Annotated in this window: 19 protein-coding genes and 1 pseudogene (2 of these 20 only partly in view); 17 read left to right on the top strand and 3 right to left on the bottom strand. The window is 46.3% G+C overall.

Going from position 1 to position 57,671, the window contains the following annotated elements:
- The 6 genes from MKY97_RS19125 to MKY97_RS19100 all read left to right on the top strand — a co-directional run.
- A protein-coding gene (locus MKY97_RS19125) for a non-ribosomal peptide synthase/polyketide synthase (RefSeq protein WP_342551891.1) crosses the window boundary here: on the top strand, positions 1 to 3,531 show its end. 12,318 nt of this gene lie to the left of the window's left edge; only the last 3,531 of its 15,849 coding nucleotides appear in the window; its start codon lies beyond the left edge, outside the window; its stop codon occupies positions 3,529 to 3,531.
- 94 nt (positions 3,532 to 3,625) lie between these two features.
- Positions 3,626 to 20,632, top strand: a complete 17,007-nt coding sequence (locus MKY97_RS19120) for a non-ribosomal peptide synthase/polyketide synthase (RefSeq protein ID WP_342551890.1) — start codon at positions 3,626 to 3,628, stop codon at positions 20,630 to 20,632.
- Between the two features lie 94 nt (positions 20,633 to 20,726).
- Entirely contained in the window at positions 20,727 to 36,968 is a 16,242-nt protein-coding gene (locus MKY97_RS19115) for a non-ribosomal peptide synthase/polyketide synthase (RefSeq protein WP_342551889.1), read from the top strand.
- Positions 36,969 to 37,094: 126 nt separating this feature from the next.
- The gene (locus MKY97_RS19110; protein WP_342551888.1) at positions 37,095 to 38,234 is read left to right on the top strand and encodes a threonine synthase; all 1,140 of its coding nucleotides are present in this window, start codon (positions 37,095 to 37,097) and stop codon (positions 38,232 to 38,234) included.
- Between the two features lie 605 nt (positions 38,235 to 38,839).
- Positions 38,840 to 39,112 (top strand): hypothetical protein, encoded by a 273-nt coding sequence (locus tag MKY97_RS19105; RefSeq protein ID WP_342551887.1) that lies wholly within the window; start codon positions 38,840 to 38,842, stop codon positions 39,110 to 39,112.
- Between the two features lie 341 nt (positions 39,113 to 39,453).
- Positions 39,454 to 39,684 (top strand): hypothetical protein, encoded by a 231-nt coding sequence (locus MKY97_RS19100; protein ID WP_342551886.1) that lies wholly within the window; start codon positions 39,454 to 39,456, stop codon positions 39,682 to 39,684.
- Between the two features lie 1,185 nt (positions 39,685 to 40,869).
- Here MKY97_RS19100 and MKY97_RS19095 read toward each other — a convergent pair.
- Positions 40,870 to 41,691 (bottom strand): annotated as a pseudogene (locus MKY97_RS19095) (DNA polymerase IV); the annotation flags it as partial.
- 873 nt (positions 41,692 to 42,564) lie between these two features.
- Here MKY97_RS19095 and MKY97_RS19090 point away from each other — a divergent pair.
- From MKY97_RS19090 to MKY97_RS19060, 7 genes are all read left to right on the top strand, one after another.
- Complete coding sequence (locus MKY97_RS19090) at positions 42,565 to 44,790, top strand: hypothetical protein (protein ID WP_342551885.1); 2,226 nt, start codon at positions 42,565 to 42,567, stop codon at positions 44,788 to 44,790.
- A 46-nt stretch (positions 44,791 to 44,836) separates the two neighbouring features.
- A complete protein-coding gene (locus MKY97_RS19085) occupies positions 44,837 to 46,048 on the top strand; it encodes a HEAT repeat domain-containing protein (RefSeq protein ID WP_342551884.1) in 1,212 nt (403 codons plus the stop codon).
- A gap of 22 nt (positions 46,049 to 46,070) precedes the next feature.
- Positions 46,071 to 47,471 carry a glycosyltransferase gene (locus MKY97_RS19080; RefSeq protein ID WP_342551883.1) on the top strand — a complete coding sequence of 467 codons (1,401 nt, stop codon included), beginning with the start codon at positions 46,071 to 46,073 and terminating at the stop codon, positions 47,469 to 47,471.
- Positions 47,472 to 47,504: 33 nt separating this feature from the next.
- Positions 47,505 to 48,308 carry a response regulator gene (locus tag MKY97_RS19075; RefSeq protein ID WP_342551882.1) on the top strand — a complete coding sequence of 268 codons (804 nt, stop codon included), beginning with the start codon at positions 47,505 to 47,507 and terminating at the stop codon, positions 48,306 to 48,308.
- Positions 48,309 to 48,417: 109 nt separating this feature from the next.
- Complete coding sequence (locus MKY97_RS19070; protein WP_342551881.1) at positions 48,418 to 49,785, top strand: nucleotide sugar dehydrogenase; 1,368 nt, start codon at positions 48,418 to 48,420, stop codon at positions 49,783 to 49,785.
- A gap of 8 nt (positions 49,786 to 49,793) precedes the next feature.
- Positions 49,794 to 50,735, top strand: coding sequence for a hypothetical protein (locus MKY97_RS19065; RefSeq protein WP_342551880.1), 942 nt, complete (start codon positions 49,794 to 49,796; stop codon positions 50,733 to 50,735).
- 144 nt (positions 50,736 to 50,879) lie between these two features.
- Positions 50,880 to 51,224 (top strand): DUF3139 domain-containing protein, encoded by a 345-nt coding sequence (locus tag MKY97_RS19060; protein ID WP_342551879.1) that lies wholly within the window; start codon positions 50,880 to 50,882, stop codon positions 51,222 to 51,224.
- A 74-nt stretch (positions 51,225 to 51,298) separates the two neighbouring features.
- On the opposite strand, the gene MKY97_RS19055 is transcribed toward MKY97_RS19060, so the two are convergent.
- Both MKY97_RS19055 and MKY97_RS19050 read right to left on the bottom strand, forming a co-directional pair.
- Positions 51,299 to 51,772 carry a stalk domain-containing protein gene (locus MKY97_RS19055; protein ID WP_342551878.1) on the bottom strand — a complete coding sequence of 158 codons (474 nt, stop codon included), beginning with the start codon at positions 51,770 to 51,772 and terminating at the stop codon, positions 51,299 to 51,301.
- 203 nt (positions 51,773 to 51,975) lie between these two features.
- Complete coding sequence (locus MKY97_RS19050) at positions 51,976 to 52,860, bottom strand: AraC family transcriptional regulator (RefSeq protein WP_342551877.1); 885 nt, start codon at positions 52,858 to 52,860, stop codon at positions 51,976 to 51,978.
- A 486-nt stretch (positions 52,861 to 53,346) separates the two neighbouring features.
- Between MKY97_RS19050 and MKY97_RS19045 the strand changes: the two genes are divergently transcribed.
- From MKY97_RS19045 to MKY97_RS19030, 4 genes are all read left to right on the top strand, one after another.
- Entirely contained in the window at positions 53,347 to 54,558 is a 1,212-nt protein-coding gene (locus MKY97_RS19045; protein ID WP_342551876.1) for an LLM class flavin-dependent oxidoreductase, read from the top strand.
- A gap of 210 nt (positions 54,559 to 54,768) precedes the next feature.
- Complete coding sequence (locus MKY97_RS19040; protein WP_342551875.1) at positions 54,769 to 56,043, top strand: extracellular solute-binding protein; 1,275 nt, start codon at positions 54,769 to 54,771, stop codon at positions 56,041 to 56,043.
- Positions 56,044 to 56,046: 3 nt separating this feature from the next.
- Positions 56,047 to 56,919, top strand: a complete 873-nt coding sequence (locus MKY97_RS19035; RefSeq protein WP_342551874.1) for a sugar ABC transporter permease — start codon at positions 56,047 to 56,049, stop codon at positions 56,917 to 56,919.
- Between the two features lie 114 nt (positions 56,920 to 57,033).
- Positions 57,034 to 57,671, top strand: partial view of a carbohydrate ABC transporter permease gene (locus MKY97_RS19030; protein WP_342551873.1) — the 5' portion only. It continues 178 nt past the right edge of the window; 638 of the gene's 816 nt are visible here — the first part of the coding sequence; it begins with the start codon at positions 57,034 to 57,036; its stop codon lies off the right edge, out of view.

The raw sequence follows: 57,671 nt of genomic DNA, 5'->3' as shown, positions 1-57,671 counted from the left end.
CCACGCCGGGATATGAGTCGAAACCCACTGTTTGATACCATGTTTGTGTTGCAGAATATGGAGCAGCGGACCATTGAACTGGAGGATCTGGAGATTCAGGTCAACCCGGGGCAAGGACACGTATCGAAGATGGATATCACGGTCACCGCCTGGGAGACAGAAGGAAGTCTTCAGTGTGAAATTGAGTACGCAACCCAACTATATGATCGTGAGACGATCGAGCGGATGTCGGGACACTGGCAACAGTTACTGAGAAGCCTCATTGAGGCCCCGCATCTTCAGCTGAGCGAGGTAGAGGTAGTAACGGAATCGGAGAAAGCACAGATCGCCGGTTTCAATGCGACGGAAGCAGCCTATCCGAAAGAAAAAACGATCCATCAGTTGTTTGAAGAACAAGTTGAGCGGACACCTGAGAATATAGCGGTGGTGTATGAAGGCGAAGAGCTAACTTACCGGGAGCTGAATGAACGTGCGAATCAATTGGCGCGGAATTTACGCGCACGGGGAGTAGGCCCAGAAAGTATCGTGGGACTAATGGTGGAACGATCGCTTGAAATGATCGTTGGAATTATGGGAGTCCTGAAGGCCGGCGGAGCCTACTTACCGCTGGATCCGACGTACCCGCAGGAACGGATCACGTATATGCTTGAAGATAGTGGAACTGCTCTTATCTTGACCCAAAGACACGTGGCCGACCGGGTAGCGTTCCAAGGAGCCATGCTTTATCTGGAGGATCAAGAGATATACAGCGGTCCAGGAGACAATTTAGCGGGAGTGAGTTCACCTCAAAACCTGGCGTATGTGATATACACCTCCGGGACAACCGGGAAGCCCAAGGGAGTTTTGGTCGTAAATCAAGGTGTCGTCCGATTAGTCAAGGATACAAATTATATCAGTATAGATGAAGCAGATACATTATTGCAGGCTTCTTCTATATCCTTTGATGCGGCTACATTTGAAATCTGGGGTGCTTTACTTAACGGTGCAAAACTAATCCTCGTAACAACCACGATTTCATTGGATAACTTACGAGAGAATATCGTAGCGAATAATGTCTCTATCATGTGGCTTACCTCAGCATTATTTAATCTAGCCGTGGATTATGATATTGAGATGTTCAGTGGAGTACAGACGTTACTTGTCGGTGGGGAAGCAGTATCACCCAAACATGTGATGAAATTGTTAGACAACACAACAAGTATTAATCTAATTAATGGATACGGCCCAACGGAGAATACAACGTTTACTTGTTTTTACCCAATCACAACACTACAGAAAGAATCAGTTCCTATCGGAAAACCTGTATCAAATACAAAAGTCTATGTATTGGACAAGGGGATGCAGCCAGCTCCTATAGGAGTGGTAGGAGAACTGTACACATCTGGAGATGGATTAGCTCGAGGGTACCTGAATCAGCCGGAACTCACCGCTAAGTGTTTTGTTCCCAATCCATTTGAACCTGGCGAGCGAATGTACCGGACAGGCGATCTAGCCCGCTGGTTACCCGATGGAAACGTGGAGTACCTGGGACGAATAGATGATCAGGTGAAGATTCGGGGGTATCGGATTGAGCTGGGAGAAATTGAAGCGCGGTTGGTTAACCATGAACAGGTCATTGAGGCAGTCGTGGTGGCGAGAGAAAACCAACTAGGATTGAAGTCTTTATGTGGTTATGTGGTAACCAAGGGAACACTACTAATGGAAGAAATACGTCAATATTTAAGTAGACAACTACCGGAGTATATGATCCCGGCGCATTTTGTGGAGCTAGATTACCTTCCGCTAACATCGAATGGGAAAATAGATCGTAGAGCGCTGCCAGAACCGAATGGAAAGATACAAACAACCGGACGGACTTATGTAGCGCCAAGGAACGAAATTGAAAAAATGCTGACAAAAATATGGGAAAATGTTTTGATGGTCGAAAGAATAGGAATTGAGGATAGTTTTTTTGAACTTGGGGGTGATTCAATAAAAGCAATTCAGGTATCGGCTGAATTACACAAATTTGAATTTAAGGTTTCAATTAAAGATATATTTACCTTCCCAACCATATTCGAATTAAGTCCTTATCTAGAACAGGTTAGTAGAAGAATTTACCAGGGCGTAGTAGAAGGAGAAGCTTTACTAACTCCTATACAACATTGGTTTTTTAATCAAAGTTTCTCAGAAATAAATCATTGGAACCAATCAGTTGTACTGTTTAGTGAGGCAGGGTTTAGTGAGAAATTAGTACAAAAATCTTTTGAAAAGATTCTTGCACACCACGATGCGCTTCGTATGAAATATAGCTTTGAACGTGGAGAGTATAAGCAATACAACCGCGGACTTGATGAGGGAATCGGTTTTACACTACAAACTGAAAAAATAAATGATAGGAATATAGGTTCTCGTATTATTGAGTTAGGAAAAACTCTTCATAAGAGTATCGATTTAGAGCATGGTCCATTAGTCAAATTAGGATTGTTTAAAACTGTTCTTGGAGATCATCTAATGATTGTAATTCATCATCTAGTAATAGATGGGGTGTCCTGGCGAATATTATTAGAAGATTTTTCAACAATATATCATCAGCTAAAATCCAATAAGGAACCTGTTTTACCAATGAAAACAGATTCTTATAAAGAATGGTCAGAAAAGTTGAACGAATATGCTAAAAGTAACAACTTATTATCTGAGATTCCCTATTGGGCAGAAATTGAAAAACTATCAAGATTGAGACCTCTATCTAAAGACCATACAGGAAGCGAGAGTAGCGCACCTATAAATGAAGTAATAAGTGTTATGTTATCAAAGGAAAAAACAAACACTCTGCTAACTCGTGTTTCTAAAGCTTATAACACAGAAATCGACGATATATTGCTTACTGCTCTTGCGTTATCTATTAAATCATGGACTAGACAAAATAGAGTTTGTGTGGAACTAGAAGGTCATGGAAGAGAAAAATTTAATGAGGATACTAATGTCAGTCGTACTATTGGATGGTTCACCTCAAAATATCCAATTATTTTAGATGTACAGTCAGAAGAAATCGGTCAACAAATCAAGACAGTAAAAGAAATGTTACGGAAAGTACCAAACAAAGGTGTGGGATACGAGATATTAAAGTATTTGACGCCAAGAGAGAGAAATGTGGATTTAAACTTTGAAACGCTTCCTGAGATAAGTTTTAATTATCTAGGGCAATTTAACGGGAGCAATGAAGATAATGGATTTATTAAATTGTCTCCTTATAGTGGTGGGGAAAATATAAGCAATCAGTCAAAACGTACATTCCCACTTGCTATTACAGGAATTGTAAATAACCAACAGTTGACTTTAAGTGTTTCGTATAATACTAACGAGTTTTTAACAGAGAACATAGAGCGATTGTTGAATCATTACCAAGATCAGCTGATCAAGGTAATTGATCACTGTATAAGTATGGAAAAAACAATTTTGACACCTAGCGATGTTACGCTCAATGATGTCACCTTTGAAGAACTAGATGATATCTATAAGGCATTATCTTCCAAAAAGAAAAAGCGGTAAAAATAGAGGCTAAGAAGAAACATTGTGCATAACTCTCTCCAATTTTTACGAGAGTTATGCATAATGTTAAGTCATAACGAAGGGATATAACCTGATGGAAAACATAAAAGATATTTATCAGTTGACACCACTGCAAGAAGGTATGCTTTACCATCGTATTCTTGAAGAAAAATCAGATGCATATTTTGTTCAAATGACTTTGGAAGTAAGAGGCTCACTAGATATCTTTAGATTTCAAGAATGTTTCAATACTGTTATTCAGAAACATGATGTATTAAGGACTGTATTTCTTTACGATACGGTAAAAGTCCCAATACAAGTCGTGTATGATAAGATACAGAATCAGATACTGCATGAAGATATTATGCATTTATCCGAAGAAGATCAGTTAAGGAAAATTGAATTTTTAAAGAGTAATGATCGAGAGATTGGTTTTAGTTTAAATGAGGGTCCTTTAATCCGAATGTCAATTATAAAATTGACAGAAGAGTATCATGTTGTCGTTATTAGTTTTCATCATATTATTATGGACGGATGGTCTTTAGGAATCGTTATCCAAGAAATGATGCGGATATATTTCAACGATATTTCAACGTCGCAGGTCATAAACCCACCTACTTCATATAGTAGTTATATAAAATGGTTGAATAAACAAGATACAGAAATGGCGTTAGATTATTGGAGCAAAATGTTGGGTGATTATGATCATAGAATTAGAATAATGGATAGGCAGCTTGATGAAGTAAGTGAGGAACATGATTATAAAAGTAAAAACTTCACTTTAGATACATTGTTAACGAAAAAGCTAGTTGAATTTTCTGTTAATAATCAGGTAACAGTTAATACAATAATTCAGGTAATTTGGGGAATTTTGCTCCAACGTTATAATAATGTGACCGATGTTGTGTATGGTTCAGTTATATCAGGAAGACCCGCAGAAATATTAGGAATAGAAAGTATGGTTGGTTTATTCATTAATACTATCCCGGTAAGAATTCGAGATGCAGAGTCATTATCATTTAATGAATATGTTAAAAATGTACAATTAGAGGCATTTAGTTCAGAGAAATTCAGTTATGTTCCCCTATATAAGATACAAACTAATACTAAATTAAAAAATAAATTATTTAATCACATTGTGGTATTTGAAAACTATCCTATTAACAAAGGAATTGCTAGTATCTCAGAGGAGATTGATATACAAGTAACAGAATTCTCAGAACATAATAACTATAATTTGAGTGTCATAATTCATCAAGAAGATACACTGAATTTCAAATTTACTTATAATTCAAAAGTAATTAGCGAAAATGATATTGTGACGATATGCAAACATTTAAAAGAAACTATCCTCACAGTCCTCAAAGACCCAACAATAAAGCTCAGCGATATTAATATAGTCCCAAATGAGGAGAAAGCACAGATCGCCGGTTTCAATGCGACGGAAGCTGCCTATCCGAAAGAAAAAACGATCCATCAGTTGTTTGAAGAACAAGTTGAGCGGACACCTGAGAATATAGCGGTGGTGTATAAAGGCGAAGAGCTAACTTACCGGGAGCTGAATGAACGTGCGAATCAATTGGCGCGGAATTTACGCGCACGGGGAGTAGGCCCAGAAAGTATCGTGGGACTAATGGTGGAACGATCGCTTGAAATGATCGTTGGAATTATGGGAGTCCTGAAGGCCGGCGGAGCCTACTTACCGCTGGATCCGACGTACCCGCAGGAACGGATCACGTATATGCTTGAAGATAGTGGAACTGCTCTTATCTTGACCCAAAGGCACGTGGCCGACCGGGTAGCGTTCCAAGGAGACATGCTTTATCTGGAGGATCAAAAGATATACAGTGGTCCAGGAGACGATTTAGCGGGAGTGAGTTCACCTCAAAACCTGGCGTATGTGATATACACCTCCGGGACAACCGGAAGGCCTAAAGGAGTACTGACTACTCATCGCAATGTCGTTCGTCTTTTGGTAAGTGATAATTCATTATTCGATTTTAATAGTAATGATGTTTGGACATTATTTCACTCATATTGCTTCGATTTTTCAGTTTGGGAAATGTATGGTGCGTTGGTTTTCGGAGGGACCTTGATCGTAGTGCCTCATGCCGTAGTGAAGAATCCGACATTATTTATGGAATTGCTAGAAACACATCAAGTAACGATATTAAATCAAACACCATCTTACTTCAAACAATTAGCCAATGAAATATTAACGAATAACAGTGAGCGGCTGGCGATACGCAAAATAATTTTTGGAGGAGAGGCGTTAAATCCATCCAGCCTAAGAATCTGGAATGCAAGGTACCCTAACATCCAACTCATCAATATGTATGGCATAACTGAAATCACGGTACATGCTACCTATAAAGAGATAACTGTTTTAGAGATTGGAGAAGCATGCAGTAATATCGGAAAGCCAATCCCTACATTAGGTGCTTTTATACTGGATCGTAATGGACATATGTCGCCTCTGGGTGTGGCCGGGGAGCTGTACATCTCCGGGGATGGATTGGCGAGAGGCTACCTGAATCAGCCGGAACTCACTGCCGAGCGATTTGTACCAAATCCGTTTGAACCGGGGGAACGAATGTACCGGACAGGCGATCTGGCCCGCTGGTTACCCGATGGTAATGTGGAGTACCTGGGACGGATCGACGACCAGGTGAAGATTCGGGGGTACCGGATTGAGCTGGGAGAAATTGAAACTCAGCTGGCTAAACATGAACACGTGATAGAAGCAGCCGTGGTCGCGCGGGAAGATCTTCAGGGTCAGTCCTATTTATGTGGATACGTGGTAGCGAACGGAGATTTGACGGTGGCATCATTGCGTCAATATCTTGGCCAAGGATTGCCTGACTATATGATTCCAGCCCATTTTGTGCAGCTGGATCAACTACCTCTGACGCCGAATGGCAAACTGGATCGCAAGGCATTGCCAGAACCAAACGGCACCATGGAATCGGGACGGGTATATGTGGCTCCGCGTAGTGAGACCGAAGAGCAGTTGGCTGCACTATGGAAATCCGTGCTGGGCGTTGAAAAAATCGGAGTGCAGGACAGCTTCTTTGAGTTGGGCGGTCACTCGCTGAATGCCATGATTGTGGTATCGAGAGTGAATCGAGAATTTGCGGTGGACATTCCGTTACGGGAGATGTTCCAGTATCCAACAATCGAAGAACTAGCAGTGCGGATTGAGCAGGCTGAGCAAGGAGCGTATGCCCTGATTGAACCGGTGGAAGAACGGAAGTACTACCCGGTGTCAGCCTCACAAAAACGTCAGTATGTTCTACACCAACTTGGGGGAGCTCAAACGGTATACAATATGCCCGTTAGCCTCGTTCTGAAGGGAGCATGCGACCTTGCTCAGCTGGAAAGGATCTTCCGGACCTTGGTAGGACGGCATGAAAGTTTGCGGACTTCCTTTGGGATGGTGGACGGAGAGATTGTACAGTACGTTCATCCCGAAGTGGACTTTGCCATGGCCTATGAAGAAGCGGAGGAGAGCGCAGCCGATACCGTGGCAGCAGAGTTTGTGCGTCCCTTTGATTTAGAACAGGCGCCGTTATTCCGGGCGAAATTGGTGAAGCTGGGCGAAGAACATCACCTTTTGCTGCTGGATATGCCGCATATTGTCTCGGATGGAGTATCCATGGGGATTTTGGCGGATGAGTTTGCGCGTTTGTATGCGGGTGAAGCGTTGTCCGAGCTACGGGTTCAGTACAAGGATTATGCCGTCTGGCAACATGCGCGTACAGCATCGGAGGAGATGAACCGGCAGCAAGCCTACTGGACGGAGACCTTGTCGGGTGAGCTTCCCGTGTTAGCATTGTCGACCGATCGTGCGCGGCCGGCGGTCCAGAGTTATGAAGGCAGTCGAATGAGCTTCCAGGTGAGCGAAGAGATCACGGAGGGACTGAAAAAACTGGCCCTGGAAACGGGAAGCACCCTGTATATGGTGCTGCTCGCGGCCTATAATACGTTGCTGCATCGATATACGGGCCAAGAGGATATCGTAGTAGGGACGCCGATTGCGGGAAGGTCGCATGCGGATCTGGAACCGGTAGTGGGGATGTTTGTGAATACCCTGGCGATGCGGAATCAGCCTCGGGGAGAAAAGAGTTTCACGGAATTTTTGGCTGAGGTGAAAGAAACGACGCTAGGCGCGTATGGCAATCAGGACTACCCGTTTGATCGATTGGTGGAAGAAGTGGCACCACGCCGGGATATGAGTCGAAACCCACTGTTTGATACCATGTTTGTGTTGCAGAATATGGAGCAGCGGACCATTGAACTGGAGGATCTGGAGATTCAGGTCAACCCGGGGCAAGGACACGTATCGAAGATGGATATCACGGTCACCGCCTGGGAGACAGAAGGAAGTCTTCAGTGTGAAATTGAGTACGCAACCCAACTATATGATCGTGAGACGATCGAGCGGATGTCGGGACACTGGCAACAGTTACTGAGAAGCCTCATTGAGGCCCCGCATCTTCAGCTGAGCGAGGTAGAGGTAGTAACGGAATCGGAGAAAGCACAGATCGCCGGTTTCAATGCGACGGAAGCAGCCTATCCGAAAGAAAAAACGATCCATCAGTTGTTTGAAGAACAAGTTGAGCGGACACCTGAGAATATAGCGGTGGTGTATGAAGGCGAAGAGCTAACTTACCGGGAGCTGAATGAACGTGCGAATCAATTGGCGCGGAATTTACGCGCACGGGGAGTAGGCCCAGAAAGTATCGTGGGACTAATGGTGGAACGATCGCTTGAAATGATCGTTGGAATTATGGGAGTCCTGAAGGCCGGCGGAGCCTACTTACCGCTGGATCCGACGTACCCGCAGGAACGGATCACGTATATGCTTGAAGATAGTGGAACTGCTCTTATCTTGACCCAAAGGCACGTGGCCGACCGGGTAGCGTTCCAAGGAGACATGCTTTATCTGGAGGATCAAAAGATATACAGTGGTCCAGGAGACGATTTAGCGGGAGTGAGTTCACCTCAAAACCTGGCGTATGTGATATACACCTCCGGGACAACCGGAAGGCCTAAAGGAGTACTGACTACTCATCGCAATGTCGTTCGTCTTTTGGTAAGTGATAATTCATTATTCGATTTTAATAGTAATGATGTTTGGACATTATTTCACTCATATTGCTTCGATTTTTCAGTTTGGGAAATGTATGGTGCGTTGGTTTTCGGAGGGACCTTGATCGTAGTGCCTCATGCCGTAGTGAAGAATCCGACATTATTTATGGAATTGCTAGAAACACATCAAGTAACGATATTAAATCAAACACCATCTTACTTCAAACAATTAGCCAATGAAATATTAACGAATAACAGTGAGCGGCTGGCGATACGCAAAATAATTTTTGGAGGAGAGGCGTTAAATCCATCCAGCCTAAGAATCTGGAATGCAAGGTACCCTAACATCCAACTCATCAATATGTATGGCATAACTGAAATCACGGTACATGCTACCTATAAAGAGATAACTGTTTTAGAGATTGGAGAAGCATGCAGTAATATCGGAAAGCCAATCCCTACATTAGGTGCTTTTATACTGGATCGTAATGGACATATGTCGCCTCTGGGTGTGGCCGGGGAGCTGTACATCTCCGGGGATGGATTGGCGAGAGGCTACCTGAATCAGCCGGAACTCACTGCCGAGCGATTTGTACCAAATCCGTTTAAACCGGGGGAACGAATGTACCGGACAGGCGATCTGGCCCGCTGGTTACCCGATGGTAATGTGGAGTACCTGGGACGGATCGACGACCAGGTGAAGATTCGGGGGTACCGGATTGAGCTGGGAGAAATTGAAACTCAGCTGGCTAAACATGAACACGTGATAGAAGCAGCCGTGGTCGCGCGGGAAGATCTTCAGGGTCAGTCCTATTTATGTGGATACGTGGTAGCGAACGGAGATTTGACGGTGGCATCATTGCGTCAATATCTTGGCCAAGGATTGCCTGACTATATGATTCCAGCCCATTTTGTGCAGCTGGATCAACTACCTCTGACGCCGAATGGCAAACTGGATCGCAAGGCATTGCCAGAACCAAACGGCACCATGGAATCGGGACGGGTATATGTGGCTCCGCGTAGTGAGACCGAAGAGCAGTTGGCTGCACTATGGAAATCCGTGCTGGGCGTTGAAAAAATCGGAGTGCAGGACAGCTTCTTTGAGTTGGGCGGTCACTCGCTGAATGCCATGATTGTGGTATCGAGAGTGAATCGAGAATTTGCGGTGGACATTCCGTTACGGGAGATGTTCCAGTATCCAACAATCGAAGAACTAGCAGTGCGGATTGAGCAGGCTGAGCAAGGAGCGTATGCCCTGATTGAACCGGTGGAAGAACGGAAGTACTACCCGGTGTCAGCCTCACAAAAACGTCAGTATGTTCTACATCAACTTGGGGGAGCTCAAACGGTATACAATATGCCCGTTAGCCTCGTTCTGAAGGGAGCATGCGACCTTGCTCAGCTGGAAAGGATCTTCCGGACCTTGGTAGGACGGCATGAAAGTTTGCGGACTTCCTTTGGGATGGTGGACGGAGAGATTGTACAGTACGTTCATCCCGAAGTGGACTTTGCTATGGCCTATGAAGAAGCGGAGGAGAGCGCAGCCGATACCGTGGCAGCAGAGTTTGTGCGTCCCTTTGATTTAGAACAGGCGCCGTTATTCCGGGCGAAATTGGTGAAGCTGGGCGAAGAACATCACCTTTTGCTGCTGGATATGCCGCATATTGTCTCGGATGGAGTATCCATGGGGATTTTGGCGGATGAGTTTGCGCGTTTGTATGCGGGTGAAGCGTTGTCCGAGCTACGGGTTCAGTACAAGGATTATGCCGTCTGGCAACATGCGCGTACAGCATCGGAGGAGATGAACCGGCAGCAAGCCTACTGGACGGAGACCTTGTCGGGTGAGCTTCCCGTGTTAGCATTGTCGACCGATCGTGCGCGGCCGGCGGTCCAGAGTTATGAAGGCAGTCGAATGAGCTTCCAGGTGAGCGAAGAGATCACGGAGGGACTGAAAAAACTGGCCCTGGAAACGGGAAGCACCCTGTATATGGTGCTGCTCGCGGCCTATAATACGTTGCTGCATCGATATACGGGCCAAGAGGATATCGTAGTAGGGACGCCGATTGCGGGAAGGTCGCATGCGGATCTGGAACCGGTAGTGGGGATGTTTGTGAATACCCTGGCGATGCGGAATCAGCCTCGGGGAGAAAAGAGTTTCACGGAATTTTTGGCTGAGGTGAAAGAAACGACGCTAGGCGCGTATGGCAATCAGGACTACCCGTTTGATCGATTGGTGGAAGAAGTGGCACCACGCCGGGATATGAGTCGAAACCCACTGTTTGATACCATGTTTGTGTTGCAGAATATGGAGCAGCGGACCATTGAACTGGAGGATCTGGAGATTCAGGTCAACCCGGGGCAAGGACACGTATCGAAGATGGATATCACGGTCACCGCCTGGGAGACAGAAGGAAGTCTTCAGTGTGAAATTGAGTACGCAACCCAACTATATGATCGTGAGACAATCAAGCGGATGTCGGGACACTGGCAACAGTTACTGAGAAGCCTCATTGAGGCCCCGCATCTTCAGCTGAGCGAGGTAGAGGTAGTAACGGAATCGGAGAAAGCACAGATCGCCGGTTTCAATGCGACGGAAGCAGCCTATCCGAAAGAAAAAACGATCCATCAGTTGTTTGAAGAACAAGTTGAGCGGACACCTGAGAATATAGCGGTGGTGTATGAAGGCGAAGAGCTAACTTACCGGGAGCTGAATGAACGTGCGAATCAATTGGCGCATCATCTTTCAACACTGGGGGTATGTACAGGTGATTCGGTAGGTATCTGTCTTGAGCGTTCTGTGGAATTGATTATTAGTGAATTAGCAATAATTAAATCTGGAGCTATGTTTATCCCACTCGACCCAGAATTACCTAAGGGACGCCTCAGTCATATGATAGAACAAAGTAAGATACAAATTGTGGTGACAAAGGTATTTTGGAAGAGAAGTGTGTTCCAGGGAGAAGTAACTACTATATGTCTTGACTCCCAAAGCGTAATTAAGATCTTGGAACAAGAGAATAGAGCTAATCCTGTCAATTGTATTAATGTGAATGAGAGAATTTACACTATCTTCACCTCAGGTTCTACAGGAGTTCCTAAAGGAGCGAGTGTATATCACAATAGTTTTGTTAATTTGGTGAACTGGTATGTTAATGAGTTTAAAATAGTTAATAGTGACATATTTTTAATCGTAACCTCCCCAGCATTTGATGCTACACAGAAAAACATTTTTGCTCCTCTGATAAAGGGGGGGACGATAGTTCTCTTACCAGCTGGCCCGTTCGACTCCTTCACTGTTGTTGATTTAGTTGAAAAATACAAAGTTTCAGTTATTAACTGTACACCAACTATGCTTTATTCAATTGTTGGTAATGCCTCAAAAAATCAACTGACCTCCCTAAACTGGTTGTTTATCGGGGGGGAGCCATTAAAGGTAGATGGTTTAAAGAGAACACTGGAACTCACAAACAAAACACAAATAGTAAACATTTATGGGCCAACAGAGTGTACAGATATTGTGTTGTACCAACGTATTAGAGAAAATTCTCTGTTGGAAGATAAATCTGTCCCAATCGGAAAGCCCATATATAATACAAGAATTTATATTGTTGATAAATCCAATGGCCTTGCACCATTAGGTATTGAAGGTGAAATTTGCATCGCAGGTAGTAGCCTTGGCGCAGGATACATTAACAATGAGGATCAAACTCTCACTCGTTTTGTACCAAATCCGTTTGAACCGGGAGAACGAATGTACCGGACAGGCGATCTGGCCCGCTGGTTACCCGATGGTAATGTGGAGTACCTGGGACGGATCGACGACCAGGTGAAGATTCGGGGGTACCGGATTGAGCTGGGAGAAATTGAAACTCAGCTGGCTAAACATGAACACGTGATAGAAGCAGCCGTGGTCGCGCGGGAAGATCTTCAGGGTCAGTCCTATTTATGTGGATACGTGGTAGCGAACGGAGATTTGACGGTGGCATCATTGCGTCAATATCTTGGCCAAGGATTGCCTGACTATATGATTCCAGCCCATTTTGTGCAGCTGGATCAACTACCTCTGACGCCGAATGGCAAACTGGATCGCAAGGCATTGCCAGAACCAAACGGCACCATGGAATCGGGACGGGTATATGTGGCTCCGCGTAGTGAGACCGAAGAGCAGTTGGCTGCACTATGGAAATCCGTGCTGGGCGTTGAAAAAATCGGAGTGCAGGACAGCTTCTTTGAGTTGGGCGGTCACTCGCTGAATGCCATGATTGTGGTATCGAGAGTGAATCGAGAATTTGCGGTGGACATTCCGTTACGGGAGATGTTCCAGTATCCAACAATCGAAGAACTAGCAGTGCGGATTGAGCAGGCTGAGCAAGGAGCGTATGCCCTGATTGAACCGGTGGTAGAACGGAAGTACTACCCGGTGTCAGCCTCACAAAAACGTCAGTATGTTCTACATCAACTTGGGGGAGCTCAAACGGTATACAATATGCCCGTTAGCCTCGTTCTGAAGGGAGCATGCGACCTTGCTCAGCTGGAAAGGATCTTCCGGACCTTGGTAGGACGGCATGAAAGTTTGCGGACTTCCTTTGGGATGGTGGACGGAGAGATTGTACAGTACGTTCATCCCGAAGTGGACTTTGCTATGGCCTATGAAGAAGCGGAGGAGAGCGCAGCCGATACCGTGGCAGCAGAGTTTGTGCGTCCCTTTGATTTAGAACAGGCGCCGTTATTCCGGGCGAAATTGGTGAAGCTGGGCGAAGAACATCACCTTTTGCTGCTGGATATGCCGCATATTGTCTCGGATGGAGTATCCATGGGGATTTTGGCGGATGAGTTTGCGCGTTTGTATGCGGGTGAAGCGTTGTCCGAGCTACGGGTTCAGTACAAGGATTATGCCGTCTGGCAACATGCGCGTACAGCATCGGAGGAGATGAACCGGCAGCAAGCCTACTGGACGGAGACCTTGTCGGGTGAGCTTCCCGTGTTAGCATTGTCGACCGATCGTGCGCGGCCGGCGGTCCAGAGTTATGAAGGCAGTCGAATGAGCTTCCAGGTGAGCGAAGAGATCACGGAGGGACTGAAAAAACTGGCCCTGGAAACGGGAAGCACCCTGTATATGGTGCTGCTCGCGGCCTATAATACGTTGCTGCATCGATATACGGGCCAAGAGGATATCGTAGTAGGGACGCCGATTGCGGGAAGGTCGCATGCGGATCTGGAACCGGTAGTGGGGATGTTTGTGAATACCCTGGCGATGCGGAATCAGCCTCGGGGAGAAAAGAGTTTCACGGAATTTTTGGCTGAGGTGAAAGAAACGACGCTAGGCGCGTATGGCAATCAGGACTACCCGTTTGATCGATTGGTGGAAGAAGTGGCACCACGCCGGGATATGAGTCGAAACCCACTGTTTGATACCATGTTTGTGTTGCAGAATATGGAGCAGCGGACCATTGAACTGGAGGATCTGGAGATTCAGGTCAACCCGGGGCAAGGACACGTATCGAAGATGGATATCACGGTCACCGCCTGGGAGACAAAAGGAAGTCTTCAGTGTGAAATTGAGTACGCAACCCAACTATATGATCGTGAGACGATCAAGCGGATGTCGGGACACTGGCAACAGTTACTGAGAAGCCTCATTGAGGCCCCGCATCTTCAGCTGAGCGAGGTAGAGGTAGTAACGGAATCGGAGAAAGCACAGATCGCCGGTTTCAATGCGACGGAAGCAGCCTATCCGAAAGAAAAAATGATCCATCAGTTGTTTGAAGAACAAGTTGAGCGGACACCTGAGAATATAGCGGTGGTGTATGAAGGCGAAGAGCTAACTTACCGGGAGCTGAATGAACGTGCGAATCAATTGGCGCGGAATTTACGCGCACGGGGAGTAGGCCCAGAAAGTATCGTGGGACTAATGGTGGAACGATCGCTTGAAATGATCGTTGGAATTATGGGAGTCCTGAAGGCCGGCGGAGCCTACTTACCGCTGGATCCGACGTACCCGCAGGAACGGATCACGTATATGCTTGAAGATAGTGGAACTGCTCTTATCTTGACCCAAAGACACGTGGCCGACCGGGTAGCGTTCCAAGGAGCCATGCTTTATCTGGAGGATCAAGAGATATACAGCGGTCCAGGAGACAATTTAGCGGGAGTGAGTTCACCTCAAAACCTGGCGTATGTGATTTACACATCAGGTTCGACAGGGAAGCCAAAGGGAGTGCTTATCGAACAACGGAACTTGGTGAATTATGTTTGGTGGGCAAAAGGAATTTATTGCGAAAATAACCAAATGAACTTCCCTCTATATTCGACGATCTCATTTGATGCAACAGTTACTTCATTATTTACACCATTACTAATAGGTTCTAAATTAATTGTGTTTGGAAATAGTAATGGCGCAACCTTACTTCAAGATGTTTTGAGGAATGACGAGGTAGAAATATTGAAATTGACCCCTTCACACATGAGATTAATACTCAATGAACAAATTAAATCTCAGACTCTTAAAAAATTAATAATTGGTGGGGAGTTACTAGAACAAACTTTGGTAAATACAGTCGTTCAGAATGGATTTGAAATTGAAATCTTTAATTCCTATGGCCCGACTGAGGCTACAGTGAATTGTATGAGCTATACTTGCAATACTTCTGGGAACATTTTCAAATCAGTACCTATTGGTTCACCTGGAGATAATACAAGAATTTATATACTAGATTCTTCTCAGAACCTACAGCCTCTAGGTGTTGCCGGGGAGCTGTACATCTCCGGGGATGGATTGGCGAGAGGCTACCTAAATCAGCCGGAACTCACTGCCGAGCGATTTGTACCAAATCCGTTTGAACCAGGGGAACGAATGTACCGGACAGGCGATCTGGCCCGCTGGTTACCCGATGGTAATGTGGAGTACCTGGGACGGATCGACGACCAGGTGAAGATTCGGGGGTACCGGATTGAGCTGGGAGAAATTGAAACTCAGCTGGCTAAACATGAACACGTGATAGAAGCAGCCGTGGTCGCGCGGGAAGATCTTCAGGGTCAGTCCTATTTATGTGGATACGTGGTAGCGAACGGAGATTTGACGGTGGCATCATTGCGTCAATATCTTGGCCAAGGATTGCCCGACTATATGATTCCAGCCCATTTTGTGCAGCTGGATCAACTACCTCTGACGCCGAATGGCAAACTGGATCGCAAGGCATTGCCAGAACCAAACGGCACCATGGAATCGGGACGGGTATATGTGGCTCCGCGTAGTGAGACCGAAGAGCAGTTGGCTGCACTATGGAAATCCGTGCTGGGCGTTGAAAAAATCGGAGTGCAGGACAGCTTCTTTGAGTTGGGCGGTCACTCGCTGAATGCCATGATTGTGGTATCGAGAGTGAATCGAGAATTTGCGGTGGACATTCCGTTACGGGAGATGTTCCAGTATCCAACAATCGAAGAACTGGCAGTGCGGATTGAGCAGGCTGAGCAAGGAGCGTATGCCCTGATTGAACCGGTGGTAGAACGGAAGTACTACCCGGTGTCAGCCTCACAAAAACGTCAATATGTTCTACATCAACTTGGGGGAGCTCAAACGGTATACAATATGCCCGTTAGCCTCGTTCTGAAGGGAGCATGCGACCTTGCTCAGCTGGAAAGGATCTTCCGGACCTTGGTAGGACGGCATGAAAGTTTGCGGACTTCCTTTGGGATGGTGGACGGAGAGATTGTACAGTACGTTCATCCCGAAGTGGACTTTGCTATGGCCTATGAAGAAGCGGAGGAGAGCGCAGCCGATACCGTGGCAGCAGAGTTTGTGCGTCCCTTTGATTTAGAACAGGCGCCGTTATTCCGGGCGAAATTGGTGAAGCTGGGCGAAGAACATCACCTTTTGCTGCTGGATATGCCGCATATTGTCTCGGATGGAGTATCCATGGGGATTTTGGCGGATGAGTTTGCGCGTTTGTATGCGGGTGAAGCGTTGTCCGAGCTACGGGTTCAGTACAAGGATTATGCCGTCTGGCAACATGCGCGTACAGCATCGGAGGAGATGAACCGGCAGCAAGCCTACTGGACGGAGACCTTGTCGGGTGAGCTTCCCGTGTTAGCATTGTCGACCGATCGTGCGCGGCCGGCGGTCCAGAGTTATGAAGGCAGTCGAATGAGCTTCCAGGTGAGCGAAGAGATCACGGAGGGACTGAAAAAACTGGCCCTGGAAACGGGAAGCACCCTGTATATGGTGCTGCTCGCGGCCTATAATACGTTGCTGCATCGATATACGGGCCAAGAGGATATCGTAGTAGGGACGCCGATTGCGGGAAGGTCGCATGCGGATCTGGAACCGGTAGTGGGGATGTTTGTGAATACCCTGGCGATGCGGAATCAGCCTCGGGGAGAAAAGAGTTTCACGGAATTTTTGGCTGAGGTGAAAGAAACGACGCTAGGCGCGTATGGCAATCAGGACTACCCGTTTGATCGATTGGTGGAAGAAGTGGCACCACGCCGGGATATGAGTCGAAACCCACTGTTTGATACCATGTTTGTGTTGCAGAATATGGAGCAGCGGACCATTGAACTGGAGGATCTGGAGATTCAGGTCAACCCGGGGCAAGGACACGTATCGAAGATGGATATCACGGTCACCGCCTGGGAGACAGAAGGAAGTCTTCAGTGTGAAATTGAGTACGCAACCCAACTATATGATCGTGAGACGATCGAGCGGATGTCGGGACACTGGCAACAGTTACTGAGAAGCCTCATTGAGGCCCCGCATCTTCAGCTGAGCGAGGTAGAGGTAGTAACGGAATCGGAGAAAGCACAGATCGCCGGTTTCAATGCGACGGAAGCAGCCTATCCGAAAGAAAAAACGATCCATCAGTTGTTTGAAGAACAAGTTGAGCGGACACCTGAGAATATAGCGGTGGTGTATGAAGGCGAAGAGCTAACTTACCGGGAGCTGAATGAACGTGCGAATCAATTGGCGCGGAATTTACGCGCACGGGGAGTAGGCCCAGAAAGTATCGTGGGACTAATGGTGGAACGATCGCTTGAAATGATCGTTGGAATTATGGGAGTCCTGAAGGCCGGCGGAGCCTACTTACCGCTGGATCCGACGTACCCGCAGGAACGGATCACGTATATGCTTGAAGATAGTGGAACTGCTCTTATCTTGACCCAAAGACACGTGGCCGACCGGGTAGCGTTCCAAGGAGCCATGCTTTATCTGGAGGATCAAGAGATATACAGCGGTCCAGGAGACAATTTAGCGGGAGTGAGTTCACCTCAAAACCTGGCGTATGTGATATACACCTCCGGGACAACCGGGAAGCCCAAGGGAGTTTTGGTCGTAAATCAAGGTGTCGTCCGATTAGTCAAGGATACAAATTATATCAGTATAGATGAAGCAGATACATTATTGCAGGCTTCTTCTATATCCTTTGATGCGGCTACATTTGAAATCTGGGGTGCTTTACTTAACGGTGCAAAACTAATCCTCGTAACAACCACGATTTCATTGGATAACTTACGAGAGAATATCGTAGCGAATAATGTCTCTATCATGTGGCTTACCTCAGCATTATTTAATCTAGCCGTGGATTATGATATTGAGATGTTCAGTGGAGTACAGACGTTACTTGTCGGTGGGGAAGCAGTATCACCCAAACATGTGATGAAATTGTTAGACAACACAACAAGTATTAATCTAATTAATGGATACGGCCCAACGGAGAATACAACGTTTACTTGTTTTTACCCAATCACAACACTACAGAAAGAATCAGTTCCTATCGGAAAACCTGTATCAAATACAAAAGTCTATGTATTGGACAAGGGGATGCAGCCAGCTCCTATAGGAGTGGTAGGAGAACTGTACACATCTGGAGATGGATTAGCTCGAGGGTACCTGAATCAGCCGGAACTCACCGCTAAGTGTTTTGTTCCCAATCCATTTGAACCTGGCGAGCGAATGTACCGGACAGGCGATCTAGCCCGCTGGTTACCCGATGGAAACGTGGAGTACCTGGGACGAATAGATGATCAGGTGAAGATTCGGGGGTATCGGATTGAGCTGGGAGAAATTGAAGCGCGGTTGGTTAACCATGAACAGGTCATTGAGGCAGTCGTGGTGGCGAGAGAAAACCAACTAGGATTGAAGTCTTTATGTGGTTATGTGGTAACCAAGGGAACACTACTAATGGAAGAAATACGTCAATATTTAAGTAGACAACTACCGGAGTATATGATCCCGGCGCATTTTGTGGAGCTAGATTACCTTCCGCTAACATCGAATGGGAAAATAGATCGTAGAGCGCTGCCAGAACCGAATGGAAAGATACAAACAACCGGACGGACTTATGTAGCGCCAAGGAACGAAATTGAAAAAATGCTGACAAAAATATGGGAAAATGTTTTGATGGTCGAAAGAATAGGAATTGAGGATAGTTTTTTTGAACTTGGGGGTGATTCAATAAAAGCAATTCAGGTATCGGCTGAATTACACAAATTTGAATTTAAGGTTTCAATTAAAGATATATTTACCTTCCCAACCATATTCGAATTAAGTCCTTATCTAGAACAGGTTAGTAGAAGAATTTACCAGGGCGTAGTAGAAGGAGAAGCTTTACTAACTCCTATACAACATTGGTTTTTTAATCAAAGTTTCTCAGAAATAAATCATTGGAACCAATCAGTTGTACTGTTTAGTGAGGCAGGGTTTAGTGAGAAATTAGTACAAAAATCTTTTGAAAAGATTCTTGCACACCACGATGCGCTTCGTATGAAATATAGCTTTGAACGTGGAGAGTATAAGCAATACAACCGCGGACTTGATGAGGGAATCGGTTTTACACTACAAACTGAAAAAATAAATGATAGGAATATAGGTTCTCGTATTATTGAGTTAGGAAAAACTCTTCATAAGAGTATCGATTTAGAGCATGGTCCATTAGTCAAATTAGGATTGTTTAAAACTGTTCTTGGAGATCATCTAATGATTGTAATTCATCATCTAGTAATAGATGGGGTGTCCTGGCGAATATTATTAGAAGATTTTTCAACAATATATCATCAGCTAAAATCCAATAAGGAACCTGTTTTACCAATGAAAACAGATTCTTATAAAGAATGGTCAGAAAAGTTGAACGAATATGCTAAAAGTAACAACTTATTATCTGAGATTCCCTATTGGGCAGAAATTGAAAAACTATCAAGATTGAGACCTCTATCTAAAGACCATACAGGAAGCGAGAGTAGCGCACCTATAAATGAAGTAATAAGTGTTATGTTATCAAAGGAAAAAACAAACACTCTGCTAACTCGTGTTTCTAAAGCTTATAACACAGAAATCGACGATATATTGCTTACTGCTCTTGCGTTATCTATTAAATCATGGACTAGACAAAATAGAGTTTGTGTGGAACTAGAAGGTCATGGAAGAGAAAAATTTAATGAGGATACTAATGTCAGTCGTACTATTGGATGGTTCACCTCAAAATATCCAATTATTTTAGATGTACAGTCAGAAGAAATCGGTCAACAAATCAAGACAGTAAAAGAAATGTTACGGAAAGTACCAAACAAAGGTGTGGGATACGAGATATTAAAGTATTTGACGCCAAGAGAGAGAAATGTGGATTTAAACTTTGAAACGCTTCCTGAGATAAGTTTTAATTATCTAGGGCAATTTAACGGGAGCAATGAAGATAATGGATTTATTAAATTGTCTCCTTATAGTGGTGGGGAAAATATAAGCAATCAGTCAAAACGTACATTCCCACTTGCTATTACAGGAATTGTAAATAACCAACAGTTGACTTTAAGTGTTTCGTATAATACTAACGAGTTTTTAACAGAGAACATAGAGCGATTGTTGAATCATTACCAAGATCAGCTGATCAAGGTAATTGATCACTGTATAAGTATGGAAAAAACAATTTTGACACCTAGCGATGTTACGCTCAATGATGTCACCTTTGAAGAACTAGATGATATCTATAAGGCATTATCTTCCAAAAAGAAAAAGCGGTAAAAATAGAGGCTAAGAAGAAACATTGTGCATAACTCTCTCCAATTTTTACGAGAGTTATGCATAATGTTAAGTCATAACGAAGGGATATAACCTGATGGAAAACATAAAAGATATTTATCAGTTGACACCACTGCAAGAAGGTATGCTTTACCATCGTATTCTTGAAGAAAAATCAGATGCATATTTTGTTCAAATGACTTTGGAAGTAAGAGGCTCACTAGATATCTTTAGATTTCAAGAATGTTTCAATACTGTTATTCAGAAACATGATGTATTAAGGACTGTATTTCTTTACGATACGGTAAAAGTCCCAATACAAGTCGTGTATGATAAGATACAGAATCAGATACTGCATGAAGATATTATGCATTTATCCGAAGAAGATCAGTTAAGGAAAATTGAATTTTTAAAGAGTAATGATCGAGAGATTGGTTTTAGTTTAAATGAGGGTCCTTTAATCCGAATGTCAATTATAAAATTGACAGAAGAGTATCATGTTGTCGTTATTAGTTTTCATCATATTATTATGGACGGATGGTCTTTAGGAATCGTTATCCAAGAAATGATGCGGATATATTTCAACGATATTTCAACGTCGCAGGTCATAAACCCACCTACTTCATATAGTAGTTATATAAAATGGTTGAATAAACAAGATACAGAAATGGCGTTAGATTATTGGAGCAAAATGTTGGGTGATTATGATCATAGAATTAGAATAATGGATAGGCAGCTTGATGAAGTAAGTGAGGAACATGATTATAAAAGTAAAAACTTCACTTTAGATACATTGTTAACGAAAAAGCTAGTTGAATTTTCTGTTAATAATCAGGTAACAGTTAATACAATAATTCAGGTAATTTGGGGAATTTTGCTCCAACGTTATAATAATGTGACCGATGTTGTGTATGGTTCAGTTATATCAGGAAGACCCGCAGAAATATTAGGAATAGAAAGTATGGTTGGTTTATTCATTAATACTATCCCGGTAAGAATTCGAGATGCAGAGTCATTATCATTTAATGAATATGTTAAAAATGTACAATTAGAGGCATTTAGTTCAGAGAAATTCAGTTATGTTCCCCTATATAAGATACAAACTAATACTAAATTAAAAAATAAATTATTTAATCACATTGTGGTATTTGAAAACTATCCTATTAACAAAGGAATTGCTAGTATCTCAGAGGAGATTGATATACAAGTAACAGAATTCTCAGAACATAATAACTATAATTTGAGTGTCATAATTCATCAAGAAGATACACTGAATTTCAAATTTACTTATAATTCAAAAGTAATTAGCGAAAATGATATTGTGACGATATGCAAACATTTAAAAGAAACTATCCTCACAGTCCTCAAAGACCCAACAATAAAGCTCAGCGATATTAATATAGTCCCAAATGAGGAGAAAGCACAGATCGCCGGTTTCAATGCGACGGAAGCTGCCTATCCGAAAGAAAAAACGATCCATCAGTTGTTTGAAGAACAAGTTGAGCGGACACCTGAGAATATAGCGGTGGTGTATAAAGGCGAAGAGCTAACTTACCGGGAGCTGAATGAACGTGCGAATCAATTGGCGCGGAATTTACGCGCACGGGGAGTAGGCCCAGAAAGTATCGTGGGACTAATGGTGGAACGATCGCTTGAAATGATCGTTGGAATTATGGGAGTCCTGAAGGCCGGCGGAGCCTACTTACCGCTGGATCCGACGTACCCGCAGGAACGGATCACGTATATGCTTGAAGATAGTGGAACTGCTCTTATCTTGACCCAAAGGCACGTGGCCGACCGGGTAGCGTTCCAAGGAGACATGCTTTATCTGGAGGATCAAAAGATATACAGTGGTCCAGGAGACGATTTAGCGGGAGTGAGTTCACCTCAAAACCTGGCGTATGTGATATACACCTCCGGGACAACCGGAAGGCCTAAAGGAGTACTGACTACTCATCGCAATGTCGTTCGTCTTTTGGTAAGTGATAATTCATTATTCGATTTTAATAGTAATGATGTTTGGACATTATTTCACTCATATTGCTTCGATTTTTCAGTTTGGGAAATGTATGGTGCGTTGGTTTTCGGAGGGACCTTGATCGTAGTGCCTCATGCCGTAGTGAAGAATCCGACATTATTTATGGAATTGCTAGAAACACATCAAGTAACGATATTAAATCAAACACCATCTTACTTCAAACAATTAGCCAATGAAATATTAACGAATAACAGTGAGCGGCTGGCGATACGCAAAATAATTTTTGGAGGAGAGGCGTTAAATCCATCCAGCCTAAGAATCTGGAATGCAAGGTACCCTAACATCCAACTCATCAATATGTATGGCATAACTGAAATCACGGTACATGCTACCTATAAAGAGATAACTGTTTTAGAGATTGGAGAAGCATGCAGTAATATCGGAAAGCCAATCCCTACATTAGGTGCTTTTATACTGGATCGTAATGGACATATGTCGCCTCTGGGTGTGGCCGGGGAGCTGTACATCTCCGGGGATGGATTGGCGAGAGGCTACCTGAATCAGCCGGAACTCACTGCCGAGCGATTTGTACCAAATCCGTTTGAACCGGGGGAACGAATGTACCGGACAGGCGATCTGGCCCGCTGGTTACCCGATGGTAATGTGGAGTACCTGGGACGGATCGACGACCAGGTGAAGATTCGGGGGTACCGGATTGAGCTGGGAGAAATTGAAACTCAGCTGGCTAAACATGAACACGTGATAGAAGCAGCCGTGGTCGCGCGGGAAGATCTTCAGGGTCAGTCCTATTTATGTGGATACGTGGTAGCGAACGGAGATTTGACGGTGGCATCATTGCGTCAATATCTTGGCCAAGGATTGCCTGACTATATGATTCCAGCCCATTTTGTGCAGCTGGATCAACTACCTCTGACGCCGAATGGCAAACTGGATCGCAAGGCATTGCCAGAACCAAACGGCACCATGGAATCGGGACGGGTATATGTGGCTCCGCGTAGTGAGACCGAAGAGCAGTTGGCTGCACTATGGAAATCCGTGCTGGGCGTTGAAAAAATCGGAGTGCAGGACAGCTTCTTTGAGTTGGGCGGTCACTCGCTGAATGCCATGATTGTGGTATCGAGAGTGAATCGAGAATTTGCGGTGGACATTCCGTTACGGGAGATGTTCCAGTATCCAACAATCGAAGAACTAGCAGTGCGGATTGAGCAGGCTGAGCAAGGAGCGTATGCCCTGATTGAACCGGTGGAAGAACGGAAGTACTACCCGGTGTCAGCCTCACAAAAACGTCAGTATGTTCTACACCAACTTGGGGGAGCTCAAACGGTATACAATATGCCCGTTAGCCTCGTTCTGAAGGGAGCATGCGACCTTGCTCAGCTGGAAAGGATCTTCCGGACCTTGGTAGGACGGCATGAAAGTTTGCGGACTTCCTTTGGGATGGTGGACGGAGAGATTGTACAGTACGTTCATCCCGAAGTGGACTTTGCCATGGCCTATGAAGAAGCGGAGGAGAGCGCAGCCGATACCGTGGCAGCAGAGTTTGTGCGTCCCTTTGATTTAGAACAGGCGCCGTTATTCCGGGCGAAATTGGTGAAGCTGGGCGAAGAACATCACCTTTTGCTGCTGGATATGCCGCATATTGTCTCGGATGGAGTATCCATGGGGATTTTGGCGGATGAGTTTGCGCGTTTGTATGCGGGTGAAGCGTTGTCCGAGCTACGGGTTCAGTACAAGGATTATGCCGTCTGGCAACATGCGCGTACAGCATCGGAGGAGATGAACCGGCAGCAAGCCTACTGGACGGAGACCTTGTCGGGTGAGCTTCCCGTGTTAGCATTGTCGACCGATCGTGCGCGGCCGGCGGTCCAGAGTTATGAAGGCAGTCGAATGAGCTTCCAGGTGAGCGAAGAGATCACGGAGGGACTGAAAAAACTGGCCCTGGAAACGGGAAGCACCCTGTATATGGTGCTGCTCGCGGCCTATAATACGTTGCTGCATCGATATACGGGCCAAGAGGATATCGTAGTAGGGACGCCGATTGCGGGAAGGTCGCATGCGGATCTGGAACCGGTAGTGGGGATGTTTGTGAATACCCTGGCGATGCGGAATCAGCCTCGGGGAGAAAAGAGTTTCACGGAATTTTTGGCTGAGGTGAAAGAAACGACGCTAGGCGCGTATGGCAATCAGGACTACCCGTTTGATCGATTGGTGGAAGAAGTGGCACCACGCCGGGATATGAGTCGAAACCCACTGTTTGATACCATGTTTGTGTTGCAGAATATGGAGCAGCGGACCATTGAACTGGAGGATCTGGAGATTCAGGTCAACCCGGGGCAAGGACACGTATCGAAGATGGATATCACGGTCACCGCCTGGGAGACAGAAGGAAGTCTTCAGTGTGAAATTGAGTACGCAACCCAACTATATGATCGTGAGACGATCGAGCGGATGTCGGGACACTGGCAACAGTTACTGAGAAGCCTCATTGAGGCCCCGCATCTTCAGCTGAGCGAGGTAGAGGTAGTAACGGAATCGGAGAAAGCACAGATCGCCGGTTTCAATGCGACGGAAGCAGCCTATCCGAAAGAAAAAACGATCCATCAGTTGTTTGAAGAACAAGTTGAGCGGACACCTGAGAATATAGCGGTGGTGTATGAAGGCGAAGAGCTAACTTACCGGGAGCTGAATGAACGTGCGAATCAATTGGCGCGGAATTTACGCGCACGGGGAGTAGGCCCAGAAAGTATCGTGGGACTAATGGTGGAACGATCGCTTGAAATGATCGTTGGAATTATGGGAGTCCTGAAGGCCGGCGGAGCCTACTTACCGCTGGATCCGACGTACCCGCAGGAACGGATCACGTATATGCTTGAAGATAGTGGAACTGCTCTTATCTTGACCCAAAGGCACGTGGCCGACCGGGTAGCGTTCCAAGGAGACATGCTTTATCTGGAGGATCAAAAGATATACAGTGGTCCAGGAGACGATTTAGCGGGAGTGAGTTCACCTCAAAACCTGGCGTATGTGATATACACCTCCGGGACAACCGGAAGGCCTAAAGGAGTACTGACTACTCATCGCAATGTCGTTCGTCTTTTGGTAAGTGATAATTCATTATTCGATTTTAATAGTAATGATGTTTGGACATTATTTCACTCATATTGCTTCGATTTTTCAGTTTGGGAAATGTATGGTGCGTTGGTTTTCGGAGGGACCTTGATCGTAGTGCCTCATGCCGTAGTGAAGAATCCGACATTATTTATGGAATTGCTAGAAACACATCAAGTAACGATATTAAATCAAACACCATCTTACTTCAAACAATTAGCCAATGAAATATTAACGAATAACAGTGAGCGGCTGGCGATACGCAAAATAATTTTTGGAGGAGAGGCGTTAAATCCATCCAGCCTAAGAATCTGGAATGCAAGGTACCCTAACATCCAACTCATCAATATGTATGGCATAACTGAAATCACGGTACATGCTACCTATAAAGAGATAACTGTTTTAGAGATTGGAGAAGCATGCAGTAATATCGGAAAGCCAATCCCTACATTAGGTGCTTTTATACTGGATCGTAATGGACATATGTCGCCTCTGGGTGTGGCCGGGGAGCTGTACATCTCCGGGGATGGATTGGCGAGAGGCTACCTGAATCAGCCGGAACTCACTGCCGAGCGATTTGTACCAAATCCGTTTAAACCGGGGGAACGAATGTACCGGACAGGCGATCTGGCCCGCTGGTTACCCGATGGTAATGTGGAGTACCTGGGACGGATCGACGACCAGGTGAAGATTCGGGGGTACCGGATTGAGCTGGGAGAAATTGAAACTCAGCTGGCTAAACATGAACACGTGATAGAAGCAGCCGTGGTCGCGCGGGAAGATCTTCAGGGTCAGTCCTATTTATGTGGATACGTGGTAGCGAACGGAGATTTGACGGTGGCATCATTGCGTCAATATCTTGGCCAAGGATTGCCTGACTATATGATTCCAGCCCATTTTGTGCAGCTGGATCAACTACCTCTGACGCCGAATGGCAAACTGGATCGCAAGGCATTGCCAGAACCAAACGGCACCATGGAATCGGGACGGGTATATGTGGCTCCGCGTAGTGAGACCGAAGAGCAGTTGGCTGCACTATGGAAATCCGTGCTGGGCGTTGAAAAAATCGGAGTGCAGGACAGCTTCTTTGAGTTGGGCGGTCACTCGCTGAATGCCATGATTGTGGTATCGAGAGTGAATCGAGAATTTGCGGTGGACATTCCGTTACGGGAGATGTTCCAGTATCCAACAATCGAAGAACTAGCAGTGCGGATTGAGCAGGCTGAGCAAGGAGCGTATGCCCTGATTGAACCGGTGGAAGAACGGAAGTACTACCCGGTGTCAGCCTCACAAAAACGTCAGTATGTTCTACATCAACTTGGGGGAGCTCAAACGGTATACAATATGCCCGTTAGCCTCGTTCTGAAGGGAGCATGCGACCTTGCTCAGCTGGAAAGGATCTTCCGGACCTTGGTAGGACGGCATGAAAGTTTGCGGACTTCCTTTGGGATGGTGGACGGAGAGATTGTACAGTACGTTCATCCCGAAGTGGACTTTGCTATGGCCTATGAAGAAGCGGAGGAGAGCGCAGCCGATACCGTGGCAGCAGAGTTTGTGCGTCCCTTTGATTTAGAACAGGCGCCGTTATTCCGGGCGAAATTGGTGAAGCTGGGCGAAGAACATCACCTTTTGCTGCTGGATATGCCGCATATTGTCTCGGATGGAGTATCCATGGGGATTTTGGCGGATGAGTTTGCGCGTTTGTATGCGGGTGAAGCGTTGTCCGAGCTACGGGTTCAGTACAAGGATTATGCCGTCTGGCAACATGCGCGTACAGCATCGGAGGAGATGAACCGGCAGCAAGCCTACTGGACGGAGACCTTGTCGGGTGAGCTTCCCGTGTTAGCATTGTCGACCGATCGTGCGCGGCCGGCGGTCCAGAGTTATGAAGGCAGTCGAATGAGCTTCCAGGTGAGCGAAGAGATCACGGAGGGACTGAAAAAACTGGCCCTGGAAACGGGAAGCACCCTGTATATGGTGCTGCTCGCGGCCTATAATACGTTGCTGCATCGATATACGGGCCAAGAGGATATCGTAGTAGGGACGCCGATTGCGGGAAGGTCGCATGCGGATCTGGAACCGGTAGTGGGGATGTTTGTGAATACCCTGGCGATGCGGAATCAGCCTCGGGGAGAAAAGAGTTTCACGGAATTTTTGGCTGAGGTGAAAGAAACGACGCTAGGCGCGTATGGCAATCAGGACTACCCGTTTGATCGATTGGTGGAAGAAGTGGCACCACGCCGGGATATGAGTCGAAACCCACTGTTTGATACCATGTTTGTGTTGCAGAATATGGAGCAGCGGACCATTGAACTGGAGGATCTGGAGATTCAGGTCAACCCGGGGCAAGGACACGTATCGAAGATGGATATCACGGTCACCGCCTGGGAGACAAAAGGAAGTCTTCAGTGTGAAATTGAGTACGCAACCCAACTATATGATCGTGAGACGATCGAGCGGATGTCGGGACACTGGCAACAGTTACTGAGAAGCCTCATTGAGGCCCCGCATCTTCAGCTGAGCGAGGTAGAGGTAGTAACGGAATCGGAGAAAGCACAGATCGCCGGTTTCAATGCGACGGAAGCAGCCTATCCGAAAGAAAAAATGATCCATCAGTTGTTTGAAGAACAAGTTGAGCGGACACCTGAGAATATAGCGGTGGTGTATGAAGGCGAAGAGCTAACTTACCGGGAGCTGAATGAACGTGCGAATCAATTGGCGCGGAATTTACGCGCACGGGGAGTAGGCCCAGAAAGTATCGTGGGACTAATGGTGGAACGATCGCTTGAAATGATCGTTGGAATTATGGGAGTCCTGAAGGCCGGCGGAGCCTACTTACCGCTGGATCCGACGTACCCGCAGGAACGGATCACGTATATGCTTGAAGATAGTGGAACTGCACTCATCTTGACCCAAAGGCACGTGGCCGACCGGGTAGCGTTCCAAGGAGCCATGCTTTATCTGGAGGATCAAGAGATATACAGTGGTCCAGGAGACAATTTAGCGGGAGTGAGTTCACCTCAAAACCTGGCGTATGTGATATACACCTCCGGGACGACCGGAAGGCCTAAAGGAGTGCTCATTGAAAATCGTTCAGTCGTTAACAGGTTGAATTGGATGCAAAAAGAATTTCCTTTATTGACGACAGATATTTTATTACAAAAGACCCCATTTAGTTTTGATGTTTCTGTATGGGAACTTTTTTGGGGAACCCTTGTAGGGGCGAAAACTGTTTACCTGCCGTCTGGAATGGAAAAAAGTCCCGAAGCCACGGCAGATGCAATCGCTACATGGAACATCACCGTCGTACACTTTGTACCTTCGGTGTTTAGGACATTTATGCAATCTATCGAGCATAAAAACGTAGCGGATACTTTTCAAGTGAGAATGTTTTTTGTAAGCGGGGAGGTTTTGTCCCCACATCTTGTATCTCAGTTCAACACCTTGTTACAAACGGGTAGCTCTTCTTTAATCAATCTATATGGACCAACTGAAGCAACGGTAGATGTATCTTTTTTCGAGTGTTCAAAAGAAGTTAAGTCTACTGTTCCGATTGGACAGCCAATCGACAATCATAAATTGTATATACTAGATTCTATGCAGAACTTACGGCCTTTAGGTGTTACCGGGGAGCTGTACATCTCCGGGGATGGATTGGCGAGAGGCTACCTGAATCAGCCGGAACTCACTGCCGAGCGATTTGTACCAAATCCGTTTGAACCAGGGGAACGAATGTACCGGACAGGCGATCTGGCCCGCTGGTTACCCGATGGTAATGTGGAGTACCTGGGACGGATCGACGACCAGGTGAAGATTCGGGGGTACCGGATTGAGCTGGGAGAAATTGAAACTCAGCTGGCTAAACATGAACACGTGATAGAAGCAGCCGTGGTCGCGCGGGAAGATCTTCAGGGTCAGTCCTATTTATGTGGATACGTGGTAGCGAACGGAGATTTGACGGTGGCATCATTGCGTCAATATCTTGGCCAAGGATTGCCCGACTATATGATTCCAGCCCATTTTGTGCAGCTGGATCAACTACCTCTGACGCCGAATGGCAAACTGGATCGCAAGGCATTGCCAGAACCAAACGGCACCATGGAATCGGGACGGGTATATGTGGCTCCGCGTAATGAGACCGAAGAGCAGTTGGCTGCACTATGGAAATCCGTGCTGGGCGTTGAAAAAATCGGAGTGCAGGACAGCTTCTTTGAGTTGGGCGGTCACTCGCTGAATGCCATGATTGTGGTATCGAGAGTGAATCGAGAATTTGCGGTGGACATTCCGTTACGGGAGATGTTCCAGTATCCAACAATCGAAGAACTGGCAGTGCGGATTGAGCAGGCTGAGCAAGGAGCGTATGCCCTGATTGAACCGGTGGTAGAACGGAAGTACTACCCGGTGTCAGCCTCACAAAAACGTCAATATGTTCTACATCAACTTGGGGGAGCTCAAACGGTATACAATATGCCCGTTAGCCTCGTTCTGAAGGGAGCATGCGACCTTGCTCAGCTGGAAAGGATCTTCCGGACCTTGGTAGGACGGCATGAAAGTTTGCGGACTTCCTTTGGGATGGTGGACGGAGAGATTGTACAGTACGTTCATCCCGAAGTGGACTTTGCTATGGCCTATGAAGAAGCGGAGGAGAGCGCAGCCGATACCGTGGCAGCAGAGTTTGTGCGTCCCTTTGATTTAGAACAGGCGCCGTTATTCCGGGCGAAATTGGTGAAGCTGGGCGAAGAACATCACCTTTTGCTGCTGGATATGCCGCATATTGTCTCGGATGGAGTATCCATGGGGATTTTGGCGGATGAGTTTGCGCGTTTGTATGCGGGTGAAGCGTTGTCCGAGCTACGGGTTCAGTACAAGGATTATGCCGTCTGGCAACATGCGCGTACAGCATCGGAGGAGATGAACCGGCAGCAAGCCTACTGGACGGAGACCTTGTCGGGTGAGCTTCCCGTGTTAGCATTGTCGACCGATCGTGCGCGGCCGGCGGTCCAGAGTTATGAAGGCAGTCGAATGAGCTTCCAGGTGAGCGAAGAGATCACGGAGGGACTGAAAAAACTGGCCCTGGAAACGGGAAGCACCCTGTATATGGTGCTGCTCGCGGCCTATAATACGTTGCTGCATCGATATACGGGCCAAGAGGATATCGTAGTAGGGACGCCGATTGCGGGAAGGTCGCATGCGGATCTGGAACCGGTAGTGGGGATGTTTGTGAATACCCTGGCGATGCGGAATCAGCCTCGGGGAGAAAAGAGTTTCACGGAATTTTTGGCTGAGGTGAAAGAAACGACGCTAGGCGCGTATGGCAATCAGGACTACCCGTTTGATCGATTGGTGGAAGAAGTGGCACCACGCCGGGATATGAGTCGAAACCCACTGTTTGATACCATGTTTGTGTTGCAGAATATGGAGCAGCGGACCATTGAACTGGAGGATCTGGAGATTCAGGTCAACCCGGGGCAAGGACACGTATCGAAGATGGATATCACGGTCACCGCCTGGGAGACAAAAGGAAGTCTTCAGTGTGAAATTGAGTACGCAACCCAACTATATGATCGTGAGACGATCGAGCGGATGTCGGGACACTGGCAACAGTTACTGAGAAGCCTCATTGAGGCCCCGCATCTTCAGCTGAGCGAGGTAGAGGTAGTAACGGAATCGGAGAAAGCACAGATCGCCGGTTTCAATGCGACGGAAGCAGCCTATCCGAAAGAAAAAATGATCCATCAGTTGTTTGAAGAACAAGTTGAGCGGACACCTGAGAATATAGCGGTGGTGTATGAAGGCGAAGAGCTAACTTACCGGGAGCTGAATGAACGTGCGAATCAATTGGCGCGGAATTTACGCGCACGGGGAGTAGGCCCAGAAAGTATCGTGGGACTAATGGTGGAACGATCGCTTGAAATGATCGTTGGAATTATGGGAGTCCTGAAGGCCGGCGGAGCCTACTTACCGCTGGATCCGACGTACCCGCAGGAACGGATCACGTATATGCTTGAAGATAGTGGAACTGCACTCATCTTGACCCAAAGGCACGTGGCCGACCGGGTAGCGTTCCAAGGAGCCATGCTTTATCTGGAGGATCAAGAGATATACAGTGGTCCAGGAGACAATTTAGCGGGAGTGAGTTCACCTCAAAACCTGGCGTATGTGATATACACCTCCGGGACGACCGGAAGGCCTAAAGGAGTGCTCATTGAAAATCGTTCAGTCGTTAACAGGTTGAATTGGATGCAAAAAGAATTTCCTTTATTGACGACAGATATTTTATTACAAAAGACCCCATTTAGTTTTGATGTTTCTGTATGGGAACTTTTTTGGGGAACCCTTGTAGGGGCGAAAACTGTTTACCTGCCGTCTGGAATGGAAAAAAGTCCCGAAGCCACGGCAGATGCAATCGCTACATGGAACATCACCGTCGTACACTTTGTACCTTCGGTGTTTAGGACATTTATGCAATCTATCGAGCATAAAAACGTAGCGGATACTTTTCAAGTGAGAATGTTTTTTGTAAGCGGGGAGGTTTTGTCCCCACATCTTGTATCTCAGTTCAACACCTTGTTACAAACGGGTAGCTCTTCTTTAATCAATCTATATGGACCAACTGAAGCAACGGTAGATGTATCTTTTTTCGAGTGTTCAAAAGAAGTTAAGTCTACTGTTCCGATTGGACAGCCAATCGACAATCATAAATTGTATATACTAGATTCTATGCAGAACTTACGGCCTTTAGGTGTTACCGGGGAGCTGTACATCTCCGGGGATGGATTGGCGAGAGGCTACCTGAATCAGCCGGAACTCACTGCCGAGCGATTTGTACCAAATCCGTTTGAACCAGGGGAACGAATGTACCGGACAGGCGATCTGGCCCGCTGGTTACCCGATGGTAATGTGGAGTACCTGGGACGGATCGACGACCAGGTGAAGATTCGGGGGTACCGGATTGAGCTGGGAGAAATTGAAACTCAGCTGGCTAAACATGAACACGTGATAGAAGCAGCCGTGGTCGCGCGGGAAGATCTTCAGGGTCAGTCCTATTTATGTGGATACGTGGTAGCGAACGGAGATTTGACGGTGGCATCATTGCGTCAATATCTTGGCCAAGGATTGCCCGACTATATGATTCCAGCCCATTTTGTGCAGCTGGATCAACTACCTCTGACGCCGAATGGCAAACTGGATCGCAAGGCATTGCCAGAACCAAACGGCACCATGGAATCGGGACGGGTATATGTGGCTCCGCGTAATGAGACCGAAGAGCAGTTGGCTGCACTATGGAAATCCGTGCTGGGCGTTGAAAAAATCGGAGTGCAGGACAGCTTCTTTGAGTTGGGCGGTCACTCGCTGAATGCCATGATTGTGGTATCGAGAGTGAATCGAGAATTTGCGGTGGACATTCCGTTACGGGAGATGTTCCAGTATCCAACAATCGAAGAACTGGCAGTGCGGATTGAGCAGGCTGAGCAAGGAGCGTATGCCCTGATTGAACCGGTGGTAGAACGGAAGTACTACCCGGTGTCAGCCTCACAAAAACGTCAATATGTTCTACATCAACTTGGGGGAGCTCAAACGGTATACAATATGCCCGTTAGCCTCGTTCTGAAGGGAGCATGCGACCTTGCTCAGCTGGAAAGGATCTTCCGGACCTTGGTAGGACGGCATGAAAGTTTGCGGACTTCCTTTGGGATGGTGGACGGAGAGATTGTACAGTACGTTCATCCCGAAGTGGACTTTGCTATGGCCTATGAAGAAGCGGAGGAGAGCGCAGCCGATACCGTGGCAGCAGAGTTTGTGCGTCCCTTTGATTTAGAACAGGCGCCGTTATTCCGGGCGAAATTGGTGAAGCTGGGCGAAGAACATCACCTTTTGCTGCTGGATATGCCGCATATTGTCTCGGATGGAGTATCCATGGGGATTTTGGCGGATGAGTTTGCACGTTTGTATGCGGGTGAAGCGTTGTCCGAGCTACGGGTTCAGTACAAGGATTATGCCGTCTGGCAACATGCGCGTACAGCATCGGAGGAGATGAACCGGCAGCAAGCCTACTGGACGGAGACCTTGTCGGGTGAGCTTCCCGTGTTAGCATTGTCGACCGATCGTGCGCGGCCGGCGGTCCAGAGTTATGAAGGCAGTCGAATGAGCTTCCAGGTGAGCGAAGAGATCACGGAGGGACTGAAAAAACTGGCCCTGGAAACGGGAAGCACCCTGTATATGGTGCTGCTCGCGGCCTATAATACGTTGCTGCATCGATATACGGGCCAAGAGGATATCGTAGTAGGGACGCCGATTGCGGGAAGGTCGCATGCGGATCTGGAACCGGTAGTGGGGATGTTTGTGAATACCCTGGCGATGCGGAATCAGCCTCGGGGAGAAAAGAGTTTCACGGAATTTTTGGCTGAGGTGAAAGAAACGACGCTAGGCGCGTATGGCAATCAGGACTACCCGTTTGATCGATTGGTGGAAGAAGTGGCACCACGCCGGGATATGAGTCGAAACCCACTGTTTGATACCATGTTTGTGTTGCAGAATATGGAGCAGCGGACCATTGAACTGGAGGATCTGGAGATTCAGGTCAACCCGGGGCAAGGACACGTATCGAAGATGGATATCACGGTCACCGCCTGGGAGACAAAAGGAAGTCTTCAGTGTGAAATTGAGTACGCAACCCAACTATATGATCGTGAGACGATCGAGCGGATGTCGGGACACTGGCAACAGTTACTGAGAAGCCTCATTGAGGCCCCGCATCTTCAGCTGAGCGAGGTAGAGGTAGTAACGGAATCGGAGAAAGCACAGATCGCCGGTTTCAATGCGACGGAAGCAGCCTATCCGAAAGAAAAAACGATCCATCAGTTGTTTGAAGAACAAGTTGAGCGGACACCTGAGAATATAGCGGTGGTGTATGAAGGCGAAGAGCTAACTTACCGGGAGCTGAATGAACGTGCGAATCAATTGGCGCGGAATTTACGCGCACGGGGAGTAGGCCCAGAAAGTATCGTGGGACTAATGGTGGAACGATCGCTTGAAATGATCGTTGGAATTATGGGAGTCCTGAAGGCCGGCGGAGCCTACTTACCGCTGGATCCGACGTACCCGCAGGAACGGATCACGTATATGCTTGAAGATAGTGGAACTGCTCTTATCTTGACCCAAAGACACGTGGCCGACCGGGTAGCGTTCCAAGGAGCCATGCTTTATCTGGAGGATCAAGAGATATACAGCGGTCCAGGAGACAATTTAGCGGGAGTGAGTTCACCTCAAAACCTGGCGTATGTGATATACACCTCCGGGACAACCGGGAAGCCCAAGGGAGTTTTGGTCGTAAATCAAGGTGTCGTCCGATTAGTCAAGGATACAAATTATATCAGTATAGATGAAGCAGATACATTATTGCAGGCTTCTTCTATATCCTTTGATGCGGCTACATTTGAAATCTGGGGTGCTTTACTTAACGGTGCAAAACTAATCCTCGTAACAACCACGATTTCATTGGATAACTTACGAGAGAATATCGTAGCGAATAATGTCTCTATCATGTGGCTTACCTCAGCATTATTTAATCTAGCCGTGGATTATGATATTGAGATGTTCAGTGGAGTACAGACGTTACTTGTCGGTGGGGAAGCAGTATCACCCAAACATGTGATGAAATTGTTAGACAACACAACAAGTATTAATCTAATTAATGGATACGGCCCAACGGAGAATACAACGTTTACTTGTTTTTACCCAATCACAACACTACAGAAAGAATCAGTTCCTATCGGAAAACCTGTATCAAATACAAAAGTCTATGTATTGGACAAGGGGATGCAGCCAGCTCCTATAGGAGTGGTAGGAGAACTGTACACATCTGGAGATGGATTAGCTCGAGGGTACCTGAATCAGCCGGAACTCACCGCTAAGTGTTTTGTTCCCAATCCATTTGAACCTGGCGAGCGAATGTACCGGACAGGCGATCTAGCCCGCTGGTTACCCGATGGAAACGTGGAGTACCTGGGACGAATAGATGATCAGGTGAAGATTCGGGGGTATCGGATTGAGCTGGGAGAAATTGAAGCGCGGTTGGTTAACCATGAACAGGTCATTGAGGCAGTCGTGGTGGCGAGAGAAAACCAACTAGGATTGAAGTCTTTATGTGGTTATGTGGTAACCAAGGGAACACTACTAATGGAAGAAATACGTCAGTATTTAAGTAGACAACTACCGGAGTATATGATCCCGGCGCATTTTGTGGAGCTAGATTACCTTCCGCTAACATCGAATGGGAAAATAGATCGTAGAGCGCTGCCAGAACCGAATGGAAAGATACAAACAACCGGTCGGACTTATGAAGCGCCAAGGAACGAAATTGAAAAAATGCTGACGAAAATATGGGAAGACGTTTTGATGATTGAAAAAATAGGGGTTGAGGATAGTTTTTTTGACCTAGGCGGAAATTCAATAACCAGTATTTCGATGGTTAATAAGATCCTCGAAATATTCAAAACTGAGATTAAGATTGATTTTATTTATCAGTATCCGACAGTTCGAGCAATTTCAGAAGCAATCGAACTTGGAAAACGTTTATCACATTCTTCAAAAGAGTCTATTTCATTACTTAATTGCAATGGCGATAAACAATTATTTTGTTTTCCTCCTATAGGAGCATTGGGATACTATTATAACAATTTGAAAATTGATAATTATTCAGTATATGCATTTGATTTTATTGAACGTATTGACCTTATTGATTATTATTCAAATAAAATTTTAGAAGTCAGAAAAGGGCCAATAAGACTTCTGGGGTATTCTGCAGGGGGGAATGTTGCGTTTGAGGTAGCGAAAAAATTAGAGCAGAAGGGTGAAACCGATATTATTTTAATTATTGTTGACTCCCTTAGAAGAGATCAAACAATAAATATGAACAAAGATGAAACTAGATTAATTTTTGAGAAATTTGAGGAGAAGTTGAATGTTTTTAGTAAACAAGAGATTAGAGATAATTGGGTTTCAAAGATCTCTAAATACCTCAAATTTATCAATGGGCTAATTAATGAAGATTCTCTCTTAAATACCGAGGTTCACCTTATAAAATCAATACAGAATAAAGATAAAGACCTCGGATGGAAGGACTTTACTGTGTCGTTTGAGGTTTATCAAGGAGAGGGTGATCATGATAGTATGCTAGATCAAAACATTCATTTTAATATGAATATAATTAATAAAATACTAACAAAATGAAAGAATTTTTTATTACATTAAGGGGCATTATGCCCCTTGTATAGTCAAAGTAAAGTTATTTTTATTAATAGAGCATTTTTATCCAATTATCTTTTATTAACATTTCTTATTGTGGGAGGCATCAACATGTTAAAGACAGCGTTGTTAATTAAATGCTCAGAATGTGGGGGTATTTCAGATGATAAGTATGGTTCAGGAATATGTCATTGTGGAGGAACATTGTTAGTTAACTACGATTTAGAGAGATACAAAAAGTACAATATTGAAGATGTTCTAAAATATAGTCATAGTACGATTTGGAAATACTCAAATTTATTACCCTTATCAGATGAAAATTCTGTAGTTTCATTAGGAGAAGGTTTGACACCATTAATTAGACTGTTTAAATTAGAGAAAAACGTAGGAGTGAATCAACTATGGATAAAAAGAGAAGATCAAAATCCAACGGGTAGTTTTAAAGCGAGAGGCTTTTCTGTGGCAGTCTCTTTATTAAAAGAAAGAAAAATTAATAGAGCCGTGGTTCCTAGTAACGGGAATGCAGGTGTAGCTCTTGCTGCTTATGCAGCAAGAGCTAATATTGAAGCTTATGTAATAATGCCTCAGGATTGTCCTAAAAATATAATCTCCGAAGCGAAAATGTATGGAGCAAAAGTTTCACTTATAAGTGGTTTTATACATGATGCAGGAAAAATAGTTGAGCAAAAGATGGATGAAATGAAATGGATTAATGTAGGCACTACTAAAGAATTAGGACGTTTAGAAGGAAAAAAAACCATGGCTTATGAACTAGCAGAACAACTTAATTGGGAAATGCCAGACACTATAATTTACCCTACAGGTGGGGGATCCGGTCTAATAGGATTATGGAAAGGATTAAATGAATTATTAGAACTGGGCTGGATCAGTGGGAGTTTGCCAAGGTTTGTTTCCGTTCAAGAAGTGGGTTGCACTCCTATTGTGGAAGGATTCTACTCGTGTGTTACAAGCATTAACAGCATTGCTAGCCCAACTGGTATGAGAGTCCACTATCCCGCAGCGAAGAAACTGATTATATCAATTTTAAAGAATAGCGGAGGAACGGCCCTTGCAGTCTCACGAGAGGAAATAGATCATAGTGGAATGATTTTGGCTCGTGAGGGTATTTCGGCCTCACCTGAAGGAAGTGCTACTTTAGCAGGAGTTCTGAAATTAAAAGAATTGGGGATGTTAAGTAAAAGCGAAAGAGTAGTATTGTTTAATACAGCACATGTAATGAAATATTTGTAATAGAAGGTTTTAATAGTGAAAATGCAACGGCACATTCAAGTCTCATTATGTTTTATTAACCAGTCATGACCTAAGAAAATCATTTGCGCACATGACTGAAAATAATTCGGGAAAATGAAAACGACAATCAAAGATGAAATTAAAAATTCGCAAAAGAAATGGATATTTTTATAGTGGAATGAGACTGTGTAGAGTAAGAATCGAATTATGTATAGAGGATTCAGGTACAAGGTTATGACGAACGTGAACTTTGTAGATTCGGACGGTACAATTGGAGGGGGTCACTCGGAGATGGAAGTACGTATAATCAACGTCTACATCCAGTACAAGTGGTTAATTTAACCGGAGTGAGTATGATTATGCATTGGCTCTCTTAAGAGCGATGGTACGGTGTGGTCTTGGGGATCGGGCTCATCATATCAGGATAGGTAAGGGCAATACGTTTATCTATGAAAATGCAGCGCCAATAGATGTGCTGAGCAATGTGAAAAGGATTGCAGCTGGTTATTACCACGGTATGGCACTAACACAGGGAGGCGAACTTTGGTACTTGGGGTACTCCTACTGTAACGCTACCAACGAAACTAATGAATGATGTGAAGGCGATGTCTGGGGAGCTAAAACGACTCAAATCGTTAAAACCGATAGGACCTTATGGACATTGGGATCGAACTCGTACGGTCAGCTTGGAGATGGAACAAAAACGAACAAGTCCTACTCCTGTCCAGGTACCGAATATGAAGGACGTCGTCGGGGTAGCTAGCGGAGAATCGGCGAGTTATGCGGTTAAAGCAGACGGAAGTGTATGGCCTGAGATTTCTGGAGATGCAGATGGTACTTTATTGGGGAATGTTCATATAACCGAAGAAGGCCCCTGATGAAGATAACAAAGATCGTCTTCTCCAATATTTAGGAAACGACCATTGTTTTTTAATGAAGCTATTGTGCTACAACTTGTTTTCCTGTTTGCAATGGCCGTTTGTTAAATTAGTAATTAAAATGAGGAGATGATATGATGCCAGCTACACTTCCTCGAAAAAATGACCAACTTTTTTTGTCGATAAACAGGTGATTGTAATTAAAGTTTTTCTGAATTTCCAATTAGCAGAAGTTCGATACCTAAGTTCAAATGACACTTTCATTGTAGATATTAACGTTCTAAATCTATCCGCTGATCAGCGAAGCGCAATTTCAATAAAATTGTTAGGAGGGGAAATCCATGATTCTCAACTATATAGATACTCCGTTAGACGGTAAGTCTTGGGAGGCATTGATTAACTCGTGTTATAGAATGAAATTCCAAGATGAACATTTTACAGAAATACCAGCAGTTCATGGTGGGGATGCTGGAATAGAGGGTTTTACCCGTCGGGGGAGAGTTTATCAGTGTTATTGCCCTGAACGTGAAAATAGTGATGACGATCTCTATGAGCATTTAAGAACAAAATGACTAAAGATATAAAAAAACTAATAACTCTTACGTATGCTAAAAGACTAAAAGAGTTGTTCTCTTAAATTATTTACATATTCATCAAGTCTCTACAGAGTACCGTAGTTTTGTGATCCGACAAGCCAAAGATAATTTTCCGATACAAATTTTTAATAAAGAAAACTTTCCGTATAATGAATGTACCTTAGTATACGCTATCTCATCTGAGAACCCTAATGATCTTAGAAATATTCTTCCTTTTTTTAGCAAAGTGAATATTCTACATCATTTTAATTTAATCAGGAGATTAGGAATTAAAGCTGCTTTATACAAAATACCTGTAAGCGGAAAAGCACAGGAGACTGAAATTGGAGGGTAGTTGAAGTGGGTTAGAGTTTTCAAATGATGAAAGGTCCCTTTGATAAAAGGGGCACGAATGATAATTGAGGCCAATCGCTACTACGGTTGGCCTCAATTAATTATAAAATAATTATATCGTTTCAGCTTGAAAACTTGAATGAATTCGAAATTCTTCTCAACGTTGACTAAATTGTTTTTCCAGTAACGAAAGTCATAAAATTACTGTTTTTTTGAATGGTTTTAGTAAACAAAAAGAATGCATGTTCGTTATAATTGAAACTGGAAGCATAATTTTGCCAAATGGCAAAATTATGGGTTAAGTTACATACGGTCATAATTGATTAGGGTGAGCCAATGTGCTCATCTTTTTTTGTTGTTTAGAGATTAGGGATAAACAGAATCTGAAAAACAGTAGACGCCTGGACTTTATTTATTCAACTTGTTATCTGAACAATACAACATATCAAAAAAGGATTGGGGATTATATACCCAGTTGTGTGTTTCCTACTAACACAAAAGAATATTCCACTCCAAGCAAGTTGACTTTTTCCAGTCTGGGATACGCGCTAGACAAATGGAATCTTTGGGCAGTTCTGATTTTTTTACATTTGCAAAATCATTATTTTTCTAGTGCTTAATACGTATATCTTGATAGTGGGCAATTTTTTAAAATGTAACTTTGTATAAACTTCAATATCAAGCGAGTCTTAACTATAAAAAGGATAAAATCCATTTATGCTCGTTTTTATTTATGCTCAAATCTAAAATTAATAAAAACACTGTTAAATAGGCGGTTAAGAGTATTTTATACTTATGCTCACGAGAGAATATATTGTTACCTGAAAGCACAACCTTGATCTCATCCCAGGTCTCATAATCTCGCGGCAGCGTCATCTGATGCCCGATTCCCTGCTGCTGGTGGGTGTATGTCCCGGGTTTTACCGGAGAATCATCCATACCACGGGCGATACGCCATAATACTTCGCCGTTGACACCCCAGCGCTCTTTCAGCCGGGACAGCGGCGTATGTGCCAGATCACCGATCGTATGAATGCCCATCTTGTAGAGATGCTGTCCCATGCGTGAACCAACCATAAACATGTCACGTACAGGCTTCTCCCAGATCGTGGATGGCATATCCTTACGCGGCAGCGTGTAGATGCCGCCTGGAACTTTTTTTGCATATAGATCACAGGCCATTTTGCTGACTACCTTGGTATCACTGATCCCGATCCGAATGTAGACACCTGTCTCCTCCATAACCCGGGACTGAATACTGCGTGCAATGGTTTCGGGACTGCCGAACAAGTCCAGGCTTCCGGTGACATCGAGAAATTGTTCATCGATACTATAGGGCTCCACGAGGTCGGTGTAAGACTGCAGAATGCGCGTAATATGAAGGGATACCCGGATATACTCAGCCATGCGCGGACGAATAACCACGACATCAGGGCATTTGGCCAGGGCTTCGCCCAGCCGTTCTGCGGTTGTAATGCCATAGGACTTGGCGAGGGGACAGGCGGCCAGAATGATACCCGAGCGCCTGGCCGGATCACCGGCTACAACGAGGGGCCGATCCCTGTACTCGGGATGTGCAGACTTCTCCACACTGGCATAGAATGACTGGCAGTCTGCCAGCATGATGACACGTCTGTCTTGGCGGGGCATGATGTTTCCTCTCCTTATCTGCGATTCTTGATGCTGCTCCTGTCGTCTAACCCCTGCAGGGAGCTGGTTATTTACAGTTTATTTACAGTATGGAACAAGTGTTCCTGTTTTATAAGCATAAAGGACAATTCAAAATGCGGCAACCGGAATTATTTTGCAAATTGGACACAATTACGTTGAACATCAGGTGGAAGGTGCATAATAGGAAATAAGAAGTGCTTTTTTACATATAATGAGAGGCAGCTGTGACTTCAGGGTGATGACTGGCAGTTCATTTTGTTTTTTGTAAGAGGGTGATTAATGGGCGGAGTCCTATAAGGGGGGACTGATGTCCTTTTTTTATTTTCAGTACTTTTCTGAAAACCTTGATACGACGCGGATTTTCACTGATGCGTTATCGGACTATAGTATCAATTTTGTAATCTTTATGGTTAATACTGTAAAAAAGGCGCAACTTTAGAAAAACACTCGCGTTTAATGGGGTATATGTTTTTCGGGGGAAGAGTGCCTGCATCCGCGCTGCACATAACAATATTACATGAAGATGTGCAGCAGCTGCAGTGCGTTCATCTGTGCTTTTCCGGCAGATCGTGAATGTAAAAAGACCGCAAATGGAACAGCTGCCTTGGTGTGCTGGCGGATGGGGAAACGGACTGAGTATGGGCAGAACGTTCCATATCATGTTTGCTTCCATCAGCCTAGTTACAATGCAGAGGCTTAGCGCTATAGTGAGAACTACACCGCTGACATCTCTACCAAGCGGACATCCGAAGCGGAATGATCGTATGTTTCCTGTACGGGTTCATTTCTAACGCATGAACCTGAACCATGGGGAAGCAGGATGCATACCAGAGAGGTGAGCAATCAGAAGTCATGAGCAGACAACGACGAAGACGCTGGTTACTGACAGCTTTGACGGGCGCCGTAGTACTGACTGGCGGTTTACTTGCCGGATGGCATTACATGCAGCCCAAGCTTGTTACGTATACAGCGGAGAACGGCACGGAGATGAAATTCAAGACCGATGGAGACCAGTTTATGCAGTACGGGCCGGATGGAACCTGGAAGGAAATGTTCGTCAAAGGGGTGAACCTGGGGGCAACCTCACCAGGGCATTACCCAGGAGAATTTCCACTCACCGAGGAGGATTACCTGCGCTGGTTCGAGCAGATTCAGGATTTGGGCGCGAATGTGATTCGGGTGTATACGGTCCATCAGCCGATTTTTTACTCTGCACTGGTCGATTATAATCGCGGCCGGGAGCAGCCGTTATATTTTATACAAGGCATATGGTCCCCTGAGGAAGAATTGATTGAGAAGCAGGATGCCTATGCGGATCATATTGAGCAGCGGTTCAAGCAGGAAATTGCAAAAGCGGTATCTGCTGTATACGGGGATGCCGACATTCCTGCCCGAAATGGTGAATCCAGCGGTAAATACAGGACAAATGCAGGGAAATATCTGATGGCCTGGCATGTAGGCACCGAGTGGGACCCGTCCATGGTGGATAATACCAATAAGGTGCATGCAGATGTCCCGCAGTACAAGGGGGTTCATTTCTCTGCAAGTGCAGAGGCTTCCCCGTTTGAGAACTGGCTTGCCGAGCTGCTGGACTATACAGCGGTTCAGGAAAAAAAATACGGATGGGAACATCCAATGACTTTCACCAACTGGGTCACAACCGATGTACTCGATCATCCGGGCGAGCCGCTCTATGAAGAGGATCTGGTCAGTGTGGATGCACGACATATTAAGCCGGAGGCGTGGGAAGGCGGGTATTTCGCTGCCTATCATGTGTATCCGTATTATCCAGACTTGTTCCACACCGACAAGACACTTCAAACGATCAAGGATGAAAAAGGCGAGTACAACACGTACAAAAGTTATCTGCGCAAGCTCAAAGCCGAGTTTTCCGATATGCCTGTAATGGTTACAGAGTATGGCGTACCTTCCTCTCTGGGTATTTCTCATCTGGGCATGGGCGGCCGAAATCAGGGCGGACATAACGAGGTGCAGCAGGGAGACATCGATGCTTCGCTTACGCAGGATATTTATGATGAAGGGTACGCAGGAGCGATTCTGTTTATGTGGCAGGATGAGTGGTTTAAAAAAACCTGGAATACGATGCCGCTGGAAATTCCGGCTGACCGCCGGGCTTACTGGCTGAATGTGCTGACGAATGAGAAAATGTTTGGCCTGCTGGCGATGGACCCTGGTAAACAGGAACGGCTGACCATTGATGGCAGGCTGGATGACTGGGATACGCTGAAAGATGAAGAAGTCACCGTCTGGCAGGGAAAGGTGCAGGGGATCCGGGAGATGAAGATGACTCACGATGAAGCCTATCTGTATATAGGTTTGACGCTGGATCAGCCTTATGACCCTGAGCAGACCATGCTCCGTATCGGAACAAACACCCTTGACGGAGGCAGTCAGCCAAGCAATATGCTGCCGGGAAAAACGCTGAGTGATGGGCTGGAAACGGTCATCACATTAGGCAAAGATGATGAGTCCCAGGTGCAGATCGCCAAAGACTATGATTTCAACCAGCGGCTGTATGGCAGGGACGGATATAACATGATTCCAGCCAAGCAGCTCAAGTCCAGCGATCCGTTCCATCCATGGGAACTGGCCGTCAGTCTGAAGATGACACCACCAGACACACGTTCGGCTCATCCATTCATGGCTGAAAATGTAGGGACGTTAAAGCGGGGCACGACAGCCCCAGGACAGGCAGATACCGATTCGTTAACAGCCTGGCAGTATAACGGCAATCAGGTGGAGATGCGAATTCCATGGATGCTGCTTGGTTTCGGTGATCCCAGCTCCTTGCAGGCGATTGAATACGGACCGCTGAAAAACGGCCGGGAGTTTTCTACGACTACCGTTGAAGGTATCACGCTGGTTCCGTGGCTGACGAATCGTTCCACGCAGCAGGTATCCTGGCCAGGAGGCGAACAGGCAGCGCTGGATTTGAAAACTTTACCCGTCTACAGCTGGAAACCATGGGAGCAGGTCCAATACAGCGAAAGACTAAAGTTAAGCTATGAGAAAATGCGGCAGAACTACGAAAAAATGCCTAGTTTTCGGATGGAATAAGTCAATATAGAATTTCATAAACGAGCATAAAGGAGGACTTTTTCACATGTTCCAGAGTTTGGCTTTGGCCTATTGGTTTTTGATTGCCTGCATCGCACTTGTGATTGTAGGTGTCATCGTTCTGTTTGCCATGAAAATGTCCCACAACGGCAAACGACGCAAAATCGCCTTGTATGAACTAAAGCAGCGGGACTATTTCACGTATTTGCAGACCGCTTTAACAGAGAACAGTCCGCTCAAACTGCCGCCAGGTAAGCTGGCCCCGCTAGAACGCCGGGTTATTCAGGACAAATTAATTGAATGGATTGACCAGTTCAAAGGAGAATATCGCGATAAATTGATCGAATTGTGCCGCGAAGCAGGGTTCGTCGAACATGATCTGAAGGAGCTGGGGCGTCTGCGCTATGGACGTCAGATTGATGCAGCCTATCGTCTGGGAGGTATGCGCTGTCCCGAAGCCGTGCCGGGATTGATGGAACTGCTAAAAGATGAAAAACCCGGCCCGATGGCCATTATGATTGGTCGTTCGATTGCGAGATGTACGACCCGGCATGGCGAGCTGAAGGACATGCTTGCCCTGCTTTTGACCAAAGGAAAATCGATCCATCATCTGGCTGCGGATATTCTGCTGGAAGCTAACCTGGATACAAGCCGCATACTGCTTGAGCTGCTGGAAGATCGCAATCCTGATTTTGTCAAAGTCGGACTTGTGGCGATGTGGGGACAAGCGGTACCTGAAGTGATGCCTGCACTCGACAGACTGGTTGGGGCCGAGCATCAAGATGTACGTGCTGAAGCCGTGAAGCTGTATCTCAGTGCAAGTCCGGCGCTCAAGGATGAGACGATTCTGAAGCTGATTCAGGATTCAGACCCGGAAGTCCGCGCCGAAGTAGTACAGGCGCTTGGTTCGAAACATGCATCAGGCAGCATTCCGCTGCTTCGCAAGGCACTTCGCGATGAAGACTGGAGAGTTCGCTGCAGCAGTGCGGAAAGCTTGAGCAAGCTGGGCGAACCCGGATTCGAAGCTTTGTGTCAGGCGGCGGTGCAGGGAACGGGTGCGGAACGCGAGATTGCCATGCAGCAGATTGAGAGCACAATGCAGCAATCGGGATCCGACCATAAAGTGGTGGAGCAGATGATTGCGCATAACAAAAAAAGACTGCTGTACGAACGTTATTTTGGCCCTGTGCGAGGTGACCAGCGTACGCCTAAGAAACGCACAGGTGTTGCAGCGGTAGGAGGGGATTACACTGCTTAGAGATCTATTACTCATCTACGGTATGGTCGCCATCTATTATGTGGTGTTCGTTAATACGCTTTATTTTTCTATACTCGCTTTATCATTCCGCAACATCTGGACAATCTTCCGGCGGTCACATTACTCCAAGTACAACACGTTATCCGGCTCCGAACTTGTACCTTCGGTCTCGCTGCTGGTGCCGGCATACAACGAGGAACTGACCATTATTGAAAATGTAAACTGCCTGATGACACTGAACTATCCGACGTATGAGGTTATTGTAGTCAATGATGGATCAAGCGATTCCACGTTGAAGGTACTGCTGGAAGAATACCGTCTGAAGCCGGTGCCGAATACGCAGATTCGCGGAAAAATTCCATGTCAGAACATTCGCGGCATCTACCATAACCCGGAGTTCCCGGATCTGTATGTCATCGATAAGGAAAATGGCGGCAAGGCGGATTCCCTGAATGCAGGCATCAACTTGTCCCATTATCCGCTGATCTGTTCCATTGATGCCGATTCACTGCTGGAAAAGGACGCCCTGATCCGCATGGCACGCATGTATATGGAGAATCCGGAAGAGACCGTTGCGATCGGAGGGGATGTCCGCATTGCCAACGGCTGCAAAATTGAAAACGGTGCGGTTCAGGATGTATCCCTGCCGCGCAAAATTTGGCCGATGTTCCAGTCCATCGAATATTTGAAAGCTTTCCTTGGCGGACGGATCGGATGGAGCCACATGAACGGTCTGATCATCGTTTCGGGTGCATTCGGCATGTTCCGTAAGGATGCTGTCATCGCTGTAGGCGGCTATCGCGATGGTTATCCAGGCGAAGACATGAACATCATCATCAAACTTCATCGTTATATGCTGGAAAATAAACTGAAATACCGCGTCGCCTTCTGTCCTGAAGCCGTGTGCTGGACGCAGGCGCCGGATTCTTACCGCATTTTGTCCAGTCAGCGCAAGCGCTGGGGCCGCGGAAATCTGAAAAACATGCTGGAGAATCGCGGCATGCTGTTCAACCCGAAATATAAGGTCATGGGCATGATTACCATGCCGTATAACGTTATTTTTGAAGCGCTGAATCCGTACTTCCGAATTACCGGACTGCTGGCTCTGGCTGGATACGTGCTTCTGGATATGACTCAGTGGCCGGTTCTCGTCCTGTTTGGATTGCTGAACTTCGTGAGTGGATATTTGCTGAGTGTAGGGGCGTTGATTCTGGAGGAGATTGCGTTCAAACGCTACAACAAGCTCTCCGATCTGGTCAAAATGCTTGTCTACTCCGCGCTGAAATTTGTGGGGTATCATCAGCTCGGCGTGCTGTGGAGATTGCAGGGACACATTCAGTTTTTGCAAAACAACAATTCCTGGGGCACGATGACACGCCAAAGCTGGTCTGAAGAATCCAAAGACGCGAGCAAAGCGGCTTAATTGTAACAACATTATAGAAGGGTGGAAAAGAACATGCCAAATACGGCGACACTGCAGCGTGAGGCTGCCGTTAATGTGTATCGCAATGTAGAACAGGGATTGAAGGAAACGGGTGCCGAAGCTTGCGGCTTAATGTTCATTCACTGTGCAGGTCAGGTTCAGCCGGAGCAGCAGATCAGAACACATCTGGAACAGGCGGGATATTTGTCTTTCCAAGTGTGGCAGGACGGACCGATGCAGACCGTAGCTGTGCTGCTTCCGGGGCTTTCGCTGGATGAGGTTCATTATGAAGGACTTCGTATCAAGCATGCGCTGCAGGAAAGCGTTCCTGGTGCTGATCCGCAAATTACACTGGCCAGTTTCCCGCCAGGGGAGCGCCCTTCAAAGGCAACGATTCAGCATATGGCTGAATCTTCGAAGCTCGTGGACTCCTCGGAGATTCACATCTATACGCTGGAGCATACCGCGGATGAACCGGAACGGATTCTGATCGTGGATAATGATCCGACGGTTCGCGAATTTTTGCAGCTGCGTCTGAAGATGCAGGGATACGAAACCTACGAAGCCGTGGATGGACTCGCTGCACTCGACCTGATCGAAAAAGTGACACCTGATCTGGTGCTGACCGAGCTGAATCTGTACGGCATCGATGGACTGCCGTTCATTCATCACATCCAGAAGCTGGAGATGGAGCAGCCGCCGAAAATTGTTGTTTTGACGGAACAACGGGTTGAGCAGACGATCAGCCAATGCTTCCGCAGCGGAGTGGACGATTATATGACCAAGCCGTTCTCCCCTGTGGAACTGGATGCCCGAATCAGACGCTGCCTGCACTAGAAGATGATTAGAGTCAGAACGATTACAACTACATCTAGAACTACATCTATATGATCTGAACTATTCTTTTACACTTTAACATCAAAATAAACTGCCCGGAGGGAATATCATGGAGAATCAACAATTTCACACCTTACTGAACGCGATCGAAAATAAAGAAGCGGTACTGGGCGTTGTCGGCCTCGGTTACGTCGGCCTTCCCCTTGCGGTGGAGATGGTCAACCAAGGGTTCACCGTCATCGGCATCGACCTGGATGCTTCCAAAGTCGACAGCATCTACAATGGAGATTCCTATATTCACGATATTTCGTCCGAAGAATTGAAAAAAGTGATGCAGAGTGGCCGTTTCCAGCCCACAACCGATTACAGCATGCTGCGTGTCATTGACGCACTGAGTATCTGCGTACCAACACCGCTCAGCGAAAACCAGGACCCGGATACCTCTTATATCGAGACGGTTGTCGATCAGATCAAGCTGCATATGAAACCAGGCATGCTGATTACGCTGGAAAGCACAACGTATCCGGGAACAACGGAAGAGCTGATTCAGCAGGAACTGGATAAAGTCGGACACGAAGCGGGCAGAGACTATTTCCTTTGCTTCTCGCCTGAGCGCGTAGACCCGTCTAACGGACGTTTTACCACGTTTAATACACCGAAAGTTATTGGCGGAACCACGGAAGCCTGCCTGAAGCTCGGAACAGCGCTGTACAGCAAATATGTAGAGACCGTAGTTCCGGTATCTTCACCAAAAGTAGCCGAAATGTCCAAACTGCTGGAAAACACCTTCCGCAGTGTGAACATTGCCTTCGTGAATGAAATGGCCATGATGTGTGACCGCATGGGCATCGATATTTGGGAGGTTATTGACGCGGCTGCGACGAAACCGTTTGGCTTTATGCCGTTCTATCCAGGGCCGGGTATCGGCGGACACTGCATCCCGCTCGACCCGATGTATCTGTCGTGGAAGGCGAAGGGATTCCGTTTTTACAGCAAATTCATTGAACTGGCGCAATCTACGAATGACAATATGCCGTACTATGTACTGAATAAAACATCAACGATCCTGAACGAATACGCGAAGTCTGTGCGCAAATCGAACATCCTGCTGCTCGGCATGTCGTACAAACCGAACATTGCCGATCTGCGTGAATCACCAGGACTTGAAGTGTACGAGCTGTTCAAGGAAAGCGGCGCAAATGTTGACTATTATGACCCGCATGCCGAGTCATTCAAGGATAAACATGGCGAAACCGTGCACAGCCAACCCTTTAATCTGGAGCAGTTCAAAACGTATGATTGCATCGTGCTGATTACCAACCACAGCGACCTGGCTTATTATGATATTGCGGAACTGGGAGTGCCTATTCTGGATACACGCAACGCATTCCGTACGTACAATCATTCACACATTTACAAAATCGGTCACTCGGTACAGCACCCAGTGTTGGAGCCAAGTGAAGCGGTTCTCGTCTGAGGAAGCTTATGAGGAAACAGGACATTTTGGCAGGTAAGGCTAAATGGGCTATCGTGGCTGTGGTGTTCTGCCTGCTGCTGCTGTCCTGGGTGTTCAAATGGTTCTCGCACGAAGAACATAAGGCGACCTGGCTGTGGGATACGTCGATCATTACGAAGCAGACACCTGAGATTATCGCGTTTTCCAAAGAGCAGGGCGTGGATACCATTTTCCTGCAAATTCAGGATGAGGTACCCGATGCGGCATATCGCAAATTCATCGCGGCTGCCACCAATGCGGAGATCGAAGTACACGCGCTGAATGGTCATGCCGATTGGGCTTACCGCGAAAAGCGTGCAGAGGGACTTGCCTTTATTGAACGGGTTCGGGCATACAATGCTTCGTCTGCGAAAAATGAGCGTTTTGAGGGCATCCAACTTGATGTCGAGCCTTACCAGTTAAAACGCTGGGAGAATGAGGAGAGCAGCGTCATTACCGAGTGGCAGAACAATATGGAGGTTTGGACGGAAGCCGGAAAGGCCGCTGGTCTATACATGAGTGCAGCGATTCCCTTCTGGCTGGATGCCCGTCAGTCGGCTGGAGGCAAGGAGACGTTCAGCCGCTGGGTCATCTCCCGTTTCGATGCGGTAGCCATCATGGCTTATCGGGACAGCGGGCAGCAGATGTACGATCTGTCCAAGGAAGAGCTGGCTGAAGCAGATGATCTGGGCAAGAAGGTCTGGATTGGAGCAGAACTCGCGGATACACACGAGGGAGATCACCTGACCTTTTTCCGCAAACCGATCAGCAATATGGACGAAGAGATGCAGAAAGTATTTGAGCTAGGTGCTTCTCATTCATCTTTTGCAGGTGTAGCTGTGCATCATTATGAGGCTTGGTATGCAAAACAGAATGGCATTCCGCTTGCGCGCAAGACCGAGAAATCGAAAGAGGAGCTGCCAACAAAATAGTAGAAGCTTCAACATTGGGTGGTAATCCCTTCTGGGCAAAAGCTGCAGGTATTCGTGCCTGCGCTTTACGGCTCAGAAGGGATTTTTACATCGTATAGAGAATGTGAACGTTGAGAGTGGAGATTGGGGATTGGAGGTTTGTTTATGACGAAAAGAGTTAAAACCAGCTTGTTCGCTGCTCTAGCGCTCATTGTTATGTTATCAGGATGGGGATACTTGAGTTTATTCGGCAATCCACTCAAAATGAATGATGCTGAAAAGAAAGTGAGGGCCTACTTAATTCAAAAACAGGGATATTCACCTGAGGAAATCGTAGATATAACGGGTAACTATTCCTTCAAAAGCTCAGAGGCTCCTTACGGTGCTTCCGCAACATTCGCTGACCAGCCTAACGATAAATATCATTATATGCTTTTCAAGGACGGGCACATTGAACAGTACAGTTATACGAGCGATAATCCTATACATATGGAGTCTCCGATTAGATAAAAGGGGTCTCCGCTTGTTCCCGTTATTCTCGTATTGGCAGTATGCTGTCTTTCTGAAACAGGTTTAGTGTACGTCTATTCCTTACTAACCTGAACCCTTTTCGTCTGCGAGTCATAAGAAACGTTAATGTCGTAGATCGAAACGATATCTTTTAGCGGAAAATAAATACGGTTTTGAATTAAGAGAACAGGGCTGTTCATCTGAAATGGCTCGTCATTGTGCTGGAACGTATCACTTCCAACCTTAAACTGCAGGAGAGGCGTAGAAACAGCAAAGTCTTCGTTAAGCACTCTGAACGTTTTGGTTTCGGATTGGAAGGATAACGCTTTGGAGTTAATCTGGAACGGGAGGCATCTCACAAATCCGTCGAGATCAACGTAAGTGTGCCCTTTGATGATCAAACCTGTGAATGATTTTTCATCCAATACATTGGATTTGATATTCACAGTTGAGCCGGAAGCGGGGAGAGAAGCAGCGTTTACGGATGAACTGAAGCCAGCCATAGCAAGAGTTAGTACGCTCACAAATAAAAATTTGGAAATACGCATGATCAACCACTCCTTTGATATATTCATTAGAAGTAACGCGGTACCCCGTACATAAGTTGCATAGGTTCAGGAGTAAATGGAAAAAAATGAATAAGGCACATCCCGATCACTCGTTGAGCGAAGGGAGGTGCCTTATTCAAGTTATTTAGCGCTTGAGAACATGGAAGTATCCCATTAGCGCCCATTTTCTTATCCGACTTTGTTTAATCTCTCTTCTGTTCCATTGTCGTTGTCCGATAACGGTTGGGAGGCAGGCCGACCTGCTTTTTAAAGGCTTTGGAAAAGGAAAATAAGTCCGGATAACCCACCGAATGAGCCACCTCCGTTAAACTCAGCGTGGTCTGCACCAGCAGGAGCTTGGCTTGGTTCATTTTGAGCTGCTGAATATACTGCACAGGAGACAAGCCGTAAGCTTTACGAAACTGTTTGGCAAAATGGGTTCGATCCACCCCTGCATGGGCAGACACACCTTCCACCGAAATTCCGCCTGCAAAATGCAGTTCAATATACTCTTTACCTTTTTGAAGCCAAGGCGTGGCTGTCTCGGGCTGCAGGACTTTGGTCGCCGGAGAACGCGCAATGCGGTCGAAAAGGCTGAGAAACCGGATCAGTCGCCCCAAGTCAGTGGCACTATCCTGCGTTTTGCGAACGTCTTCCATAAATGAACGCATACTGCTGGCTGTCTCGGGTGTTAGAACACCTGAACGATATGGATTGTCAGGACTGAGGCCAATCCGGGAGAGCAGCTCGGCGGCATAGGGTCCGTCGAAGGCGATAAATATTTTCTGCAAGGGCTGTTCGGGGTCGGTCCAATACTCATGGGTAACATGTGGAAACAGACAGAAGGCATCTCGGGCTCGCAGTGGATACTGCTGCCCGTTCTGAATGAATGAGCCTTCACCCTCCAGCACAAATAACAAATAATGATATGGTGTAGTCCGAGGACCAATATGGTAGCTGCTCTTGGCAATGTTACGACCAATGCGTAACGGCCATGCACCGCCGGCCTTCTCGAATTCAGACGGAGTGAAGAATAGAATATCCAAAAACTCGTGGTGGTCCTCCTTCATGCGCTCAAGCTCGGTCATCAGGAACACCTCTTTATAATATAAATATCGTCGATATCTTCTAAAAGATTCATTTATAACCTATTATACAGGTGGGTTTTATATAAATTCAAGACAGGCAGCATGTGAATATAAATAATGACCACAAAATGACAAAAATAAATTACCGCGAAATGACATTGATCACAGACAAATCAACTGATATGATGTCCATACCTATTAAACCGAGTTAATCAATCGGCTTTTGTATGTATACTTTACAAAATGATTAGAAATTAGGCGCACTTTAAAAATAGGGTTTAACGAGTGCGAACGTAGTGGAGGGGACGAAATCGATTCTGAAGAAACGTAGTGTTCGCTGTTATCTCCGGATTTTCCCTTTGGAAAAGGGAATCAAAAAAATCTGGAGATAACAGCGATCGAAAGAACGATTCGTACCCGGAACGGCCATGCTGCACAACACCGATCTTATTTTTAACATGAGACTTTATTTATCGATAGAAGGGAATGACGTTTGTGAGCGAACAGGAAGAGATGAAGTTTGGATGGTTTTTACCCACCGCTGGAGATGGAAAGTATGTAGGTGTCGAGCCGGAACGTGAGCCAAGTCTGGATTATCTGGTGCAGGTGGCACAGACGGCGGAGACGGCAGGGTTCGAATTTGTACTGATTCCGACAGGGGGAGCCTGTCTGGACGCATGGGTGGTCGGCTCGGCGGTAATGAGTCACACCAAGACACTGCGTCCCCTTGTAGCGATTCGCCCAGGTCTGGTGACACCCGTACTCGCGGCTCGCATGGGTGCGGCACTGGATCAGCTCTCGGGTGGTCGTGCCATGATTAACGTAGTTACGGGCAGCTCGGTTCGAGATCTGGAAGAACTCGGTGATCCGCTGGCACATGCGCATGATGAACGGTATGTTCGCGCAAGCGAGTATATGGAAGTCATGAAGCGTTCGTGGACGCAGTCGACAGGCTTGAACCTGACGGAATTCGCCGGAAGTGGCGCTCAATCAGGTGCAGATGCATCCAGCGATCCAAATCCTGAATTCAACGGTCAATATTATAACTTCAAAGGTCCGGTAGGCATGCCGGAGACGGTACAGAAGCCCCATCCACCATTCTATCTCGGAGGAAGTTCTCCGATAGCAAAGCGGGTGGCGGTTGAACATGCGGATACGTTCCTCATGTGGGGCGAGCCGCATGACTGGATTCAGGAACAGATCGAAGAGATCGAGATCATTCGCGAACAGGTGAGAGAGGAAACGGGACAAGATCGTCAGCTTCGTTACGGTATGCGGGCACAGGTTCTCATCCGAGATACCGAAGAAGAAGCTTGGGCAGCGGCGTGGGAGATCATCAGCAAAGTGCCGCCGGAAGCGATTGAGAAAGCCAAAGCTGCATTCGCCGAAACCGATGCCACCAACCAGCGCAGACAAAATGAGCTGCGAGAGCTTTCCGAGAAACAGCAGTTTGTCGTTGGGCCGAACTTATGGACAGGGTTGTCGGTCGTGCGCTCCGGGGGAGCCATTCTCATCGTGGGTACAGCAGAACAGGTGGCGGAACGTTTGATGGAATACGGGGACCTGGGCGTGACGACATTTATTCTATCCGGTTATCCGCACTTGGAAGAAGCCGAAATCTTCGGCAAGACGGTAATGCCGATCATCCGCGAGAAATGGAAAACAAGACAGAAGCAGCATTCTATTACTGCCCACTAAATAAGTTAAATGTGTTTTTATACGATAACGAAGTATTCAAAATAAATCTGGAAAAGCGGAGCGCTCGCCTTTATCCCCGGATTTCTCCTTATATTAAAATTGAAAAAATCCGGGGGTAACAGCGATTGGAAGATTGTTATGAATACGTAGTGTTCAGTGTAAATTTAGTCGTTTTAACTTACATTAATCATCCTTAGGAGGTCGTCTTTCATGAAAAAAACAAAAAAAATGCTGCTGCCGCTGGTCAGTATGCTGCTGATGTCCATCCTGCTGTCCGCTTGCGGTGGCGGAAATAATGCGGCATCCGGAGAGGGCGGCTCCTCAGGTTCAGGTAAAGTGACCATCAGTTTCATGCACTGGCGTGGCGAGGATTCCGAAGCATTCAACAAGACCATTGACGCCTTTGAAAAAGAAAACCCGAACATCCATGTGGAAATGCAGACGCTCCCTTCGGACCAGTATCAATCCACGGTGCAGTCCAAAATCAGCGACGGCTCCACGGGTGATGTGTTTGCCTCTTTCCCGGGTGCCCAGTTCCAAGCGTTCAGCAAAGCCGGATTATTTACGGATTTGACGGGATCATCCTTCCTATCCAACTATAATCCGAAACTAATCGAAGCCGGACAGCATGATGGCAAACAATATGCAGTTCCGTACCAACTTGTATATAATGATCCGATCTATAACGTGAAGTTGTTTGAGAAATACGGCCTGACACCACCGAAAGATTGGGAAGGGTTCCTGGCTCTGTGCCAGAAGCTGAAAGACAATGGCATCATTCCGATTGCTTTTGCCGGAGCGGATATTGGTCCAGGCCAATTCATGAATACGATGGTGATGAACAATGCACCAAGTGACGACATTTTTACCAAAGTTGAAGCAGGAGAAGCCAAACTGACAGATGAGTTCTGGGTGAAAACGTTGACGCAAATTAAAGAGCTGAACGATAAAGGATACTTCCAGCAGGATGCGCTAGGTACGAAAGACCCGGCAGCGGGTGCACTGTTTATTCAGGAAAAAGCAGCCATGCTCGCAAGTGGTTCATATCAACTGGCTCAGAACAAACAGCAAAACCCGAATCTGGAGCAAAAGCTGCTCGCACCAATTACGGTAAGTGCCGATCAGGCGAAATATGAAGGGGTGCACACCACCACGTTTATGCTTGCGGTAAACAGCAAGTCGAAACACCCGGAAGAAGCGAAGAAATTCCTTGAATTCCTGAGCAAACCGGATGCAGCTGGCGCATACGCCAACCAGACAGGACAAAATGTAACAGTGAATGACGTGAAGTATGATACACCTGAGCTTCAGGTTGCGGGAGAATGGGCGAACAAAAAGACCGTGTTCCAGCCGCGGTTTACCATCCTGAACGGAGACAACCAAAAGGCTGTAACTAACTCCATTCAGGCCGTGCTGAGCGGCACTTCCCCGGAAGAAGCAGCACAGCAGGCACAAGCGATCATTGATCAGCATATCGGGAAATAAACGATGAAAAACCGACTTCAGCTATCCCTGTTTCTGTTACCCGGATTGCTGCTGTACGTTGGATTGTTCGTATTTCCTACATTGACGGGGCTGTTCTACTCCTTTACGGATTGGGACGGGGTATCCCCGTCGTATGCATTTGTAGGGCTGGATAATTACAAGGACAGTCTCAGCAGCATCGTATTTCGCAAAGCCTTCGGCAATAACGTGGAGTTTATGCTAACCGTTGTTATCGCACAAACGTTTATTTCACTTGTTTTGGCTCTGCTTTTGGTACGTAATACCAAGACAAAAGTGGTGCTTCGTGCATTGTATTTCCTGCCGGCGATTCTGTCATCGGTGTCGGTTGGTCTGATCTGGGCATTCATGTATGACCCGTCCATTGGACTGATCAATTACGGATTAAACGAGGCGGGCATGAGCAGCATGGCTCGTAACTGGATCGGTGATCCGAAGATTGCGATTTTCTCCATAGCTGCAGTGCAGGTCTGGGCTCACGCAGGACAGATGATGATTGTATTCATCGCAGGTCTGCAGGGTATTCCGGCAGAGCTGTATGAAGCGGCGCGCATGGATGGCGGCGGCAAATGGCAGGTATTCCGTACCGTGACCTGGCCGCTGCTGGCTCCCTCGGCAACGATTGTGGTGGCCTACACGACCATTCAGTCGTTCAAGGCATTTGACCTTATTTTCACGATGACGGACGGAGGTCCGAACTACGCGACTGAAATTTTGACCACCTATATTTATCATACAGCCTTTGGAAGCTATTCGTTTGGTCTGGCTTCTGCGGGTTCGATGATCTTTCTGGTGCTGCTCGCCTTGTTGACACTGCTGCAGTTCAAAGCGCTGCGTGCCGACCGGGTAAGCTATTAACGGATAGATAATGGGTTCGTTTCGTGAGCCGTGTTCGAAGAATACGAAGTAGTTGAAACTTTAGATGTGGAGATGAACTTTAAATGTGAAGTTGAGAGGAAGGAGGGAGTTTATATGGTTTTCAAATGGTTCAATCGACTGATCCTGTTGGTGTACGCGCTGCTGATCCTTGTACCGCTGTATTTTGTATTTGTATCTTCGTTTAAAACAAGCAGCAATTTCTTCACGAGTCCATTCAGCTGGCCGGACCCGTTTACGTGGGATAATGTCACGGGCTTGTTTCGCAATCAGCCGATGTGGCAGTATTTCGGGAACAGTATGATTGTGACGCTGGGAACCGTTGCGATTGAGCTGCTGCTCAGCAGCATGATTGCTTACGCTATTGTCCGCTGGGGCGGCAGCGTAGGCAAAATTGTGTTTGCGCTGTTTGTGGCAGGTCTAATTGTACCGTCACAGGTCAGCATGCTGCCGATCTATTCCCTTACGCGTACACTCGGGTGGTCCGACAGCCTGACGGGTCTGATTATCGTATCGGCGGCCATGCTGATGCCTGTCTCGGTATTTATGCTGACAGGTTTTATGCGGATGCTGAATTCGGAAATTTTAGAAGCAGGCAGCATGGATGGAGCAAATGAGTGGAGACTCTTTACCCGGATTGCTCTTCCTCTGGCAGCACCTTCACTGGCGGCAACAGCGACGTTTCTGCTTGTGATGGTGTGGAATGATTTGCTCATTCCGATGCTTATGCTCAC

The organism is Paenibacillus sp. FSL R7-0652 (assembly GCF_038595045.1).
Classification (GTDB): domain Bacteria; phylum Bacillota; class Bacilli; order Paenibacillales; family Paenibacillaceae; genus Paenibacillus.
The sequence above is the reverse complement of the archived record's forward strand: the minus strand, read 5'-3'. Positions and strand labels throughout refer to the sequence as shown.

Bases quoted from the DNA above. Each gene is read 5' to 3' on its own strand.
- MKY97_RS19060 (WP_342551879.1), top strand. From the start codon at position 50,880: ATGACGAAAAGAGTTAAAACCAGCTTGTTCGCTGCTCTAGCGCTCATT.
- MKY97_RS19040 (WP_342551875.1), top strand. From the start codon at position 54,769: ATGAAAAAAACAAAAAAAATGCTGCTGCCGCTGGTCAGTATGCTGCTG.
- MKY97_RS19105 (WP_342551887.1), top strand. From the start codon at position 38,840: ATGTCTGGGGAGCTAAAACGACTCAAATCGTTAAAACCGATAGGACCT.
- MKY97_RS19120 (WP_342551890.1), top strand. From the start codon at position 3,626: ATGGAAAACATAAAAGATATTTATCAGTTGACACCACTGCAAGAAGGT.
- MKY97_RS19115 (WP_342551889.1), top strand. From the start codon at position 20,727: ATGGAAAACATAAAAGATATTTATCAGTTGACACCACTGCAAGAAGGT.
- MKY97_RS19100 (WP_342551886.1), top strand. From the start codon at position 39,454: ATGATTCTCAACTATATAGATACTCCGTTAGACGGTAAGTCTTGGGAG.
- MKY97_RS19065 (WP_342551880.1), top strand. From the start codon at position 49,794: ATGAGGAAACAGGACATTTTGGCAGGTAAGGCTAAATGGGCTATCGTG.
- MKY97_RS19080 (WP_342551883.1), top strand. From the start codon at position 46,071: ATGGTCGCCATCTATTATGTGGTGTTCGTTAATACGCTTTATTTTTCT.
- MKY97_RS19050 (WP_342551877.1), bottom strand. From the start codon at position 52,860: ATGACCGAGCTTGAGCGCATGAAGGAGGACCACCACGAGTTTTTGGAT.
- MKY97_RS19090 (WP_342551885.1), top strand. From the start codon at position 42,565: ATGAGCAGACAACGACGAAGACGCTGGTTACTGACAGCTTTGACGGGC.
- MKY97_RS19085 (WP_342551884.1), top strand. From the start codon at position 44,837: ATGTTCCAGAGTTTGGCTTTGGCCTATTGGTTTTTGATTGCCTGCATC.
- MKY97_RS19110 (WP_342551888.1), top strand. From the start codon at position 37,095: ATGTTAAAGACAGCGTTGTTAATTAAATGCTCAGAATGTGGGGGTATT.
- MKY97_RS19055 (WP_342551878.1), bottom strand. From the start codon at position 51,772: ATGCGTATTTCCAAATTTTTATTTGTGAGCGTACTAACTCTTGCTATG.
- MKY97_RS19070 (WP_342551881.1), top strand. From the start codon at position 48,418: ATGGAGAATCAACAATTTCACACCTTACTGAACGCGATCGAAAATAAA.
- MKY97_RS19075 (WP_342551882.1), top strand. From the start codon at position 47,505: ATGCCAAATACGGCGACACTGCAGCGTGAGGCTGCCGTTAATGTGTAT.
- MKY97_RS19035 (WP_342551874.1), top strand. From the start codon at position 56,047: ATGAAAAACCGACTTCAGCTATCCCTGTTTCTGTTACCCGGATTGCTG.
- MKY97_RS19045 (WP_342551876.1), top strand. From the start codon at position 53,347: ATGACGTTTGTGAGCGAACAGGAAGAGATGAAGTTTGGATGGTTTTTA.